The organism is Aeromonas sp. 1805, assembly GCF_013085525.1.
Lineage (GTDB): Bacteria > Pseudomonadota > Gammaproteobacteria > Enterobacterales > Aeromonadaceae > Aeromonas > Aeromonas hydrophila.
This window is the reverse complement of the sequence record NZ_CP038515.1, coordinates 3,877,048-3,934,718: the sequence shown is the minus strand read 5'-3', so window position 1 is coordinate 3,934,718 and position 57,671 is coordinate 3,877,048. Positions and strand designations below refer to the sequence as shown.

General features: G+C 58.7%; 51 protein-coding genes and 1 pseudogene (1 of these 52 running past the window's edge). 23 read left to right on the top strand and 29 right to left on the bottom strand.

All coding sequences use genetic code 11. From position 1 onward, the window contains the following. Positions 1 to 820: the 3' portion of a bifunctional 2-methylcitrate dehydratase/aconitate hydratase gene (locus E5E96_RS18425; RefSeq protein WP_171282792.1), read on the top strand. The gene continues 626 nt to the left of window position 1, outside the view; only the last 820 of its 1,446 coding nucleotides appear in the window; its start codon lies off the left edge, out of view; it ends in the stop codon at positions 818 to 820. An 84-nt stretch (positions 821 to 904) separates the two neighbouring features. On the opposite strand, the gene E5E96_RS18420 is transcribed toward E5E96_RS18425, so the two are convergent. Then, entirely contained in the window at positions 905 to 1,648 is a 744-nt protein-coding gene (locus tag E5E96_RS18420; RefSeq protein WP_171282791.1) for a hypothetical protein, read from the bottom strand. Positions 1,649 to 1,892: 244 nt separating this feature from the next. On the opposite strand from E5E96_RS18420, the gene E5E96_RS18415 reads away from it, so the two are divergent. Both E5E96_RS18415 and E5E96_RS18410 read left to right on the top strand, forming a co-directional pair. Then, positions 1,893 to 2,225, top strand: a complete 333-nt coding sequence (locus E5E96_RS18415; RefSeq protein WP_041213446.1) for a polyhydroxyalkanoic acid system family protein — start codon at positions 1,893 to 1,895, stop codon at positions 2,223 to 2,225. A 282-nt stretch (positions 2,226 to 2,507) separates the two neighbouring features. Next, the gene (locus E5E96_RS18410; protein ID WP_139392267.1) at positions 2,508 to 3,932 is read left to right on the top strand and encodes a wax ester/triacylglycerol synthase family O-acyltransferase; all 1,425 of its coding nucleotides are present in this window, start codon (positions 2,508 to 2,510) and stop codon (positions 3,930 to 3,932) included. A gap of 117 nt (positions 3,933 to 4,049) precedes the next feature. On the opposite strand, the gene E5E96_RS18405 is transcribed toward E5E96_RS18410, so the two are convergent. The 4 genes from E5E96_RS18405 to E5E96_RS18390 form a co-directional block, all read right to left on the bottom strand. Then, positions 4,050 to 4,850, bottom strand: a complete 801-nt coding sequence (locus tag E5E96_RS18405; RefSeq protein WP_171282790.1) for a hypothetical protein — start codon at positions 4,848 to 4,850, stop codon at positions 4,050 to 4,052. A gap of 44 nt (positions 4,851 to 4,894) precedes the next feature. Further along, complete coding sequence (locus E5E96_RS18400) at positions 4,895 to 5,545, bottom strand: TetR/AcrR family transcriptional regulator (RefSeq protein WP_016350698.1); 651 nt, start codon at positions 5,543 to 5,545, stop codon at positions 4,895 to 4,897. A 1-nt stretch (position 5,546) separates the two neighbouring features. Next, complete coding sequence (locus E5E96_RS18395; protein WP_171282789.1) at positions 5,547 to 6,731, bottom strand: patatin-like phospholipase family protein; 1,185 nt, start codon at positions 6,729 to 6,731, stop codon at positions 5,547 to 5,549. An 88-nt stretch (positions 6,732 to 6,819) separates the two neighbouring features. Continuing rightward, positions 6,820 to 7,401, bottom strand: a complete 582-nt coding sequence (locus E5E96_RS18390) for a phasin family protein (RefSeq protein ID WP_171282788.1) — start codon at positions 7,399 to 7,401, stop codon at positions 6,820 to 6,822. Positions 7,402 to 7,649: 248 nt separating this feature from the next. Between E5E96_RS18390 and E5E96_RS18385 the strand changes: the two genes are divergently transcribed. Next, the gene (locus E5E96_RS18385; protein WP_029300896.1) at positions 7,650 to 9,620 is read left to right on the top strand and encodes an SDR family oxidoreductase; all 1,971 of its coding nucleotides are present in this window, start codon (positions 7,650 to 7,652) and stop codon (positions 9,618 to 9,620) included. 48 nt (positions 9,621 to 9,668) lie between these two features. On the opposite strand, the gene E5E96_RS18380 is transcribed toward E5E96_RS18385, so the two are convergent. Continuing rightward, positions 9,669 to 10,565 carry a triacylglycerol lipase gene (locus tag E5E96_RS18380; RefSeq protein ID WP_171282787.1) on the bottom strand — a complete coding sequence of 299 codons (897 nt, stop codon included), beginning with the start codon at positions 10,563 to 10,565 and terminating at the stop codon, positions 9,669 to 9,671. 173 nt (positions 10,566 to 10,738) lie between these two features. Here E5E96_RS18380 and E5E96_RS18375 point away from each other — a divergent pair, with 173 nt between their 5' ends. From E5E96_RS18375 to E5E96_RS18360, 4 genes are all read left to right on the top strand, one after another. Further along, positions 10,739 to 11,053: a YebG family protein gene (locus E5E96_RS18375; RefSeq protein ID WP_171282786.1), complete on the top strand. Its 315-nt coding sequence runs from the start codon at positions 10,739 to 10,741 to the stop codon at positions 11,051 to 11,053. A gap of 278 nt (positions 11,054 to 11,331) precedes the next feature. Then, entirely contained in the window at positions 11,332 to 12,609 is a 1,278-nt protein-coding gene (locus tag E5E96_RS18370; protein ID WP_171282785.1) for a site-specific integrase, read from the top strand. 197 nt (positions 12,610 to 12,806) lie between these two features. Then, positions 12,807 to 13,157: a DUF3653 domain-containing protein gene (locus E5E96_RS22865; protein ID WP_017408436.1), complete on the top strand. Its 351-nt coding sequence runs from the start codon at positions 12,807 to 12,809 to the stop codon at positions 13,155 to 13,157. Between the two features lie 432 nt (positions 13,158 to 13,589). Next, the gene (locus E5E96_RS18360; protein ID WP_171282784.1) at positions 13,590 to 14,567 is read left to right on the top strand and encodes a DUF2971 domain-containing protein; all 978 of its coding nucleotides are present in this window, start codon (positions 13,590 to 13,592) and stop codon (positions 14,565 to 14,567) included. A gap of 332 nt (positions 14,568 to 14,899) precedes the next feature. Here E5E96_RS18360 and E5E96_RS18355 read toward each other — a convergent pair whose 3' ends face one another. The 7 genes from E5E96_RS18355 to E5E96_RS18325 all read right to left on the bottom strand — a co-directional run bounded on the left by E5E96_RS18355 (position 14,900) and on the right by E5E96_RS18325 (position 20,610). Further along, positions 14,900 to 16,102, bottom strand: a complete 1,203-nt coding sequence (locus E5E96_RS18355; protein ID WP_171282783.1) for a zonular occludens toxin family protein — start codon at positions 16,100 to 16,102, stop codon at positions 14,900 to 14,902. A 3-nt stretch (positions 16,103 to 16,105) separates the two neighbouring features. Next, entirely contained in the window at positions 16,106 to 16,420 is a 315-nt protein-coding gene (locus E5E96_RS18350) for a DUF2523 family protein (RefSeq protein ID WP_017408439.1), read from the bottom strand. Positions 16,421 to 16,423: 3 nt separating this feature from the next. After that, a complete protein-coding gene (locus E5E96_RS18345; protein WP_253264655.1) occupies positions 16,424 to 17,518 on the bottom strand; it encodes a hypothetical protein in 1,095 nt (364 codons plus the stop codon). 339 nt (positions 17,519 to 17,857) lie between these two features. Then, complete coding sequence (locus E5E96_RS18340; protein ID WP_017408442.1) at positions 17,858 to 18,073, bottom strand: hypothetical protein; 216 nt, start codon at positions 18,071 to 18,073, stop codon at positions 17,858 to 17,860. Between the two features lie 300 nt (positions 18,074 to 18,373). Beyond that, complete coding sequence (locus E5E96_RS18335) at positions 18,374 to 18,697, bottom strand: hypothetical protein (protein ID WP_017408443.1); 324 nt, start codon at positions 18,695 to 18,697, stop codon at positions 18,374 to 18,376. Between the two features lie 26 nt (positions 18,698 to 18,723). Next, positions 18,724 to 20,214 (bottom strand): replication initiation factor domain-containing protein, encoded by a 1,491-nt coding sequence (locus E5E96_RS18330; RefSeq protein ID WP_158197269.1) that lies wholly within the window; start codon positions 20,212 to 20,214, stop codon positions 18,724 to 18,726. Positions 20,215 to 20,358: 144 nt separating this feature from the next. Then, positions 20,359 to 20,610 carry a hypothetical protein gene (locus E5E96_RS18325; protein ID WP_017408446.1) on the bottom strand — a complete coding sequence of 84 codons (252 nt, stop codon included), beginning with the start codon at positions 20,608 to 20,610 and terminating at the stop codon, positions 20,359 to 20,361. A gap of 124 nt (positions 20,611 to 20,734) precedes the next feature. On the opposite strand from E5E96_RS18325, the gene E5E96_RS18320 reads away from it, so the two are divergent. The 3 genes from E5E96_RS18320 (at position 20,735) to fabA (ending at position 23,798) form a co-directional block, all read left to right on the top strand. After that, positions 20,735 to 21,127 carry a helix-turn-helix domain-containing protein gene (locus tag E5E96_RS18320; protein ID WP_171282782.1) on the top strand — a complete coding sequence of 131 codons (393 nt, stop codon included), beginning with the start codon at positions 20,735 to 20,737 and terminating at the stop codon, positions 21,125 to 21,127. A 49-nt stretch (positions 21,128 to 21,176) separates the two neighbouring features. Continuing rightward, positions 21,177 to 23,156 carry a Lon protease family protein gene (locus E5E96_RS18315; RefSeq protein ID WP_171282781.1) on the top strand — a complete coding sequence of 660 codons (1,980 nt, stop codon included), beginning with the start codon at positions 21,177 to 21,179 and terminating at the stop codon, positions 23,154 to 23,156. A gap of 81 nt (positions 23,157 to 23,237) precedes the next feature. Then, complete coding sequence (fabA, locus tag E5E96_RS18310; protein WP_016350690.1) at positions 23,238 to 23,798, top strand: 3-hydroxyacyl-[acyl-carrier-protein] dehydratase FabA; 561 nt, start codon at positions 23,238 to 23,240, stop codon at positions 23,796 to 23,798. Positions 23,799 to 23,879: 81 nt separating this feature from the next. Here fabA and rmf read toward each other — a convergent pair whose 3' ends face one another. From rmf to E5E96_RS18240, 14 genes and pseudogenes are all read right to left on the bottom strand, one after another. Continuing rightward, positions 23,880 to 24,056: a ribosome modulation factor gene (rmf, locus tag E5E96_RS18305; protein ID WP_010674759.1), complete on the bottom strand. Its 177-nt coding sequence runs from the start codon at positions 24,054 to 24,056 to the stop codon at positions 23,880 to 23,882. Positions 24,057 to 24,219: 163 nt separating this feature from the next. After that, the gene (locus E5E96_RS18300) at positions 24,220 to 25,857 is read right to left on the bottom strand and encodes a DUF3466 family protein (RefSeq protein WP_171282780.1); all 1,638 of its coding nucleotides are present in this window, start codon (positions 25,855 to 25,857) and stop codon (positions 24,220 to 24,222) included. An 8-nt stretch (positions 25,858 to 25,865) separates the two neighbouring features. Further along, positions 25,866 to 27,788 (bottom strand): ABC transporter ATP-binding protein, encoded by a 1,923-nt coding sequence (locus E5E96_RS18295; protein ID WP_139750250.1) that lies wholly within the window; start codon positions 27,786 to 27,788, stop codon positions 25,866 to 25,868. A 74-nt stretch (positions 27,789 to 27,862) separates the two neighbouring features. After that, on the bottom strand, positions 27,863 to 28,093 hold the full coding sequence (locus E5E96_RS18290) for a glutaredoxin family protein (RefSeq protein WP_011706136.1): 231 nt from the start codon (positions 28,091 to 28,093) through the stop codon (positions 27,863 to 27,865). Further along, positions 28,093 to 30,263: pseudogene (gene rlmKL, locus E5E96_RS18285) on the bottom strand (bifunctional 23S rRNA (guanine(2069)-N(7))-methyltransferase RlmK/23S rRNA (guanine(2445)-N(2))-methyltransferase RlmL). Before rlmKL ends, E5E96_RS18290 begins: the two are co-directional and overlap by 1 nt. Positions 30,264 to 30,943: 680 nt before the next feature. Beyond that, entirely contained in the window at positions 30,944 to 31,480 is a 537-nt protein-coding gene (locus E5E96_RS18280) for a cell division protein ZapC (protein WP_171282779.1), read from the bottom strand. Positions 31,481 to 31,567: 87 nt separating this feature from the next. Then, on the bottom strand, positions 31,568 to 32,578 hold the full coding sequence (pyrD, locus tag E5E96_RS18275; RefSeq protein ID WP_101149101.1) for a quinone-dependent dihydroorotate dehydrogenase: 1,011 nt from the start codon (positions 32,576 to 32,578) through the stop codon (positions 31,568 to 31,570). Between the two features lie 76 nt (positions 32,579 to 32,654). Next, positions 32,655 to 37,514 (bottom strand): NAD-glutamate dehydrogenase, encoded by a 4,860-nt coding sequence (locus E5E96_RS18270; protein ID WP_171282778.1) that lies wholly within the window; start codon positions 37,512 to 37,514, stop codon positions 32,655 to 32,657. A 278-nt stretch (positions 37,515 to 37,792) separates the two neighbouring features. Next, the gene (locus E5E96_RS18265; RefSeq protein ID WP_171282777.1) at positions 37,793 to 38,014 is read right to left on the bottom strand and encodes a DUF2835 domain-containing protein; all 222 of its coding nucleotides are present in this window, start codon (positions 38,012 to 38,014) and stop codon (positions 37,793 to 37,795) included. A gap of 72 nt (positions 38,015 to 38,086) precedes the next feature. Continuing rightward, on the bottom strand, positions 38,087 to 40,711 hold the full coding sequence (gene pepN, locus E5E96_RS18260) for an aminopeptidase N (RefSeq protein WP_171282776.1): 2,625 nt from the start codon (positions 40,709 to 40,711) through the stop codon (positions 38,087 to 38,089). Positions 40,712 to 40,845: 134 nt separating this feature from the next. Then, positions 40,846 to 42,861, bottom strand: coding sequence for a carboxy terminal-processing peptidase (gene prc / locus E5E96_RS18255; RefSeq protein ID WP_171282775.1), 2,016 nt, complete (start codon positions 42,859 to 42,861; stop codon positions 40,846 to 40,848). Between the two features lie 8 nt (positions 42,862 to 42,869). Then, complete coding sequence (gene proQ / locus E5E96_RS18250) at positions 42,870 to 43,508, bottom strand: RNA chaperone ProQ (protein WP_017410055.1); 639 nt, start codon at positions 43,506 to 43,508, stop codon at positions 42,870 to 42,872. A gap of 101 nt (positions 43,509 to 43,609) precedes the next feature. Beyond that, a complete protein-coding gene (locus tag E5E96_RS18245) occupies positions 43,610 to 44,068 on the bottom strand; it encodes a GAF domain-containing protein (RefSeq protein WP_011706144.1) in 459 nt (152 codons plus the stop codon). A 109-nt stretch (positions 44,069 to 44,177) separates the two neighbouring features. Then, positions 44,178 to 44,636, bottom strand: a complete 459-nt coding sequence (locus E5E96_RS18240) for a hypothetical protein (RefSeq protein ID WP_171282774.1) — start codon at positions 44,634 to 44,636, stop codon at positions 44,178 to 44,180. A 283-nt stretch (positions 44,637 to 44,919) separates the two neighbouring features. Here E5E96_RS18240 and ccoN point away from each other — a divergent pair, with 283 nt between their 5' ends. The 11 genes from ccoN (at position 44,920) to ttcA (ending at position 55,123) form a co-directional block, all read left to right on the top strand. After that, positions 44,920 to 46,344, top strand: a complete 1,425-nt coding sequence (ccoN, locus tag E5E96_RS18235) for a cytochrome-c oxidase, cbb3-type subunit I (protein ID WP_016350679.1) — start codon at positions 44,920 to 44,922, stop codon at positions 46,342 to 46,344. A gap of 16 nt (positions 46,345 to 46,360) precedes the next feature. Then, on the top strand, positions 46,361 to 46,975 hold the full coding sequence (gene ccoO, locus E5E96_RS18230; protein WP_005300783.1) for a cytochrome-c oxidase, cbb3-type subunit II: 615 nt from the start codon (positions 46,361 to 46,363) through the stop codon (positions 46,973 to 46,975). Positions 46,976 to 46,987: 12 nt separating this feature from the next. Then, on the top strand, positions 46,988 to 47,167 hold the full coding sequence (locus tag E5E96_RS18225; protein WP_005300779.1) for a CcoQ/FixQ family Cbb3-type cytochrome c oxidase assembly chaperone: 180 nt from the start codon (positions 46,988 to 46,990) through the stop codon (positions 47,165 to 47,167). Continuing rightward, positions 47,167 to 48,156: a cytochrome-c oxidase, cbb3-type subunit III gene (gene ccoP / locus E5E96_RS18220; RefSeq protein WP_011706147.1), complete on the top strand. Its 990-nt coding sequence runs from the start codon at positions 47,167 to 47,169 to the stop codon at positions 48,154 to 48,156. The genes E5E96_RS18225 and ccoP overlap by 1 nt, the downstream gene beginning before the upstream one ends. 118 nt (positions 48,157 to 48,274) lie before the next feature. Then, positions 48,275 to 48,763: a FixH family protein gene (locus tag E5E96_RS18215; RefSeq protein WP_011706148.1), complete on the top strand. Its 489-nt coding sequence runs from the start codon at positions 48,275 to 48,277 to the stop codon at positions 48,761 to 48,763. A 92-nt stretch (positions 48,764 to 48,855) separates the two neighbouring features. Further along, positions 48,856 to 51,255, top strand: coding sequence for a heavy metal translocating P-type ATPase (locus E5E96_RS18210; RefSeq protein WP_171282773.1), 2,400 nt, complete (start codon positions 48,856 to 48,858; stop codon positions 51,253 to 51,255). Between the two features lie 127 nt (positions 51,256 to 51,382). Beyond that, positions 51,383 to 51,574 (top strand): cbb3-type cytochrome oxidase assembly protein CcoS, encoded by a 192-nt coding sequence (gene ccoS / locus E5E96_RS18205; RefSeq protein ID WP_171282772.1) that lies wholly within the window; start codon positions 51,383 to 51,385, stop codon positions 51,572 to 51,574. Then, positions 51,558 to 52,244, top strand: a complete 687-nt coding sequence (locus E5E96_RS18200) for a sulfite exporter TauE/SafE family protein (RefSeq protein WP_024945239.1) — start codon at positions 51,558 to 51,560, stop codon at positions 52,242 to 52,244. The genes ccoS and E5E96_RS18200 overlap by 17 nt, the downstream gene beginning before the upstream one ends. 68 nt (positions 52,245 to 52,312) lie before the next feature. Next, entirely contained in the window at positions 52,313 to 53,068 is a 756-nt protein-coding gene (locus E5E96_RS18195; protein ID WP_005300768.1) for an FNR family transcription factor, read from the top strand. 134 nt (positions 53,069 to 53,202) lie between these two features. Then, on the top strand, positions 53,203 to 54,147 hold the full coding sequence (uspE, locus tag E5E96_RS18190; protein WP_005300766.1) for a universal stress protein UspE: 945 nt from the start codon (positions 53,203 to 53,205) through the stop codon (positions 54,145 to 54,147). Between the two features lie 67 nt (positions 54,148 to 54,214). Then, the gene (ttcA, locus tag E5E96_RS18185) at positions 54,215 to 55,123 is read left to right on the top strand and encodes a tRNA 2-thiocytidine(32) synthetase TtcA (RefSeq protein ID WP_011706151.1); all 909 of its coding nucleotides are present in this window, start codon (positions 54,215 to 54,217) and stop codon (positions 55,121 to 55,123) included. An 84-nt stretch (positions 55,124 to 55,207) separates the two neighbouring features. Here ttcA and E5E96_RS18180 read toward each other — a convergent pair whose 3' ends face one another. Beyond that, positions 55,208 to 55,885: a DUF2987 domain-containing protein gene (locus tag E5E96_RS18180; protein ID WP_171282771.1), complete on the bottom strand. Its 678-nt coding sequence runs from the start codon at positions 55,883 to 55,885 to the stop codon at positions 55,208 to 55,210. Positions 55,886 to 55,957: 72 nt separating this feature from the next. Next, positions 55,958 to 56,695 carry a hypothetical protein gene (locus E5E96_RS18175; protein WP_171283247.1) on the bottom strand — a complete coding sequence of 246 codons (738 nt, stop codon included), beginning with the start codon at positions 56,693 to 56,695 and terminating at the stop codon, positions 55,958 to 55,960. 268 nt (positions 56,696 to 56,963) lie between these two features. Between E5E96_RS18175 and E5E96_RS18170 the strand changes: the two genes are divergently transcribed. Further along, positions 56,964 to 57,581 (top strand): glutathione S-transferase family protein, encoded by a 618-nt coding sequence (locus E5E96_RS18170; protein WP_130632375.1) that lies wholly within the window; start codon positions 56,964 to 56,966, stop codon positions 57,579 to 57,581. Positions 57,582 to 57,671 lie beyond the last annotated feature (90 nt).

The window sequence follows — 57,671 nt, the reverse complement described above, 5'->3', positions numbered from 1 at the left end:
GCGTACCTACCGTCATGCACCCAATGCGGGGTCGCGCAAGAGCTGGGCGGCGGGGGATGCCACCTCCCGGGCGGTGCGCCTCGCCCTTATCACCATGAGCGGCGAGATGGGCTATCCCGGCGTGCTGAGCGCCCCCAAGTGGGGCTTCTATGACGTGCTGTTCAAGGGCAACCAGTTCGCCCTGCACCAGGGGTACGGCAGCTATGTGATGGAGAACGTGCTGTTCAAGATCTCCTATCCCGCCGAGTTCCACGCCCAGACCGCAGTGGAGTGCGCCATGAAGCTGCACGAGCAGGTGAAGGGGCGCCTCGACGAGATTGACCGTATCGAGCTCACCACCCATGAGTCGGCCATTCGCATCATCAGCAAGGTCGGCGCCCTCAACAACCCGGCCGACCGGGATCACTGCCTGCAGTACATGGTGGCGGTGCCGCTCATCTTCGGGCGACTCATCGCCGAGGATTACGAGGACGCCGTGGCCGCCGATCCCCGCATCGATGGGCTGCGAGCCAAGATGGTGGTGCAGGAGGACAAGCGCTACAGCCGCGAGTATCTGGAAGCGGACAAGCGCTCCATTGCCAACGCCATCCAGGTCTTCTTCAAGGACGGCACCCACACCGCCAAGGTGGAGGTGGAGTACCCGGTCGGTCATCGTCGCCGCCGCGAAGAGGGGATCCCGCTGCTGGTAGAGAAGTTCCGCCACAACCTGGCCACCCGCTTCCCGGCCAAACGGGCCGATACGATCCTGGCCCTCTGCCAGGATGGCAAACAACTGGCCACCACCCCGGTGCACACCTTCATGGATCTGCTGGTGATCTGACCGCTCGCCTATCGGCGCACTCTGATAAACAAAAAGCGGGCCACTCGGCCCGCTTTGTCATGTCTGCCTGCTTGGCTCCCAGGGTCAATCCAGCACTGTGTCGTCGCCCGCCAGCAGCGCCTGCATGATGGCCGTCTCGCGGCTGGCGATGGTCTCGAGAAACTCGTTGGCTCGCCCCATGTGATGACACACCCGGTAACCCCGTTCGACAAAGGTAAACAGCTCGCCCAGTCCCGCCAGATGGGCCGGCCCCGATATCAGCTTCAAGGTTGCCCCGAGCAGCGGCTTTCTGGCCAGCCGATCCAGGGTCATCCCCAGTTCGTTGACCAGTTGCAACTGATGACGGCGGCGCGCTTCCTCACCGACCTCCTGATAGGCGAGGGCATAGGCCTTGGCGTTCAGCCGCGCCATGCTGCCGCTGCGACGCAGCGCCACCACCATCAGGTAGTCGAGCTCCTCGGAGAGGGCATCGAGTTCAATGGCCTGCGCCAGCACCTTGAGACCGGATTCCGGCAACAACCGCTCGGCGGTCGGCATCACCCGCATCACGTCCGCATCCCGGCGGGCACAGTCCCCCGGCCCGTAGAGATCGGTCAGGAAGAACTGCGCGGCCGGCCCGTAGCGCTTGCTCTCCAAGAGGTCACTGTGGGTACGCCCCAGCCGATCGGCCTGCCATTGGCGCAATGCGTCCCTGTCTTGCTGATCCTGCGGATGGGTGCGCATCTGCTCGCGCAGCGCGGCTACCCGGTTGAGCTGGCGATAGAGTCGCGTCAGGGTACTCTCTTCATCCGGTTGCGGGTCATCGAATGGTTGTTGCTGTTGGGTCATCTGCTGCTCTCTTGACCTGTTTCCAATGGCCTGTCACGGATAGACATGACGACAGGCGGCGCCTTGCCGACGCTCGTCACGTGTTGCCGGCCCAGTGTAACGCGGCGGCAGCCCAGGCGGAATCAATGGAGCTTTTGCTCAATGGGCTTTGTTAAGTGAGTCCCAAAAATGTTGCAAATGGCTTTCACTTGTTTGATTCATATGTTTAATATCAATAAATGTTGTCATCGCTCAGAGAGTTAGCATGTTTCTATACGATCCCCTTGCCGGCAGCAGCCTGTCGACCATCCAGGTCAGCCGCCAACATCCGCTCGGCCTCGCCGGCGCCAGACTGGCCGCCGAAGCCATTGCCCAGGACATGAGCGAAGAGTACGAACTTGACTGCGAGTGGGAAGACGAGGAGGAGACCCGCTTGCTGTTTCGTGGCGCCGGGGTCAACGGCTCTTTGTTCCTCACCGACGATACCCTGTCGCTGGAGGTGCGCCTCGGCCTCATGTTGTTGCCGGTGCGCAGCGTGCTGGAGCAGGAGATCCTCGAATACGTCGATCAGCGCCTGCCTTGCCCAACCCGGCGCTGATGGGGCCAATAAATACTGATCCAGCGCAAGAAACAATCATGAAATAACCGATTCCACTATCGTTACCCGGCCTGATATTTATTATTAAAAGGGCCGAGCAAACTTTGTTTGTTTTATTTTAAGAGGCATGAAAATTGCCCCCATTTTTGTCATGAAACATCATCTTGAATTAATCGCCGTGCAGTTTCACCAACATATAAGTGCTATTTGTTCATTCACTCCTGATCAAGCCAATTCATGAAACGGCAGGAGACAAATAACACGAAACGATAGGGATAATACATGTCTGTGTGTGAACTCATCTCCTGTGTCGATACCGCCTGGCTGCGGATGGACCGGCCCAACAACTTGATGCAGATCGTCGGCGTGCTGATGTTCGACGGTCAGCTGGATGAAGCCATCTTGCGGGAGAGCCTGCTGCACACAGTTCGGGTACAGCCGCGCTTCGGACAGAAGGCCTGTCTGGAAGGGGGCGAATACTACTGGCGCACCGATCCCGACTTCGACCTCGATCTGCACCTCAAGCGGGTGATCCTGCCAGGCAAGGCCGGCAAGGCGGAGCTGGAGCGGCTGGTGGCCGACTTTGCCTCCACCCCGCTCAACCACCAGCGCCCGCTGTGGGAGATGCACCTGGTGGATACCTCTCTGGGCGGCCAGGCGCTGGTGGTGCGTTTTCACCACGCCATGGGGGACGGCTTCTCCCTGGTGCGGGCCATGCTGACCATGATGGACGAGAGCCCGGTAGCGCCTCCCAGGCCGCAACCCGAGCCGGTGACCAATGACGACGGCGACGAGGAGCACGATCAACAGGGCAGTCGCCTGTTGCGGGCCGGCCTCAAGTTGACCGGCACCCTCTGGTCCAAGTACGTCGAGGTACTGACTCATCCGACCAAGGCGATGGACTACCTCAAGACTAGCCGGGACGTGACCGCCGAGCTTTACACCATCGCCACCCTCTCCGATGACGCCAATACCCGGCTCAAGGGGGAGACCGGCAGCACCAAGCGGGTAGCTTGGTCAGAACAGATCCCACTGCCGGACGTGAAGGCGGTGGGGCGAGTGCTCGGCTGCTCGGTCAACGATCTGCTGATCGCAGCCACCGCCGGCGCCTTTCGCCACTACCTGCTGGAGCAGGGCGACCAGACCGACATCGACATCCGGGCGCTGGTGCCGGTCAACATGCGCGCCCCGGACGACAAGGGGGCGCTGGGCAATCGCTTCGGGCTGGTGGCGCTGGATCTGCCCCTCAACATCGAGCACCCGCTGCAACGGCTCTATGCGGTGCGGGATCGGATGCAGGCGCTCAAGTCCTCCCTGCAGCCGGCGGTAGTGCTCAACTTGCTGGAAGTGATGGGCATGGCGCCCAAGGCGGTGCAGCAGCAGGCTATCGACATCCTCTCGGCCAAGGCCAGCGCGGTCATCACCAACGTACCGGGCCCGCAGCAGACCCTCTATCTGGCCGGCGCCCGCCTGCGTCAACCGCTGTTCTGGGTGCCCCAGGCCGGCGACATCGCGGTCGGCGTCTCCATTCTCTCCTATGACAACAAGGTGCAGCTCGGCCTCATCACCGACAAGAAGCGGGTGCCGGACCCGGATCTCATCGTCGAGCGCTTCGCCGTGGAGTTTGAGCAGTTGCTGCTGTTGGTGTTGATGGAACCGGACCTGCTCTACGATCCCGACATGCTGGATCAACTGCTGCACGGCTGACCGCGCCACTCCTGCAAGACGAGGAGCCGGCAAGAAAGGAAGCCTGCAAGAAAAAAAGTGAAAAAGAAAAGAGGCCAACCCAGAGGGTTGGCCTCTTTCATTGCAGCAATGGCTGTCTTACTCGTCCGCCAGCTCCTCACGGGCGGCTTCCACATCGAGCCGCTCCATGGCGTCCAGCGGCTCGCACTCGGCGGCCTCGTCGTAGAGCGCCTCGGCGGCCGCCATCTTGCTCTTGCCGTGCATCATCACCATGGCGTTGGCGTACTCCATGCGGGCGATGGCGGAGTGGGGGATGATGGCCAGCGCCGCCTTGAAGTGACGCTCGGACTCATCCTTCTTGGCGCCGTAGGTGATGCCACCGATCATGGCGCCCAGCTTGTCGATGATCTCCGCATGCCAGGCACCGAAGGCGATATGGGCTTCCGCGTGATCAGGTTCAAGGCTCAGCGCCTGCTCCAGGCTGCTCTTGATCTTGTCACCGATGCCGATGGAGAGCGCCTTGGAGACCGAGATCACCTGGCTGTAGCGACCCAGCGCCAGGGCGTGGAAGTACCAGGCGTTGACGTTGCCCGGCTGGCGTTTTTGCAGCTTCTCGGCGTTGCTGGCGGCCAGCTCGAACGCTTCGCGCTTGGCATACTTGTCATCCAGCAGGTAGCTGGCGTGGATCACCAGCGCCTTGTTCGCCACGTTGAGGCCATCCTCGCCGGCCCCCAGCCCCAGGCTGACGGCGCGGGCGAAATCACCGGCGTGATAGGCGCGCCAGGCTTCCTGCACTTGCTCATCTTCGGGCCAGGGCTCGGCATCCCCCTGGTGCAGCCGCTCCCAATGCTGCTCAAGGCGCTCCCCGGCATAGTCATAGGCCGCATCCGGCCAGGGGAAGGGGGTGAAATCGGACAATTTGGGCTGTGAAGTGGTCATATGATTCTCCCTGTTAAAAAAACACAATCAAATACACGATGCTGTCAGCTCGCCGTGGTGGCGGGCTGATAATGGGTGGCGATGGCATCCAGATCGGCACGGGCATCGGCTCGCAGCCGGGGGGCCACCAGCTGCATCACCTGAAACACCCCGAGCGCGATGTCGGCATCGGCCCGCGGATGCAGCGCCCGCTGATAAGAGATCCAGAAGGTCCCGACCAGCGCGATGTTGGCGGCCAGCGCCGTCACCTGCGTCTCATCGCCTTGCAGCAGGCCGCTGCGCCAGAGGCTGTGACAGATGGCGGCGGCGGTCTGCTCCTTGCGCCGCAGCAGGGCCGAGAAGCGCAGCTCCACCTTGTGGTTGCCGCTCATCAGGGTGCTGATGTCGTAGTAGAAAAAACGGTACTTCCAGATGAGTTCGAACATCAGGTGCAAGAAGAACCAGATGTCCTCCGCCTCATTCAACGGCGGGGTAATGGTATCGAGCAGGTGGGCCATCTCCTGTTCGAACTCGCCGAACAGGGCGTTGACGATCTCCTCCTTGTTGTGAAAGTGGTAATAGAGGTTGCCCTGACTCATCTCCAGCTCGGCCGCGATGGCGGAGGTGGTGACGGTCGGCTCGCCCAGCAGGTTGAACTGGGCAAGGGCGGTGGCTAGGATGCGATCCCGCGTACGCCGCTTGGGTTTGCAGTCCATGCTACTCCTTCGATTGCCGGCGACCCTTGCCGCCATAGCGGCGGGTCAGCCAGTGCTGCAGCTGGGTCAAAGAGGCATCCAGCGCCGCCACCGAGCCGGTGCCCGGGGTCAGCAGGGAACGCTGTTCATCGGCCAGCGCGCTCAGATCCAGTTCCAGCCCATGCCTGGCGAGGATGGGGCCAAGCTCGTCCCGTCGCAGCCACAGATCCTGGCGGGTATGCTGGAAGGCGTGCTCGCACAGATGGCGTCGATCCCGGTAACTGAACACATTGGTAAAAAACATCTCGCCGTCCGCCGAGGAGGGTTCGAACAGCAGGGCATCCGCCTCCGGATACTGGTGCTTGTAGCGATCCATCCCCACGTGCATGCGCGAATGGATGATGGCGCGAAACGTCTGGGCCAGCACCACCGGCAGACCGCGGTCCACCAGCTTGGCGGGGTGTTCGCTGGCCAGTCCCGCATCAAAGGGCACCAGCGGGTTGATGCAAAACACCAGGTCGGCCCCCTCCTGCAGCGCCACCGAGGCGTGCAGCGTCTTGATCAGCGCCCCGTCCACGTAGTAGCGGCCATTGATGAGCGAGGGCGGGAACAGGCCGGGCAGGGCGGCCGAGGCCTGCACTGCGGCGGAGATGGGCACCTGGTCCAGCCCCGGGCTGCCGAAGGCCACCGCGCGGCCGGTATCGAGCTCGGTAGCGATGACGAACAGCCGGCTGGCAAGCTCACGAAAATCGTTGCTGCGACCGGGGCGGGAGAAAAACTGGGTGAGGATCCGATCCACCCCGCGGCTGTCGAACATGCCGGTCGGGATCGCTCGGGACAACCCCTGCAACGAGCCGAGCAGGCTCTTGTTCCAGGGAGAGGAGAGATAGTCGGCCAGACACGTCAGCACCAGCGGCGGCAGCGAGGTGAGCCGGTCAAAATACTCCCCGAAGGCGGGACGCAGCAGGGTGGAGGGGTCGAAGAACTCGCCGGTGTCGTCGCTTAACAGGATCCGCACCAGCTTGTCCGGCGAGATGCCGTTGGCCAGCGCCGAGGCGATCACCGCACCCGAGCTCACCCCCACATAGATATCGGCCTGCTCGAAACGCAGCCCCTTGATGCTGTCGGCCAGGGCGGCGCAGGCTCCGATCTCGTAGATCCCCCCCAGAGGTCCCCCGCCGGCGAGGGCAACCGCAATCGTGCTCATGATTTGCCTCCCTTCTCATGCAAAACCGGCCCAGCAGAGGGCATGGGCCGGTGGATCATTACGCAATCAGAACAAGCCGGTCAGCAGATCAGAAGAGCGTGGTTTCACTCTTCTCCTTGACCTCTTTGGCCACGTTCTCCACTTCCGTTGCCAGTGCTTTCACCTCTTCCTTCACCTTGGCGATGGGGGCGGCGGCTTTCTTGACCGGCGGCTTTTTGGCTGCAACCGGCTTTTTGGCCGTGGCGGCGGCAGGCTTGGCCTCGTCAGCCGGAGCAACGTCATCCAGGTCCTGGGCATCGATCAGCTGTTGTACCACCTCGGTCAGCTCGGCCATGCGCTTGGAGAGCTTGTCGATGTCCTTGCGGGTCGGGATACCAAGGCTGGCGACGGCGCGGGCCACGCGATCCTCGAACACCTGCTCCAGACGTCCCCAGGTACCGGCAGTCTTGTCGGTCATGGCAGCGATCTTCTCGTCTGCGCTCTGGCGGGTACGGGTTTGCAGGGCTTCCCCTTCCTGCACCAGGGCTTCGAAGATTTTACCGCCTTCTTCCTGGGCTTTGGCATAGGCACCCAGACCCGCCAACCAGATCTGCTGGGTGGACTCCTTGATGGTGGAGGTGAGTTGGTTGTCGGTCACCGAACTTGCCAGTGCTTTCAATTTTTTGGCCATGACAATCTCCTTGCTCGTGATATAGATGATGGTAATGACAACAACCTTGATATATTCGTTGTGGCATTACTTGGCTTTCATCCTCAGTCTATGGAGAAAAAATAGAGGGTTCTACCTAATAACGGAACAGGCAACCCTGGTAATTTTGGTCTGGGTCACGAAGAATGATATTCGAATGAATATTTTGCGTTAAAGCGTGATATATCTAACAGCAACTAACAGCCCAATCAGTAAGGGATATAAATACCATGGACTATTTCATCACGGGGGGCAGCGGCTTTATCGGTCGCCGGCTGATTAAAAAAGTGCTGCAGCGCCCGAATAGCCGGGTGCATTTCTTGATGCGTGCCGCCCATCTCGATCGGGTACCCGATCTGCTGGCCTACTGGGGGGTTGAGGCGGATCGCGCCATCCCCGTGGTCGGCGACATGACCCACCCGTTGCTCGGAGTAGGCAGTGCCGAGCTGGAGCCTCTCATCGGCAAGGTCGACCACTTCCTGCATCTCGCCGCCATCTACGATCTCAACGCCAAGGCGGGCATTCAGCAGCAGGTCAATGCCGAAGGCACCCGTCAGGCCCTGCAACTGGCCGAGCGGCTCCAGGCCCGCTGTTTCCATCACTGCAGCTCCATCGCGGTGGCCGGTCTGTTCGACGGCCTGTTTCGGGAAGACATGTTTGATGAGGCCGAACACCTCGACATGCCCTATTTCCAGACCAAGCACGAGGCCGAAGGGATAGTGCGCAAGGAGAGCACGCTGCCTTGGCGCATCTATCGACCCGGCATCGTGGTCGGTGATGCCAACACCGGTGAGATGGACAAGGTGGACGGCCCCTATTACTTCTTCAAGACCATCCAGAAGCTGCGCCGCATGCTGCCGCCCTGGATGCCCGCCATCGGGGTCGAAGGGGGACGCATCAACCTGGTGCCGGTCAACTTCGTGGTGGATGCCATCGATCACATCGCCCACCTGGAAGGAGAAGACAACAAGGCGTTCCACCTGACCGATTCCCACCCCATGCGGGTCGGCGACATGCTGAGCACCTTCTCCCGCGCCGCCCATGCCCCTGAGCCCGCCATTCGCATCAATGCCGCCCTGTTCAGCTTTATTCCCCGCCATCTGATGACCATGCTGATGGCGCTGACGCCGGTGCGGCGCATTCGCGATGCGGCGATTGCCGATCTGGGGCTGCCCAAGGACATCTTCCGGCTCATCAACTATCCCACCCGCTTCGACAACCGGGAAACCCAGCGGGTGCTGAAGGGGACCGGTATCGAAGTGCCCCCGCTGCACAGCTATGCCTGGCGGCTGTGGGACTATTGGGAGCGTCACCTCGACCCCGAGCTGTTCATCGATCGCACCCTGCGTGGCCGGGTCGAGGGCAAGGTGGTGCTGATCACCGGCGCCACCTCCGGCATCGGCAAGGCCACCGCAAGAAAGCTGGCCGAGGCGGGGGCCAAGGTACTGACCATCGCCCGGGACGAGCACAAGATTGCCGAGACCCAGGCCGAGTTTGCCGAGCTGGGATTGACTCTGCAGGTCTATCAGGGGGATCTGGCCGATCTCGCCCAAGGGGAGGCGATCACCCGGCAGATCGTGGCCGAGCATGGCGGGGTGGACATCCTCATCAACAATGCTGGTCGCTCTATCCGCCGCGCCATCGAGGACTCCTTCGATCGTTTCCACGATCTTGAACGCACCATGCAGCTCAACTACTTCGGCACCCTCAAGGTGATCATGGGGTTGCTGCCCACCATGATCGAGAAGAAGAAGGGCCACATCATCAACATCTCCTCCATCGGGGTGTTGACCAATGCGCCGCGCTTCTCCGCCTACGTCGCCTCGAAATCGGCGCTCGATGCCTGGGTGCGCACCGCGGCCTCCGAGTTTGCCGACAAGGGGGTCAACTTCTCCATCATCAACATGCCGCTGGTGAAGACCCCCATGGTGGCGCCCACCAAGGTGTATGAGCAGGTGCCCATGATGACGCCGGAAGAGGCCGCCGACCTGGTGTGCGACACCATCATCAACAAGCACGTGCGACTGGCTACCCGGCTCGGGGTGTTCGGCCAGGTGATCCATGCCCTGGCGCCGCGAGTGGCCCAGGTGATCATGAACACCAGCTTCCGCACCTTCTCCGACCCCAAAGAGGGCAACGAGTCCAAGGCTTCGGCGGATCAGATGGCGGTCTCCACCCTGATCAAGGGGATCCACTTCTAGGGGGACGACAACGAACTGAGGTAGCAAAAACGGAAAGGGCCTGCGCAATCAGGCCCTTTTCATTTGCGGCTGCGGGCGGGAGAGCAGGGTCAACAACAAGGCAGTGGTACGGCGGGAGTAGAGCAGGGAGAGGTGGCCGAGGGCGGCGAGCTCCACGTCCTCCATGCCATCCAGTCGTTGGCGGGACTGGGGCAACACGAAATTGTCGTGGCTGGTGCGCACCGAGACCCCGGGCACGCAGAGCGGCACGGCGGCAAAGCGCTGCAACCAGCCGGAGCCGGGCTCCATCTCGCGAGCATTGTCGCCCAGCCCCAGGGTCGCCAGCTGGCTGCCCTGATGGGGGGTGGCCAGGGTGATGAGCTGCGCCACCTTGTCACCGCCCGCCACCGCCAGATAGTCGCGGCACACCAGGCCGCCCATGCTGTGGCCGATCAGTACCAGCTGCGACGCACCGGTGGCGGCCAACACCTCGTCGATGCGCTTGGCCAAGAGCGGCACCATGTCGTCGAGATGGCCGAAAGGAGGGGTCAGGGTGACGGTCGCCACCGTGTAGCCGGCAGCCTCCAGCCTGGCTCGTTGCACCCGCCAGATGCCGCGACAGCAACCATAACCGTGGATCAGCAGCAGGGGCAGGGGGGAGGGCGTCAGCCTGTCGGGCGCCATCAGCCAGCGCTCGAACGGCAGCAACCAGGTGAAGGTCAGCAGGTAGGCGGCGATCTCTCGCCCCACCATGGGCAACCATTCTCGCCAGCCGATGGCAGGCACCGGGTAGAAGCGAGAAAAGCCCCAGGTCAGCAGCACCACCAGGGTGCGCAGCCCCAACAGGGCCACCACCACGAACAGAATGGAGAGCGGCGGCGAGAGGCCAATGACCAGATGGGCGATACCCCCAAGGAGCGTCACCTCAACCAGCAGCAGGATCAGTAGTTGCTTTGTGATCGTCATGACCCAATCATCCGACCAGTTTGGCATGGAAGTCAAATGACCCTTTCATCAATGTGATGACAAGCGCGCAATCACCCGTCGGCGCGGCAATAAAACACTTCTGCATGGGGTTATTTGCAATACTGTATATCCATACATATACTTGTAATCACTATCAGAAGGAGGACGCCGCGATGGCCGTTGAGATCAAATATGTTGTGGTGCGTGGGGGAGTGGAGAAGATGACCTTTGCCAGCAAGAAAGAGGCCGATGCCTATGACAAGCTGCTGGACACTGCCGATGAGTTGATGCATTTGCTGGCGGGCGCGCCCGTTCGCCTTGAACCGGATCAGCAAGAGAGTCTGGCCTTCTACCTGGCCGAGCAGCGCGATCTGCTGCAAAACGTACTGCGCGGGAGCAAGGGGCAGGGGAGTGGCAAATCTGAGCCGCAAGAAGAGCAAAGCGAGGCGGGCAAGCCAAAAGACAAATCCCTCAAGCGGGTAGCGTGAGGGCGACACGGGGGAGGCTGCCCGTCACAGTATGGAAACAGCCTCAATTTATGCATTGATGAGAATTTTAAAGCATTTGCATGGATATTTACCCCGAGAATTTTCCAACCAAGGTGCATATCCATTGAATAAACACACTATGCAGCTTCAGTTGTTGATAACGATGCTGTTCGCTGCACAGCATCGACGTTCCATTCCCACGTGATGCCGATAACCCCATTTATCGGCATCACCATCACGCAGGCCCCGAGCCGAGTCTCTCATCCACAAGCATCATCATGACCACTATCTTACTTCCACCCGCCATGCCGCTGTTCGATGGTCTGGCCTACCTGGAGGCGGGCAACCCTCAGGTCAATCAATATCTTGCCAATCTCAGCCTCAACGATGTGCCCGATGCCGGGCTGGTCTACGAGCTCGCCGTCGACTGGCTCCTGGAGCAGCGCAACAGCGAGAACAACTACAAAACCTATCGCAGTGAGCTGACCACGTTTTTGCACTGGTGCTTCGGCGAAATGCGCATCAGCCCCAAGGATCTGACCCGGCGTATCATGATGCGTTATCTCGATTACTGTCAGGCACCGCCGGCGGCCCTGATTGCCTATCGCAACGTAGCCCAGTTCGTGCTCGACAAGGAGTGGGGAGAACGACTGCCCAATCCCCAATGGCGACCCTTCCTTGGCAAGCGGGAGCTGGGCCGCGAGCTGCCGTACCGCCTCAGCGAACAGGCCATGAAGACCAAACTCGCCATTCTGTCTGCCTTCTTCCAGTTCTTGATCCAGGAGGAGTACATGGACCGCAACCCGGCGCTGTTACTGCAACGGGTGAAGCGCTCAATGCAGCAGGAGCCGGACGACCATGGTCAGGCCTTCAGCGAGCTGCAGTGGTCCTATGTGATGCAGGCAGCCGACCTGCTGGCCGCCGAATCCCCCGAGCAGCACGAGCGCAGCCGCTTCCTGATAAGCCTGATGTACGCCTGTTACCTGCGGATCTCGGAAGTCGCGGCAAGACCAGGGTTTACCCCCGTCATGGGTCAGTTTCGCCGCGATGGTAAAACCGGTGTCTGGGGCTATTTCATTCCCCGCAGCAAGGGTGGCAAGCGCCGCACCGTGGCGGTGTCCCATGCCTTGCTCGAGGCCCTCAAACGCTATCGGACGTTTCTCGGTCTCTCACCATTGCCGGCACCCGATGAGCAGACTCCACTGTTTGTACGACACAAGGCTGCGGCACATGGCCGGGAACAAGGCGAGCTCAACGCCAACCTCGGGATCCGCCAGCTGCGTGACCTGGTGATGAGTGTCATCCAGACCGCCGCCGAGTTGGCAGAAAAAGATGGGTTTGTGCAAGACGGCGCCGAGATGCGCAACCTGACACCGCACTCCATTCGTCATACCGGCATCACTCACGACATCAATCTCAACGGGCGGCCGTTATCACACGTGCAAGCCGATGCCGGCCACGACAGCATCGATACCACTTCCAAATACCTGCACACCGGCAACAGCGAGCGCCACGAAAGTGCCAATCACAAACCGCTGGATCGGTTGCACGACTAGGCCTTTAAAGATGAGAGATAACGAAGAGGTAAGTTCAGGAGCATGGCTGTAATGACCAGCGTTTTTTAACCGACATCACTCCGGATTCTTCCACAACCCAACACCGCGCATAATGGCGTGTTTAGTTAGATGCCCATCTGAAACCTGCCGATAAGCCAACCCACGCAATTTTGCTGGTTTATCAGGTATTTACTTGGATGGAACGAGAGTTGACCAAAAACTTCATTTTTCGTTGGTTTGAATGCGGTTTATCGAAAGAGGAGACGGCAAATCTATGTTTCGTTTCTGTGAGACAGGTCACATATTGGGATAAGGGTACAGAGATCCCCCCTGTCTATAAACGGCTTATGCGGATGGCTTCGGGTAGGGAGTTGCCCACTATCTGGAAGGAATGGGAAGGCTGGCGTATGAAGAATGATTGCCTTGTCTCACCGGCGGGAGTCACTTACGACAGGCGAAGGTTGGAGGCGGTGGCCATCATCCAGGCAGAGAGATCAGAGCGACAGATGGCTGCTTTCTATTGGAGGAAAAAACTGGGAATCAACTGAGTAGAGAGGGGCGAACGCCCCTCTTATCGTATACGGCCGCTGTGATAACCTAAGCACATGATCTTCATTGATTGGGAGAAGGAATGATGAGCCTTTATAGCTATTCAGTAGCCGAGCAAATGAAACGACGGATCTACAGTGTGCGAGCCAGTACAGACGGCGGCCGCACTTTCAGCACATACTCCAGCGCAGGAGCCTTCAACAAAGCAACAGGGCTAACATTGAGCCCAAATGTACGTGCCAATCACATCTTCAACAATGGTGGGCCGAACATGCAACTGGGAGACAGTACAACCCCGCTGCGTATTGAGCTGGATGGACATCATTGCTTGATCACCTTCACAAGAAGCAAATAGTCAGAAGTGGAAGGTTGAGTAGAATTCCCCCCGTATTACTATACGGGGGGGATACGTCACACTAAGGATAGATACAATGGATATTCTGTATAAATATAGTAATTTATTACCGTTGAGTTATTTCGACACTCCCACAATAAAACTATCCATTCCAGAGCACCTTAATGATCCTTTTGAATACAGCACAAGTGAGAACATTGTAATTTCAATTAAAAATGCACTGGCGGTATATCAAATAGAAGAAGAGGAAATTGAGCGACTCAAAGAAATATTTATTGACTCGATACATAGAATGATTTCTGCAAACGGAATTATTTCTTTAACAGAAACACCACGTAATTCATTAATGTGGGCTCATTATGCTGGGCAGCATAAGGGAATGTGTATAGGCTATAAAAACACTTTGGTCGAACATATTGAGCCAAATAATGAAAATACAGAAGACATAACAAACAACAAGCCTCTAAAAGTTAATTATGATAATTTGAGATTCTCATCTGAACATGTCTTCGCCAATATTAATGATGCCGACCGATTTTCAGTAATAGATCATCTCTTAAAAAAAAGTGATGAGTGGATATATGAAAAAGAACACAGATGCATTATTCCATATATAACCGCCAACAAAATACTCGTCACAGATAAAACCTTAACAAAAAAGGTAATAAAAGCATCGGATAGAAAAGCAATAAATATGAGCACGGCAACCACTGCACCAGAGTGGATCGAAGTGGCTTTGCACATGGGATTAATTTCAAAAACTGAAAATGATAGCATCTACACCATTAATGAAAATATTGAAGGTGTATTACTTCCCGTTCTTAGATCAACCCTACAAATATTAAGTAATTTTGACTGCATATCTTTTTTAATAGATATCAACGAGTCTATGGTGGATTCAGTGTATTTTGGTTGTAAGGTCGAAAAAGAGAAAATAAAACCATATTTTGAAAAACTAAAGGATAAAATTACAATCTATCACATGAAAGTATGTAATATTAGATTTGAACTAATACCTATAAAAGTAAATGATGACTATTTTGATAAATCCTAGCAGTTCATCCTTTCTTAAAGCCTACAGTTTCTGTTCTTAGGATGATAACGTCATCGGGGTCGAAGACCTTGGAGACAGCTTGTCTTCGACAGGAGGCCTAGGAAGCCACCACACGCGCCCCATAGCCTACGGCTGGTCGCTCTGACTGGGGCACTAAAGACTGGTCTAGCAGGAAGGGGGGTGTCACCGCCTCACAGGAGCATTCCAAAGAAGCTTCGGCGAGCCTACCACCTTCCCGACAATGGGCCTCAGGGTGTCGCCTTATAGGGGCTCACGCCCCTGGGGTTCAGTGGCCGACCTGGAGAAAGGCGGCCACCGGAAGGAGAGGGGAGTTATGACCGGTCATCAGAAGGGGGGTGCTTGTTGTTGCCACCCGCAAAGAGGGTGGCATTGTATTTCCGGCGCAGGGCGTCCCCCTCGGGGTCGCAGTAAACGTCCACAGGCTGCCCCTGGTACTTCACCACCGCATGGCATGCACTCATGGGATCCACCCTGGCGAGCTCGTCCGGCCAATCGTCCCTGTCGAGCGGCTGCACCTCGTCTCCCTTGCGCAGCGAGAAGTAATACTCAACCCGATATTCTCCCTGGTGATCCTTTATCAGGATGTGACAGCTGATAATGAGCTGATGGCCGGCAAACGGCCCTATAGCAAGGACACCAGCAGCAGACGCAGCAGGAGCGCCACCAGGACGTACATCAGCAGCGGGCGAAGCACCCACCGCCCCAGCAACCGGAACAGCGGCAGAAGCGGTCTGAGCGGCCTTAGCAGGAGCATCAATATACTCAGGCTTGATGAAGCCAAAGAATACGCAGAGTCCCCAAATCGCCAGAATAAACAGAATTTTAGGGTCTCGTAATATCGAGCTGCCTGCGATTGTATCCGAGACCTTACCGGTAGTAGTCGAGTCATAAAGCTTGAAAACATACTTGGGCACCTTATTAAATGGCTTGGCTTGCAATACGTCATTCATAGACGTACCGGAGTTATCAGAGAGGTGAAGTACCGTCTTATATCGACCACCAATCCCCAATATCGCCATATTGGTATGACGAATGGCCGTTTCGGCAGCAGCCCGGATTACCTGATGCACCTTTTTGATGTTCGGGGTTGTAAATACAAAGTCCCAGTTATGGTGACGGTGCATATCAAAGGCCACGTCAATCGTCTCTGGCCGGCCATCTTTTTTAGCCACATCCGGCCCACCAGGATAATCGAGCTTATCCAAATCACTCTGCCGCCAGGAAGGCGGAAATATCCGCTGCACCTCATCGACCAGGAAGAAAACCCCTTTAGGTGCCCAGTGATAAAAGCGGGCAAGGTGATCGCGTCCTTCTTGGGATTCTGTCTCGATATAGGTGACCTGGAACTCGTCAGGCACTTCCTTGCCTAATACCTCTTTGCACCGTTCCGCAGTAAAGCCGCGAACATTGGTGACGATATGACGACCCGCCTTGATGGCCGGTATCACATCGGTATGAATGGCCCCTGACGACTTATAGGAACCAGGGGCACCATGATGGATTTTGATAGACATGGTTTACCACCCCAGCATGTTCAGTAAAAAGCGGGTTACAAAGGCTTGCGTCAATATCGACAGCCCTTTATCAACATGCAAATAGAGCAAGATCCCCCTCATTTGAGAGGGCAGGTTATTAAAGGATGCGGAGATCAGGTCGCTAAATTGCAGGTTAATCAGTATCTGCTTGGCAACGTCCCAGGAAAAAGTGAGTAGAAATATCTTGAACTCGACCCACTGAATTGCCAATTTAACCGCTATCCAGGCTGCAAACTGCACTGCCAGTTGATATATATCGTTGAAAAATCCGTTAAAGAAATCACTCATCCATTCCATATATCACCTCTTAGCCACAATCATCAGCGCCAGAAAATAGAAGATGAACATCATGATGGCCGCTATCATTTCCCAATAACCCTCGACCTCGGGGCAGACGGAATAAGAGCGGCCAAACATCGAGAACATATCAAAACACTTGGGCACCGCCGCCGACCCGCTCAGGCTATATTGGAACATATCGACCATATCATCCTTAATACCATCATGGGTGTTCTTCAGCTGATCCTTTCGTTCCTGGAACTGCTTATTAATGGTTTCCAGGTCAAAGAAACAGTGCGCACCATCTTTACAGAGCTGCGATGTATATTCAGACCCTGCCACATGCAATGGATTTTGCGCAGAGCCTGGCATTTGCGTGTAATCAACCCCAGGGCCTTCATTGCCATTTCCGGTGCCGCCCGTACCATCACCGCCACCCGTACCGCCCTTATTAAGGGCCTCAGCAATGGCCTTTATATTACGGTTCGTCTCTATGCTGTTATTTCGCAAGTCCTGCGCGGTATTCCAATAAAAGTTATTAAGGGTACTATTCAAATCGTGAGTGCTATCTTTAATGCTGGAAACATCCCATTGATACCCCCTAACCAAATCATAAAAGGTTGCACCTATATGCGTTTGAGAAAAATCAGGGCCGAAAAGATTATTTTGCAACTCCTTGAGCGCCCGATACTCCCCGGTGCTTTGCCCTGGCCCATCCTGCGGATTTATCATGGCATTCTTGAGCCCAACAAATTCATCGTAAAACTTATAGCCTAACGCCGTCTGCTCCCGAATACTGTTCTCCATACCAACCTGACCATTATTGGTCGCCTTCATATAACGGAGAACGTCATCCATTTTGACATTAATATTTAGTGCATTCCGATTAGCACCCGCAGCACTATACATCAGGCTGGTAAAGCCACCTATCAGCGTCTCATTAACATGGCGCAAGGCCTCGGTGGTCATTTCCTGCTTGTCACCACCTACCCGAATACCGTTAGGCAAATTAGGAACCACATCACCATTATTGCCGTTATTGCTATTACTACCATTGTCGCCACTTCCATTAGGATCGCCATCAGAGCCACCATCCCCATCAGAACCACCGCCCATAGAACACTCCTGGCCGGTACTCTCAATCGGCCCCATGGTGCCGGCAGAAGGAGATTGAATACAGATACCAGGACACGCGACAAAGCAGCCGCCCAAAGAGGACGTTTCCCATTTCACGCAATACGGCAGCACAGTAGAGATCGGCAGGTTAGACAGGCGGATCCCGACAGGACAGCTCGCCGACACCCCCAACGGAAACAACAGTAAAAGCCAAGCGATGCGCACAGTACCCCCAATAAAAAAGGCGACCGGAGCCGCCTTTGTGTCATATCGAAAACGATGATCTGTAGCCTTCAACAAAGAACAGGAACCACAGCGTTCCGATGAGCAAAGACATGCTTAGGCTTTGCGCATCAGGCTGATCAGGATGCCCACGCCCACACAGGTAGCCACGACCAGCATCACCTTGGGAGAAGTCGCGGTCACGTCCGACTGGGTGGCGTCCAGGGCCTTGGCAGCGGCATCAGCAGCAGCTGTACCACCTTCGGCGAAGGCCGCACCGGTAGACAGGGAGCACACAGCAGCGATACAGCCATTACGGAAATAGTTTTTCATACTCGTTTATCCTCTTTTTGCACTTACGATGACACGGGCAATTGCGCCCAGTTTGAGGCCAGTGACCCAGATTAATAATCCAAAGCCAAAGGCCATCGACACAGTGGATACATTCAATTCAAACCAGCTCGATATATCCGTTAATTTGGCGTGTTCCTGGACAGTCAGGAGCACGTAATTACAAGAATCCCCCTCAGCTAAGCGGGCATATCCTTCAGAGGTAATATCTAGACAAAGCATTATCGCGCCCTCGTCGTCGCTCGCTGCGCGCTCTCGCTCCTCCTCCTCGCGGCGCGGTGGTTATACCGGCTGCTTTTTGGTGGGCTGGAAGCCGACAACCACGTTGCGGGTCGGATTCTGGGGATCCGCTTCCAGGACAAGATCCACCGCCACCAATTTCGGGCAGTCGGCCAGCTCTTTAATAGTGGCCGCATCGTTGCGCAGGGCTAATTGGCGCACTTCATAGCCCCAGGAGGTGATATTGCATTCCGGCTTGTTCACGTTATTAGCCGGTGCCAGGTATTCTACCTGGGCAAAGTCATAGGGAACCGGCGAGCCAGATTTACGGGACACGCCATAGCCATGAGTAACGCGGGTAACCAAAATACCAGTCAGCAGAGACATATTATTTATCCTTTGAAGAACCATTGTTAGGTCGAAAATAATGGCAGTTCGTCCAGGTCAGGAGGAACTGGCATTCTTAACCGCGCTGGAATATCGGTTTCTTCCAGGTGCGCTGTTAATTGGTTAACAATCTTCTCAGGGGATAGCCCCTCGATGTTTGCTAACCAATTGACAAGGCGACCGGCCATCCTGGACATATTAAATACGGCGTTGTCCCTGGACGTTTTGAATTTATTCTTAAAGGTGGTCACACGTACCGGTGTTATTTCTTCCTGGCAAACTGCATCCAGCCATTTGGCAAATTGCGGATACATGCCCGCAAAATAAGGGTCAGGGTTTACCAGGACATCCAGCGGAATGACTCTGTCTTTATTGTGTAATTCGCCTTCGGCGCGTACCCAGTTTGGGAACTCGGCCGATTGCATCTGTTTGCCTTTCTCATATATCCGCGCACACTTGCCGTTAATACGGCTGCCCACGTAGAAGGAACACCCCTTGCTCGGCACCATGCCGAAACGCTTGGCGATGCCCTTGGCCACCTCGGTGATCACGAACTCGCCCGATTCAATCTTCATCCAGGAAGGCGCACGGCCACGCTGCGGGTGAAACTCGCCGGCTTCGGCGCCGGCTATCGCGCCCTGGTAAGTGATGTGTTTGCCGCTGTAGTCATCCAGGGCAAGATCCACCCGCGTGATGCGCAGACCTGGCACATGAGAGATAACAGAGTGCAAAGCCTGGAAATCGAGGGCCGCACAACCCACGCCAGAAAAACTCACCATGCAACCATGGTTAGCCGCACCCCAACCAATCAGCCCGCAGGGCATCCCGTCACACAGCAGGTCAGCCGAGTTGGCGTAACCGTGCAGACCGGAGCGGCGAGGGCGCATGGTGAAACGCGGCTCGGGAATGGGGACACCGATACGGGTATTGAGTTCTTCCAGCCACAGCTCGATCTCGTTGCAGCAGAGGGCATCCAGGAACTGGACGCCATAGCTGTCGATAAGGTCGTTATAGGCTTCCCAATACTTGGCACCCTCGACCACCTCGAACTGGGAGAACTTGAGCAGGTCAGCGCAGACGGCTTTAAGCTCCTGGCGCATGTCGGCGCGGGACCGGTACCCAGAGTGCAGGGCACGTTCCATCATCTCGGTCATGGAAGGGGTCAGCACCGGGGCAGGGGACTTGGGCAGCCCCTTGAGGCTCAACCGCTCAGTGGCCTTGTCAAACGTCCGAGCGGGGGCAGGGGACGCGGCAGCCTGCTGCAGGCGCTCGGCCTTGTCATAGAGGCGCTCAGTTACCTTGTCAAAGCGGGTGAGGGGAGCGAACCCGACAGGGCGCTTCCACAGGTAACGCAAGCCCTCGACCGGCTGGGCGGCAAAGGCGGCCTGAATCGCCTTGTTCTGGGTCTCGAAGCGGGGGATAGCCTTCAAGAGGGCACCTTGCTTGGCCAGCTCGGTCATCTGACGCAGCTCGGTCGGGGCCCAGGTAAAGGAGAGATAGTCGATCAGGGTCTTCATATCTGCTTGTCCCCGTAGGTAACCGACAAGTAAAGCAGTGCAACCAGCAGGCAGAGAACCAGGAGCACAGCGAACTCGATAACCAACGGCTCGACGCTCACATCCAGGTTGTCGCCGATAACGCTATTTATCGGCATCACGGAGCTATGACCAGTCATCGAAAAACACTCCCTGGTCATAGAAGCCTTGCCATGTGTCCTCGGTCACCTCGACCAGCTCAAAAGCGGTGTCGGGGTACGTCATGGACAGGTAGATCCGCATCTCATGCAGGTCGCGGAACATCTCAACCTGACCGGCCACACAGGCGGAGACATCGCCGGTGGGCTCTGCCTGCCAGTAGACCTTGCGCTCGTTGAGCGCCGGCAGATCCTGGTTTTGTGGGCTACAGTAGGTCATAAGTTATGTATTCAAGTAGTTACTTAAGTAGATTCAATCATGTAATTACCTAAATAGAAACGAGGCGATTTTCGCCAAAATGGGTATGATGGGCCGATTGTCGAACTACTCAGGAGACAGAAACATGGACTCGAAAACACTGATTGAGGCCTACATGAGGGCCAAAAAGTACAGCCAGTTTCAGGAAGTCGCCGCAGACCTGGGATTTACCAGTTCTTACATCTCTGCAATCAAGCACGGTAAATCGCAACTGACTGATGCCACTGCAAAAAAGCTGGCTGAGGAAATTGGCCTGGATGCCAAAGAAGTGCTGTTAAGTCTGGCAGCCGTCAGAGAGACAGATCCCGAGATTAAAAAGGCCTGGTACGACATCCTGGCGAACTACACCAAAGGAGCAGGCACAGCTGTAGCCCTTGCGGCAGCGGTGTTTCTGGCCCCTGGCCACGGGCATGACCTAACCGCGCATAATGTATATTATGTTAAATCAATTATCTTGTTTCCTGTCACCACCTATTGAACTGTGTATAATGGCAACAATTGATCCTATCTCCGACCGGATATCTTAAGTGGCTGAATTAACATCAGAACAATTAAAACCTGTTTTTTCGATTGAACAGTTTCCTGCCCTCAGCGAACTCGAACCCATTCCCTTTGCCGCCTTGCAACCCAGAGCCATTTCCGGCATCAAGCGTCTCGCCAGTTTTGATGGTGACTGCCCGGTCATGCTGCTCAATGGTTTTCCCGGGGTGGATTATGAAGGCGTTTGCCAGACGCTGATCGCCGCTTCCAATGGCAAGGACGGTGACCTGTTCGATCTCTGCTACACCGAGAATCTGAACAATCCATTCAAGCCCATCTGGTTGCGCTTGCAACCCGGCACCGGCTTCGAGTTCTGTGAAATGGTCGGCGAATTGCTCAAGCTGATGAGCCATCATCTGGATGCCGAGCGCCTGGTCACCCGCATCATGCGCAAGCAGAACAACGATCCCAAGATCGATGACTTCCTCTCCGATCTGGCGGCGCACGTGGCTCAAGGGCTCGAATTCCAGCATCCGGTACTCATCAACCTGCTGATCCACCATGAAGAGCAGGAAGCGCCGGTCATCTATGGGCGGGATTTGAACTGGGATACCCTGTTTGGCTCCATCAACTATCAGACCGAGCAAGGTTCGGTCTATGCCAACCAGCACCTGCTGGAACCAGGTCTGCTGCGTCAGGCCAACGGTGGCTATCTGATTTTGCAGCTGGATGAGTTGCTGGATCAGCCCCATCTCTGGTTCAAGCTCAAGAACGCGATGCAAAAAGGTGAGCTGGATTGGAACGCCTATCAGGAAGGCAAGACCCTGACCCCCTTCTTCACTCCGGAAGCGACCCCCATCAAGCTCAAGCTGATCCTGGTCGGCGATCGGTTGGATGTGGCCGAGTTCCAGATGCTGGACAGAGACATGTCCGAGCGCATCTTCCTGCGCGCGGACCTGGTCTCCGAGGTGAACATCGAAGAGGATCTACCCGATTATCTTCAATATCTGGCCTGGCTGCGCGAGCGCTGGGAGCTGCTGGACTTCACCCCGGCCGCCCTCGCCGCCCTTTGCCGCCACGCCAGCCGGCTGTGCGACCACCAGGAGTGGCTGTCCCTCTCCGAAGTGCAACTTTCTGCCATCATGCGGATGGCCGACAGCCTGGCACGCGAGCTGGAAGCGGACGTCGTCACCGACGAGCACATTCGCGGTGCGCTGGAAGAGCAGGATTACCGCCTCAACTATCTGGTCGAGCAGTCCGACCAGGGCGTCATCGACGGCCAGATCCTGTTGCAGACCGATGGTGAGGAAGTGGGCCAGATCAACGGCCTCTCCGTCATCCAGGTCTCAGGGCATCCCTATGATTTTGGCGAGCCGGTGCGCCTCACTGCCACCGTGCATCTGGGTGATGGCGATGTGGCGGATATCGAGCGCAAAGCGGAGCTGGCAGGTCATATCCATGCCAAGGCGATGATGATCATCCACGGTTATCTCTCCAACAAATTTGGTGCCGAGAACCCTTCTCCGCTGTCGGCCAACCTGGTGTTCGAGCAGTCCTATCACGAAATCGATGGTGACAGCGCCTCGTTGACCGGTCTGTGTGCCCTGCTCTCTGCCCTCGCCCGCCAGCCCATCTACCAGCACTTTGCGGTGACCGGTGCGGTCGATCAGTTCGGCAATGTGCAGGCCGTTGGCGGCGTCAATGAGAAGATTGAAGGCTTCTTCCGGGTGTGCAAGATCCACGGTCTCACCGGCAAACAGGGGATCCTGCTACCCGGCACCAATGCCCAGCAGCTCAACCTGTCCGATGAGGTGATTGCAGCCGTCGAAGCCGGCCAATTCCATATCCATCCGGTGGATCATGTGGAAGAGGCCATCGAGCTGCTGACTGGCTGTGTTGCCGGTGAGCCGGATATGCCGGATACCCTGTTCGGCCGGATCCAGCAGCGGCTGGATGAGCTCAACGGCACCGACGTCATCAAGGGTGGTGTGCTGCGTCGCCTGTTTGGTCGAGTGTTCGGACGGTGAGAAAAGAAGTGATCGGAGTTGTTTAGCGAACAACTGTACGCTAAATTGGCCCAGCTTTGACCCATTTGAAGGATAAACAGCGTGACCGTAGACAATACCACCATTGATGCCCGCCTTTCCCTGTGTGAACAAGGCAAAGACTCGTTTACCCGTGAAGAGCTGCTCGCCTGCAGCCGTGGCGAACTGTTTGGTGAGGGTAACAGTCAGCTGCCCGCCCCCAACATGTTGATGATGGATCGCATCGTCAAGATCAATGACAACGGTGGTGAGCATGGCAAGGGCGAAATCCTGGCAGAGCTCGATATCACGCCGGATCTCTGGTTCTTCGATTGCCACTTCCCGGGTGATCCGGTCATGCCTGGCTGTCTCGGTCTGGATGCCATGTGGCAACTGGTCGGTTTCTTCCTGGGCTGGAAAGGCGGCCCCGGCAAGGGTCGTGCACTGGGGGTTGGCGAGGTGAAATTCACCGGCCAGATCCTGCCGACGGCCAAGAAAGTGACCTACAAGATCACCTTCAAGCGCGTCATCAACCGCAAGCTGGTGATGGGGATCGCTGATGGCGTGGTGGAAGTGGATGGTCGCCCGATCTACAGCGCTACCGATCTGAAAGTGGGTCTGTTCAAGGACACCACCGCATTCTAAGTCTGACCTTCAGGTCGAACTGAACAACGTAAAGGGGCCATCATGGCCCCTTTCCTTTTGCAATGAGTGATGAAGTACCGGCTACTTCATGAAGAGGCCTGAGCCCCGCCCTTCCATGGCATCACGCCAACCACCAAGCCAATGCCCACGGGCATCCAGGCATTGATACGGACACGCTTCTTTCTGTTTGCCGACCACGCCAGCCTGATAACCACGAGCACGAGCTCTTTCCAGACGGTCCCGTTTTTGTCTCTTCATCATCTACGACCCTCTTCCGTGGAACAAAAAAAGCGACCAATTATTCATCGGTCGCTTTCATCTTTACCCCAGGGGGTTGGCAGGGTCAAACAAAAAATTTCATGCTATCCGGTCATTGTGACACAAGACACTGAACCGCATTAATTTTTAGTGACACAACTTTTTAGCGTTGGAAACGCCGCAGCCAGGCGAATGGCAGGGCCAGCAGAGTCAACCAGAACAGGCTACCACCACCGCTGCCACCATCCTGACCGGTCTGGTTGTTGACCGGTGCGTTGGCGACCACATAACCGGCCGGATCGTTGTTCTTGTAGTCGGTTACCACCGGCGCCAGCTTGACGCTGACCACGGTAGCATTGGTGCGGTTGTTCAGATCGCTCTCGCTGTTGTAGCGATAAGCCGTGGCCGCGACGGTACCGTTGCTGCTGATGCCGCTGGCATAGGCGATGTGGTAGTAGTAACCGTTCTGGGTACACTGCTTGGCACCCGCATCATCCAGACCACAGATGAGATCGTTCAGATACCAGTTGTTGCCGGTCGCCGCGTTGAGCAGGAAACCTTCCTGCATGCGGTTGGTACCGTTGACCACGGGCTGGGTCTGATGGCGGGAATCACGCCAGCCAACCACCATGTTGTGGTTGTTGATGGCGGCCGCTTCCGAGCCGGAGCCGCTGAGCGGCTTGTCCTGCAGGGAGACCACGGCGTTGGTGGTCGGCGTGTTCAGGTTGAACACGAACATCTCGACCGGGCGGTTCTGGCCCTTGTTGATGCGATAGAGCTGGTTGCCGATCACATAACCGTTGTCGTTGACCCCCACGGCCCAGCTGTGTTGCAGCTTGGCGTCATCCTTGCCGGGCTCGCCTTCGGCCAGCGGGATGATCTGGGTAGTGCCTACCTTGCTGCCGTCCAGATCCAGCGTCCAGTAAGCGGCCAGGTTGCGACCGTCCAGGTAGTTGGTGCCGATCTCGCCGGTGGAGGAGTACCCTACCCCGTACAGATTGCCGTTGAATTTACCCACCCCGAGCGCGGAGGCGGTCTGCACCACTTCGTTGCGGGCGCGGGCATACTCGTTGGCCTGCAGCAGCTTGTTGAAGGTGCCGGTACTGTTAACCAGCCAGAAGCTGGCCTGAGTGTTGAGGCCCGGGCAGTAGCGGTAGTCGCCGTACTGGCCGTCGTTGCCGGCAAAGCACCAGTTGTAGGTTTCGGAGTTGACGGGGATGTTCTTGCCAGTGGCGGCGGTACCGGTCACCAGATACTGGCCGTTGTCCAGTTTCTTGATGCTGGTCGGTACGCTCAGGCTGTGAGTGCCGGCGCCGTCTTTCAGCTCGACGGGGTTGCCCTCCTCGACCACGGCGAAGGCAGTGCGCAGCTTGCCACTCATCTTGTAGCCCGCCCGGGTGCCGGGTACGTCGCCCAGCGCAGTCACCAGACCGTCGGTCTCGCCCAGCTGTACGTAACCTACGTTGTTGCGCTGATCGACCCCGTCGAGGAAGTCACGACGCCACTGATAGGCGAAGTTGCTGTTGTCGTTCCAGAAGGAGTTGCAGACCGAGTTGGAGAGCATGCAGCCCTGCTCGAAACGGAAACGATCGACCAGGAAGTCGGCGAAGCGTACGGTCGAGAAGTGCTCGGCCATGTTGTTCTTGGTATTGATCCCGATGAGCCCGTTGCCGTCGCCGCTGATCCCGCTGGCGTAACCCTTGTCGGACGCATCGACAATGGTGAAAAAGGGACTTTGTGCCGCCTGGGCATGCAGGCTGGCGCTGACCAGAATGGCCAGCATGGATAATTGCTTTTTCATCTACTTCCTTAGTCCTGATGTTTCAACGCTTCCAACTCCTCCCAACGGGAGAAGGCTTGTTCCAATGCAGCCTCTGCTGCATTCAGGGCATCCAGTTTGGCTTGAGTCTGGTCGCTCGGCAGGGAGAAGAAACCGGGGTGGTTGATCTCGGTCTGCAGGGCATCCAGCTCTGCCTCCAGCTGTTCCAGTCGAGCCGGTAGATTATCCAGCTCCAGCTGCAACTTGTAAGAGAGCTTTTTGGCTTTTGTGGCAGCAGGCGCCGGCGCCACGACAGGCTCTGGCGTTTTGCTCTGCACCTGTTTGGCGACGTGTTGCGCAGACTGCTGTGCCTGTTGTTGAGCACGGGTGGCCATCATGTCGGCGTAACCGCCCACATAATCGCTGATCTGCCCATCCCCTTCAAACAACCAGCAACCGGTCACGGTATTGTCGATGAAACGACGATCGTGGCTCACCAGCAACAGGGTGCCGGGGTAGTCCGCCAGCAGCTCTTCCAGCAATTCCAGCGTTTCGACATCCAGGTCGTTGGTTGGTTCATCGAGGATCAGTAAATTACTGGGCTTCAAGAACAATTTGGCCAACAGTAAACGGTTTTTTTCGCCCCCTGACAAGGCTTTCACCGGAGTGCGTGCCCGTTTTGGCTCAAACAGGAAGTCCTGCAGGTAACCGAGAATGTGGCGGGAGCGGCCGCGCACCATCACTTCCTGCTTGCCCTCCCCGACATTGTCCACCACCGTCTTCTCGGGATCGAGCTGCTCGCGGTACTGATCGAAGTAGGCCACTTCCAGATTGGTGCCCCCCTTGACCGTGCCACGACTTGGGCTCAACTGGCCGAGCAGCAGCTTGATGAGCGTCGACTTGCCGCAGCCGTTGGGGCCGACCAGCGCAATCTTGTCGCCGCGCAGCACCTGCAGATCCAGCCCCTGGAACAGGGTGCGATCACCAAAGTCCAGCCCCAGGCCTTCACTTTCAAATACCAGCTTGCCGGAGCGGCTTGCCTCGTCCAGCTGCAGCTTGGCCTTGCCCTGCAGTTCACGGCGCTGGGTCCGTTCCATCCGCATCGCCTTGAGGGCACGCACTCGCCCCTCATTGCGGGTACGACGGGCCTTGATCCCCTGGCGTACCCACACCTCTTCCTGGGCCAGCTTGCGATCGAATTCGGCGTTCTTGAGCTCCTCGACCCGCAACCACTCCTCTTTCCCCTGCAGGTACTCGTCATAGTTGCCGGGCCAGGAGGTGATCACGCCACGGTCCAGATCGATGATCCGGGTCGCCAGCTTGTGGATGAACTCCCGGTCGTGGGAGATGAAGACGATGGCGCCGCGAAAATCCTTGAGGAACTCTTCCAGCCAGTTGATGGCATCGATGTCCAGGTGGTTGGTCGGCTCGTCCAGCAGCAACAGATCCGGATCGCAGGCCAGCGCGCGAGCCAGTGCCACCTTGCGCAGCCAGCCGCCGGAGAGGCTGTCGAGGGTCACGTCGGGATCCAGACCCAGCAGGGTCAGCACCTGGTTGATGCGAGTCTCGAACTGCCAGCCATTCTGGTAGTCGAGCTGCTCCTGCAGCTGGCTCATCTTGCGGATGTTGGCATCGGAGGCATCGTGTGCCAGTTCCATGGAGATATGGTGATACTGCTTGAGCAGCTCCCCTACCCCGGCCAGCCCTTCGGCGGCGTAGTCAAACACGGTGAGTTCGCTCGACGCGGGGGGATCCTGCTCGAGACGGGTCACTTTCAAATCTTGTTGCAGCACCAGACGGCCGTCATCGAGCGGCAGTTCGCCGGCGATGACCTTCATCAGGGTGGACTTGCCCGCCCCGTTGCGCCCCACCAGACAGAGGCGCTCGCCCCGCTCGATGGTGAGCTCGGCCTGATCGAGCAGCGGAAAATCACTGAACGACAACGACGCGCCGTGCAATGTCAAAAGAGCCATTCTTGTTCCTTATTGCTAATGAAAAAACGGGTGGCAGACTGGATCTCCCCCCGTTTCATCGTCAAATCGCCCGCTCACCCCTGCCTGGCAAGCCACGCTTGCAGCTCAGCCAGGGTGAAGGGCCAACCCAGTTCACGCCCCGCTTCATCGCGCAGTACCGGAATGCGGACCCGATAGGTTGCCAGCCACTGCGCATCATCCATGATGTCGCACTGGCGAGTGTCGGCCGCAAGACCGGCCTGCTCCACCAGCGCCCACGCCTGTTCGCACAGGTGGCAGCCGTCGGTGTGAAACAGGGTCAGCATCAGGCCTGGGCCTCCGCATGGGTGATGATCCAGCAGTTGTGGATATGCTGGTTGCGCTCGAAATCCTTGGGTCGGGTCTTGCCGGTGATGTTCTGGGCCTTGAGACCGATGGCCTCGAGACCGGCCAGATCCATCTTGAAGTGGCGCTTGTTGTTGGAGAACACCAGGGTGCCACCCGCGGCCAGCAGCCGCTTCAGGTGCTGCATCAGCAGCAGGTGATCGCGCTGCACGTCGAAGCTCTCGTCCATCCGCTTGGAGTTGGAGAAGGTGGGCGGATCGATGAAGATGAGGTCGTACTGCTCGTCCGCCTCGGAGAGCCACTTCAGACAGTCGGCCTGCACGAACTTGTGCTCTCGGCCCACCAGCGAGTTGAGGCGCATGTTGTCTTGTGCCCAGTTGAGGTAGGTGCGCGACATGTCCACCGTGGTGGTTTCGCTGGCACCGCCCAACCCAGCATGCACGGTGGCACTGCCGGTGTAGGCAAAGAGGTTCAGGAAGCGCTTGCCCTTGGCCATCTGACCCAGCATGCGACGGGTCTGACGGTGGTCGAGGAACAGACCGGTGTCGAGATAGTCATAGAGGTTGACCCACAGACGGGCGCCGTACTCCTGCACTTCCATCCGGTGCTGCTCTTCGGAGAGCTTCTGATACTGCTGTTTGCCTTCCTGACGCTCGCGCACTTTCAGGATCACCTTCTCGCCGTCCATGCCGGTCACCTTGATGGCGGCCTGTACCATGTCGAGCAGGCGCTGACGGGTCTTCTGGGCGGGAATGTCCTTGGGCGCCGCGTACTCCTGCACCACCAGATAGTCCTGATAACGGTCGATGGCGGCGTTGTATTCCGGCAGATCGGCGTCATAGAGGCGATAGCAGTCGAGGTTCTCTTTCTGTGCCCACTTATCCAGGGTCTTCAGATTCTTGCGCAGACGGTTGGCAAAGTCCTGCGCCACCTCTTTCTGGGAAGCAACGGAGTCCTGTGCAATCTGGTAGTTGCGCAGCTGACACTCGAGGGCGCCGTTGAACAGGCGGTATTGCTTGTCGGCGCGCAGACGCAGGCAGCTCAAGAGCTCGGGGGATGCGGAAAGAATGGAGACTTTCCAGCCCTGGAAGCTGCGACGCAGGGCATCGCCGAGGGCCTGATGCACTTCCAGCAGGGCCGGGAACTCGCCAAGACGCTCGCCATAGGGGGGTTGGAGATCAGCATGCCGACCTGACGGGCCTCCCCTTCCACTGCCGGCATCGGCAGCGGGTTTTCCAGCGCGGTGACATCGGCCTGTTTGAAGGTGATGAGATGGGCCACGCCGGCGGCTTTGGCGTTGTCACGGGCTTTGAGCAGCACGCGGCTGTCGGCATCACAACCAAACAGCTTCACCTCGCAGCGCTGCATGCCGCGCTTGGCCCGTACCTGAGCCTCCATCAGCAGGCTCTGCCACAGCTCGCTATCGTGCTGCAGCCAGCGATCGAACCCGAAACGCTCACGGCGCAGGGCCGGTGCCATGTCCGCGGCGATAAAGGCGGCTTCCACCAGCAGCGTACCGGAACCACACATGGGGTCCATCATGGGCTCGCCGGCCCAGCCGCTACGGGCAATCATGGCAGCGGCCAGGTTCTCTTTGAGCGGCGCCTCGCCGGTGCCCTGACGGTAGAAACGCTGGTGCAGCGCGGGGCCTGACAAGTCCAGCGTGATATTGGCCTTGCCCTTGCCCAGGTGCGCCATGATGCGAATATCCGGCGACTTCTTGTCCACGTCAGGACGCACATGACCGCGCTTGGTAAAGCGATCGACGATGGCATCCTTGATCTTCAGGGCACCGTACTGGGTATTGCGAATGGCCGGATTGGTACCGGTAAAATCCACCGCAATGGTGGAAGTACCGGAGAAGTGCTCTTCCCAGGGAATGGTGTGAGCACCCAGATAGAGATCCAGGTCGTCATTCATCTGGAATTCGGACAGCACCAGCACGATGCGGGAGGCGAAACGGCTCCATAGACAGGCCTTGTAGCCAGTGGCCAGTTCGCCTTTGAAATGCACGCCAGCCACGGTCTCACGGACCTGCTCTGCGCCCAGGTTGGTCAGCTCGACGGCCAACAGGTTTTCCAGCCCTTTGGGGCAGGTTGCAAAAAATTCTTTCATCACGCTCACGGGGAACCCATAAAAATAGTGCCGCATTATACCTTAAGCCGCGATCCGGAGCAGCAAAAGCTTGCCAGTCACGACATAAACCGAGGGTATCTGACATGCGCCGCCTCCGACCTTTTGGCCGCTCTGGCGAGGCATGCGCGCAGGAAGGATCTGACGAAGAAAAAACGTACCCGCCGCTCGACAAGTTCAAATAATCACCTGTTGCACTCCGGCATCTCTCATTGGCACGGTATTACCTTGCTGAGGCAGCAACCATATATGACATGGCCATGGTCAGGAATAGACGAGCTGTCCCGCTGCCATATCTGACAGGCGTCAAACAAGACTCAACTCGTTATTATTCCCATGACAGAGCAAGTCCTTTCTGTAAACCCCGTGTTTGGCTCTCCCGTTATCGTCCGTAAACGGGAGGGCTATTTTTTCCTCCCCTCCCTGTTCATCTCGCTATTGTCCGACTGTCACATCTATCAGGTTTCAAGAGAAACTACAGGATTTAAAATAACCCCGTGTTGTTGATACAACCGCTTATTCCTCCTGTAGTGTGTGTTTGCCGCCCTCTTATCAAATTGATCGGAGGGCGTTTTTTGCACAAAAGCAGTCGCCTGAAATAATCAAGACTAATGATAGGAACAGAATGGATACAAGTAGGTGTTCATCAGGATGAACCGAATGAGAGGATAAAGGCTTGCTATAAAATAACCCGAGATTCAACTCACCTGGCGATATTGCGCCTGTGCCACCGGCCTTGGGCTCATACGATTGTTCATCACCTTGATAACGCCAAAACGGGGCAGTGTCTTGCTGGTGGTCAATATCAGATCGTCAGTCAGGTTCAAACAGACGCTGGCCTGATCACCGGCTTCGATCACCAGAAACTCCCCTTTACCGTGTGGGGTGCCCATGCACACCAGCGCACCGGTTTCGGGAATAATGGCGGGGTGGGTTTCCCCAAAGAACCAGCTTTGTGGCATCAGGGGTTTGTAAAAGCGGCTGACGGCGATGGCATTGAGTACCAGCTGAACCTGGTGCGGTACACTCCACTCCAGTTCGGCAACCCTGTCCATCAGCTGATAATAGAGCGCTGCATCATCCACGCAAAAAGGCTGGGTGGTGAAGGAGCTGGGCACCAATTGTCGTCCTTTATATTCGGTGGCGAAGATCATGCGATCAGATAAATCCAGCATCAGACGATCATCATGAGCATCATAATGCCACTGCCAATTGTCATTGGGTTGGATACACATGCAGGTGCCCTTACTGAAAGTCGTTACTCGACTTTATTCCATGTCGAGAATTTCAGCAACTTTAAATAAAGGGCACCGATTTATTTCTTATATATGGGTCACAATCTCTTTGACCAGAACCGGCCCCTTATAAATAAAGCCGCTGTAAATCTGGACCAGACTGGCACCCGCAGCAAGCTTCTCGCGGGCCGCCATGGCACTGTCGATGCCACCTACGCCAATAATGGGCAGCGCACCATCCAGTGCCTTGGCCAGCTGGCGGATCACTTCGGTGCTCTTGTGCTGCAAAGGACGACCGCTGAGGCCACCCGCTTCAGCGGCATGGGGCATGTCATAAATCATGTCGCGCTCAAGGGTGGTATTGGTGGCAATGACCCCATCAATGCCATTCTTTATCAAGGATGCGGCCACCTGATTAATTTCATCCGGGGTCAAATCCGGCGCAATTTTAACGGCCAGTGGCACGTATTTCTTATATTGCGCGGCCAGCTCCTGCTGACGAACCTTGAGGGCGGCCAACAGTTCATCAAGTGCATCGCCATATTGCAGAGAACGCAACCCCGGCGTATTGGGGGAAGAGATATTGACGGCAATATAACCGGCATGGTCATACACCTTGTCCATGCAGATCAGATAATCATCCTTGCCCTGCTCGATGGGGGTGTCCTTGTTCTTGCCGATATTGATGCCGATCACCCCCTGATATTTGGCCTTCTTGACCTGGGCAACCAGGTGGTCAACTCCTTTGTTGTTGAAGCCCATCCGGTTGATGATCCCCTCTGCCGGAATCACCCGGAACAGACGCGGCTTGTCATTGCCGCTCTGGGGTCTGGGGGTGACGGTACCGACCTCGATAAAGCCGAATCCCATGGCCCCGAAGGCATCGATACACTCGCCATCCTTGTCCAGTCCGGCCGCCAGACCCACCGGATTGGCAAAAGAAAGCCCCATGACAGTGACGGGGCGTTTGGGCAAGGAGTGGCGGAAGAAACAATCAAGCGGCGTACCGAGAAGGCGGGGCAAATATTTGATGGAGAGATCGTGCGCCTGTTCCGGGTTGAGCTTGAACAGGAAATGCCTGGCGAGAGGGTACAGCATGTTTGCTCCTTAAAAAAAGCCCCGGCAACTGGCCGGGGCTTTGGGTGTGATACCGCTGTCATGCCTTAACTGGCAATCACAGTGCTCGGCAATTCAACTGGAGCAGGTTCAACTCCCGCAAGGCCACCGAGAACTTGGCGAACTCATGGGTACTGGTGGTCTTGAAGTCGGCCAACATGTGGGTCCAACGGGACAAGAGTTGCTCATGCTCCGAAATCCAGTCGGCCAGTATGGTAGCGCATTCTCCCTGATCTTTGCACCCTTCCAGCACCACGGAAGTGAGGCTGCGCTGCTGCCAGTCCAGATCTTCGCGGAAGGAGGCCCGCGCCATCGCCTGCCAGTGGTTGCCCACCGGTTGATGGTTGATCTGGTCGAGGAACCAGTGCAGGTCCAGCTTGGCGCCGAGGCGATAGTAGACGTTGGCGGCACGCAGGATATCGGTCTTGTGCTCCGCGGCGATCTGCGCCAGATCCAGGCTGGAGAAGAGGCTGCTCATGTGGGCCACCTGACGGGCGATGGCTGCCGGCACTTGCTTAGCCACCAACGCTGCGACCGCCTGCTGGTGTTCGGCCACTTCGCTCTCGTCCATCACCTCGTAGAGGTGCTGACCCAGCGTCTCGAAGGCCGGGCGGAAGAAGGCGATGTTCTCGCTGATGCTCCAGCTGCGATTGCGGGCACGCAGGAACCAGCGGGTGGCGCGGCGCACGATGCGGCGGCTGTAGAACATCAGTTCGAGCTGGGTCTCTGCCCCCACCAGGTTGTCGCACCCTTCGATGTCACGCCACAGCTGGTTGAGGCCGAATACCTCGCGCGCCATGGCGAAACAGCAGGCCACTTCCGCCACCGAGGCACCGGTCTCGTCCTTCATCCGGCTGGCGAAGTTGAGCCCCATGTCGTTGACCAGCATGTTGGCCACCCGGGTCGCGATGATCTCGCCGCGCAGCGGATGCTGGGCCAGTGCCGCCCCGAACTGCTGCTGCAGCTTGGCCGGGAAGCTGGTCACCAGCATGTTGGCGAGGAACGGCTCGTCGGTCACTTCCGGGCAGTTGAGCTGCTCTTTGAGTACCATCTTGCCGTAGGCCACCAGCACCGCCAGTTCGGGTCGGGTCAGCCCCTGCCCCGCCGCCATCCGCTCGGAGAGCTCCTCGTCGGAGGGCAGGAACTCCAGGGCACGGTCCAGCTTGCCTTCCCGCTCCAGCCCCTGGATGAAACGCTGCTGCTCCTTGAGCTGCTCGGCACCACGGAAACTGGTCACCGAGATGGACTGGGACTGGCGATAGGCGTTGGTGATGACAATCTGCGCCACGTCGTCGGTCATCTCATAGAGCATCTGGTTGCGCTGCTTGAGGGTCAGGTCACCGGCCGCCACCAGCTGGTTCAGCAGGATCTTGATGTTCACCTCGTTGTCGGAGCAATCCACCCCGCCCACGTTGTCGGTGAAGTCGGTGTTGATGCGACCACCCTGGCTGGCGTACTCCACCCGGCCCAGCTGGGTAAAGCCGAGGTTGCCGCCCTCACCCACGATGCGGGCCCGCAGATCGCGGCCATTGACCCGCAGCACGTCGTTGCTGCGATCGCCCACTTCGGCGTCGCTCTCGCGGGAACTCTTCACATAGGTGCCGATGCCGCCGTTCCACAGCAGATCGACGTTCAGGCAGAGCAGCGCCTTGATCAGCTCGTTCGGCGCCATGCTGGCCTTGTCGGTGCCGAGCAGGGTCTGGATCTCGGGGCTCAGCTTGATGGACTTGGCCGAGCGCAGGAAGATGCCGCCCCCTTGGGAGATCAGCTCCCGGTTGTAGTCATCCCAGCTGGAGCCGGGCAGCTCGAACAGCCGCTTGCGCTCGACGAAGCTCTTGTCCGCATTGGGGGTCGGGTCGATGAAGATGTGCATGTGGTTGAAGGCGCCCACCAGCTGAGTGTGCTCGGAGAGCAGCATGCCGTTGCCGAACACGTCCCCCGCCATGTCGCCGATGCCGACGCAGGTGAAGTCGGTGGTCTGGCAGTTGACGCCGATCTCGCGAAAATGCCGCTTGACCGATTCCCAGGCGCCGCGGGCGGTGATGCCCATCTTCTTGTGGTCATAGCCGACCGAGCCGCCGGAGGCGAACGCGTCGCCCAGCCAGTGGCCGTATTCGAGGCTTATTTCGTTGGCGATGTCGGAGAAGGTCGCGGTGCCCTTGTCGGCGGCCACTACCAGGTAGTAATCATCCTCGTCGTGACGCACCACGGATTTCGGCGGGATCACCTCGCCGCCGATGATGTTGTCGGTCACATCGAGCAGGCCGCGGATAAACAGGCGATAGCAGGCCTTGCCCTCTTCCTGGATGACGGCACGGGGGGCGCCTGCCGGCATCTGTTTGCAGTAGAAGCCGCCCTTGGCGCCGACCGGGACGATGACGGTGTTCTTCACCTGCTGGGCTTTTACCAGACCCAGAACTTCGGTACGGAAGTCCTCCTTGCGATCAGACCAGCGCAGACCGCCACGGGCCACCTTGCCCCAGCGCAGGTGCACCCCTTCCACCCGCGGCGAGTAGACGAAGATCTCGAACTTGGGCAGCGGCAGCGGCATGTCGGTGATGCTGGAGGGGGCCAGCTTGAAGGAGATGTAGGGCTTGATGTTGCCCGCTTTGTCCAGCTGGTAGTAGTTGGTGCGCAGGGTGGCGTCGATCATCTCCACATAGCGGCGGATGATGCGGTCGTCATCCAGGTTGGCGACCTGATCCAGCTTGGCGGCGAGCTGCTCGTGCAGCTTGGCGGATGCCTTGGCATCTTGCGATGGCACCTTGGCGTCCTGCTTGCCGGCCGGGTCCAGGCGCTGTTCGAACAGGGTGAACAGCAGCTGGGCGATATCCGGGTAGCGAGTCAGGGTCTCTTCGATATAGGACTGGCTGAAGGAGACGCCGGTCTGACGCATGTATTTGGCATAGGCGCGCAGCACCGAGACCTGACGACCGGTAAGGCCGGCTCCCAGCACCAGGCGGTTGAAGCCATCATCTTCCAGCTGCTTGTTCCAGATGGCTGCGAAAGCCTGCTGGAAGCGCTGCTGGCTCTGCTCCAGATCGAACGGCTGCTCGCCATGCAGCAACATGGAGAAGTCGAGGATCCAGAAGATGTCGCCCGCCGGGGTGCGCACCTGATACGGGGTTTCGCCGATGACGCGCAGTCCCATGTTTTCCAGCATGGGCAGCACATCGGAGAGGTGGATGGGTTCGGTGCGGTGGAACAGTTTGAGGCGGACCCGACGATCGTTCTCCTCCTCCTGGGCGCGGTAGAACAGCATGCCGAGCGGATTGGCTTCGCTCAGGTTGTCCAGCTCCATGATGTCGGCCACAGCGGAACCCGGCAGCACGTCTTCCTTGTAGGCACGGGGGAAGGCGGTGCTGAAACGGCGGCGCAGTTCGTTGCCACGGGCTTCACCGTAGTGAGAGAGCAGCACGGAGTCGAGGCGATCATCCCAGCTGCGGGCCGCTTCAATCAGGTTGTTCTGTACTTCGTTCACATCCACATCCACGTTGTTGTTGTTGACCCGCACTATGTAGTGGGTCCGTGCCAGCACGCCCTCGGTGAAGTAGACGTTGAACTCCACCTCTTCGCTGCTGCCAAAATACTTTTGCAGGATCTGCTGGGTCTTGACCCGCAGCGCCGTGTTGTAGCGCTCCTTGGTGACATAGACCATGCAGGAGAAGAAGCGGCCGTACACATCGCGGCGCACGAACAGGCGCAGCATGTCGCGCTCCTGCATCTCCAGCACGCCAAGACCGGTGGCCAGCAGCTCCTCTTCACGGGCCTGGATCAGCTCGTCACGCGGGTAGGTTTCCAGTACGTTCAGCAGCGCCTTGTAGGCGTGGGAGCCCTTCTCGTGACCGGAAGCGGCCATGATGTGCTCGAGACGGTGACTGATGAGCGGGATCTGGGTCGCGCTGGTGTTGTAGATGGAGGAGGCATAAAGGCCGATGAAGCGATCCTCTCCCACCACCTTGCCGTGCTCGTCGAAGCGCTTGATGCCGATGTAGTCCACATACGCCGGGCGATGCACCCGCGACTTGCTGTTGGACTTGGTGAGGATCAGCAGGTCAGAACTCAGCGCCGCGTGACGGGCACTGGCCGGCATGTTGCCAAGGCGTTGCCCCACTTCCTTGATGGAGTTCTTCATCAGACCCAGGCTGGAGTCGGCCTGGGGCAGGATCTCGTGATCCCCCTCCACCGCCTTGACGTCGTAGCGACGATAGCCCATCAGGGTGAAGTTATGGGCCGCTACCCACTTGAGAAAGGCAACGCAGGAGTCCACTTCAGCCTGACCGACCGGGTTCTTGCGCTTGGGCAGCTCGTCGATGATCTCGTTCAGGCGCGCCAGCATCGGCTGCCAGTCACCGACCGCCAGGGCCACTTCACCGGCCACGGAGTTGAGCTCGGCGGTCAACCCTTCCATCTGCTCCTCGCTGGTGAGGTGATCGATCTCGATAAGGAAGGCGGTTTCGACCGAGGTCTGTTCGGCGCTGTTGTCGAGATCCAGAATGGCGCTGATCTTGCCCTCGTTGCCGCGAATGAGGTGCAGCGGCTGGTGCAACATCATGTGCGCCGTGATGCCCCGGCGCTTGAGCGCCATGCGGATGGAGTCCACCAGGAAGGGAGAGTCCTGCAAGATGATCTCGACGATGGTATGGGGAGACTGCCAGCCATGGCGGGTCAGCTCGGGATTGTAGACCCGGATATAGGGCTCTGTGCTGGTGCGCTGGTTGAGCGCATTCCACAGGCTGAGCGCGGCGCCATAGAGATCGCTGTCATTGCGATCGTGCAGATCGGTGCTCGCCATGTTGCCGTAGAACTTGGCGACGAAGCACTCGACCAGGGAGGCACTCTTCTTGGGCAACTTCTGATGGATCAGGCTGAGAACGTTTTCGAGCAGAACTGAGGTAGGGGCGTCTTTCAATGCCATTTCTATATTCCTTATCGGACGACATTAACCACCGACACAGAGACATCCACCCTGGATGCCCACCGGTACAGAGTTGCTGCGAAGTGTAATGTCTTGGATCAAGGAAGGCGAGCAAAGGTGATAATGAGTTGTTAAAAACAAGGGTCAGATCACGCCTTAAGCTGTGAAATATTTTGCCGTTCTGGCAAAAAACAGAAAATCCCACTGGATGGTTACGGATTTACCGGATAGATAGTGACTTAAAGCAGTGAATTGCGCGGAAATATGTTCAAGTTTTGTTAATTTATGCGTTCTAGGCTGATAAAGCGATAATCGTCCTGGGTTTTGAGGCGAAAATAGCCATGTACCCCGCTGATGGCGACGAAAGGCCGGATTTTCTCTATGCCCAGCTCCAGGGTCAGCCCCTGCTCGCTGCGTACCACCAGCCGTTTGGCCTGGCCCTGATACATCAGCATGACCTCGTCGTGGCTCAGGGACAGGCGAAAGGTAAACTGCTTCACGATGACTCCTCTGGTCTGATAAACGGCCCGGGTGTTGAAAGGGTGGGAGATGGCTCCCCCACCCCGTCGGGTTTACTGCTGCAGTGCCTTGCTCACTTTCTCGAACAGATCCCGTGCCAGCCCCTCGAGGTTGGCCAGACGGGTCAGCTCGGTGCGGATCAGCGCCTTGCGCCCCTCATCGAACCGCTTGAACTGGATGAGCGGGGTGATGAGGCGGGAGGCAACCTGCGGATTGACCTCGTTGAGCTCGATCAAGAGATCGGTCAGGAAGCGGTAGCCGCGACCATCGCGCGCATGGAACTGCACCTGGTTGTTCATGGCAAAACTGGCCACCAGCGCCCGCAGCCGGTTCGGGTTGCGGATGCTGAAGGTGGGATGCACCATCGCCTGCTTCACCTCTTCCAACACGTCTTCCGCCGGCTTGGAGCCCACCAGTCGCAACCAGTTGTCCAGCACCAGCCCGTCCTTGGCCCACTTGCCTTCGAAATCGGCCAGCAGCTCGGAGCGGCACGGCAGCAGATGGCTGTTGGCCACCTGCAGCGCCGCCAGGGTATCGGTCATGTTGTCGGCGGTGGCATATTGCTGGCGTACCAGCAGATCGGCACTGCCGGCGTCGAGCGCCGCCAGATAGCCCAGCACGACCCCCTTGAGCGCCCGCTTGGCCATATCGGCGTGCACCACCTGATAAGCCGGCAGGCGCAGCGCCTCGTAGCTGCTCGTCAGACGGGCACCGAAGGCGTGAGCCAGCGAGGTGTGGATCTCGTTGCGCACCTGATGGATGGCATCGATGTCGGCCACCTCGAACAGCTCGGCCAGGGTCGCCTCACCCGGCAGCGCCAGGATCTCCGCCTTGAGGGCCGGATCCAGCTCGCCGTCATCCAGAATGGCGACAAAGGCCGCCAGCAGGGTCTGGGAGAGCTCAACCCCCTGCCCGTGCTGCACCCGGGCCACGCCGTCGATGACCGCCTTGTTGATCAGCATTTGCGCTGCATCCCAGCGAGCAAACTCGTTGCGGGCATGGCGCATCAGGAAGGCCAGCGCTTCGTCGCTGTAGTCAAAATGCAGCTTGACCGGTGCCGAGAAGTCCCGCAGCAGGGAGGGCACCGGCTTGACCGCCACCCGATCGAAGACGAAGGTTTGCTCCGCTTCCAGCACGTCCAGCACGTTGCCGATGGCCTTGCCCTGATACTGCAACGGAATGACGGCCCCTTGCTCATCATAGAGTTCGATGTCGAGCGGAATATGCAGCGGCAGTTTTTGCGGCTGATCCTGGGTCGGCGGGGTGTGCTGGCTCACGTGCAGACGATAGACGCCGCTTTCGGCATCGTACTCGTCGGTCACAGTGAGCTCGGGAGTGCCGGACTGGCTGTACCAGCGGCGGAAGCGGCCGAGATCCACCCCGGAGGCATCTTCCATCGCCTGCACGAAGTCATCACAGGTGACGGCCTGACCGTCAAAGCGCTCGAAATAGAGGCGCATGCCGGCCTGGAAGGCGGCCTCACCCAGCAGGGTGTGCAGCATGCGGATCACTTCCGAGCCCTTCTCGTAGACGGTCAGGGTGTAGAAGTTGTTCATCTCGATCACCACATCCGGGCGGATGGGGTGGGCCATGGGGCCGGCATCTTCGGCAAACTGCGGGCCGCGCACGGTGCGCACGTTGTTGATGCGATTGACCCCGCGCGAGCCCAGATCGGAGGAGAACTCCTGATCCCGGAATACGGTCAGCCCCTCTTTCAGGCTGAGCTGGAACCAGTCGCGGCAGGTGACCCGGTTGCCGGTCCAGTTGTGGAAGTATTCGTGGCCGATCACCCGCTCGATGCCGTGGTAGTCGCTGTCAGTGGCGGTAGCCGGGTTGGCCAGCACGAACTTGGAGTTGAAGATGTTGAGCCCCTTGTTCTCCATGGCGCCCATGTTGAAGAAGTCCACCGCCACGATCATATAGATGTCGAGGTCGTACTCGAGGCCGAAGCGCTGCTCGTCCCAGCGCATGGAGTTGATGAGGCTCTCCATGGCGAAACCGGCGCGATCCAGGTTGCCCTTGTCGACGAAGATCTCGAGGGCCACCTTGCGGCCACTACGGGTAGCGTAGCTACCCCGCTCCACGTCGAAGTCCCCGGCCACCAGGGCAAACAGGTAGCTCGGTTTGGGGAAGGGATCCTGCCACTGCACGAAGTGGCGGCCGTCACCCAGATCGCCGCTGTCGACCTTGTTGCCGTTGGAGAGCAGGAAAGGGAACTGGGATTTGTCGGCGGTGATGCGGGTGCTGTAACGGGCCAGAATATCGGGCCGGTCCAGGTAATAGGTGATGCGTCGGAACCCTTCTGCCTCACACTGGGTGCAGTAGGCGTCGCCGGACTTGTAGAGCCCTTCCAGCGCGGTGTTGGCGGCCGGATCCAGCAGGGTCACGATGGTCAGCACGCACTCGGCCGGCAGGTTGAACAGGGTCAGGCCGCTCTCGCCCTGCTCGTACTGGGTGAAGGGCACCCCGTCCACGCTGACGCTGTGCAGGGAGAGACCCTCCCCATCCAGCACCAGCGGTTCATTGTGCTCGCCATTGCGCCGCAGACGGGAGATGGCGGTCACCTGGGTCAGCGGCTCCTGCAGTTGAAAGTCGAGATCGATGCTGTCGATCCAGTAGAGCGGAGCCCGGTAATCCTGGCGATATTTGGCCGTCATGGCCTGGGAGTGATCGGTCATTATTGTTTGCTTCCACGCTTGTAATTGACGTGTCAGAGGCTGTCACAACCGGTTGGCAGGGTCAAATAGTTTGCATTCAGGCAAAAGAAAGGGCGACCTCAGTCGCCCTTGTTGATTAATTGACTCGCCGATGATCAGCTGCGTTTGCTGAGTTTGGCCAGGTCCGCCGTGATGTTGGCAGCCTCGACCAGATACTCGTCGGGGGTCTCGAAATCGGCAGGCAGTTCATCCAGACTCTTCACCGCCGGCTTGCCGAGACGGGCAAGGCGCTCATTGGTACGCTTGAGAGCCTTCTCATCCTGCTTGGCTTGATCCGCCAGACGCTCCGCCTCGTTGAGGGAGACCGACTTCTTGTCTTTCTCCTCCTTGTAGTCGGCAATGTCCTGCATCACGTAGGCAAACTCCGGATCCTTGTTGATCCGCGCCTCATGGGCAGACTGCAGCTTGGGCAGCAGGCTGGCGAAGTTGCCGAGCTTGTCGTACTTAGCCGATGCAATCTTGTCCCACGGCAAGGCGTTGAACTCGCGGCTCTCGCCCGTCTCTTCCGGCGCCACCGCGGTCGGGAAGCTGATGTCCGGGGCGACGCCCTTGTTCTGGGTGCTGCCACCGTTGATCCGGTAGAACTTGGCGATGGTGTACTGCACGTGACCGAGCGGCTGCTCGTAGAAGTCGTACACCTTGGCGAGGCTGCGATGCTGCTGCACCGTGCCCTTGCCGAACGAGTTCTCGCCGAGGATCAGGGCACGGCCGTAATCTTGCATGGCGGCAGCAAAGATCTCGGAGGCCGAGGCGCTGTATCGGTCGATCATCACCGACATGGGGCCGCCGTAGTAGACGTTGCCGTCGTCATCACCGTTGACGGTGATGCGGCCCATATGATCCCGGATCTGCACCACGGGACCGCTGGCAAAGAACAGGCCGCTCAGGGCAGAGGCTTCGGTCAGTGCGCCGCCGCCGTTGCCACGCAGATCGACGATGAGGCCATCGATCTTCTGCTTGTTGAGGCTGGAGAGCTCCTTGATCACGTCATCGTGCAGGTTGACGTAGAAACTCGGGATCTCAAGCACCCCGATCTTCTTGCCTTCGGCGGTGATCACCTTCGACTTGGCGGCTCTGTCTTCCAGACGCACCTTGTCACGCACCAGCTCGATCTGCTCGGTCTTGGCGGCGGCGCCCTTGCCACGCTGGATCTCCAGCTTCACCTTGCTGCCCTTTGGTCCCTTGATGAGTTCGACCACGTCATCGAGACGCCAGCCGATCACATCGACAATCTTGCCGTCGTCCTGCCCTACCCCGACGATCTTGTCATCGGGCTTGAGGTGGTTGGACTTGGCAGCCGGACCACCGGGCACCAGGGAACGAATGACGGTGAAGTCATCCTCGGCCTGCAGCACGGCACCAATTCCCTCCAGCGAGAGGTTCATCTCGGTGTTGAAACGATCGGCGCTGCGCGGAGACAGATAACTGGTGTGCGGTTCGATGGCGCGGGCGAAGGAGTTCATGAAGAGCTGGAACACGTCCTCGCTCTCGGTCTGGGACATCCGCTTGATGGCGTTGTTGTAACGCTTGCCAAGCAGTTCCTTGATCTCGGGCCACTCCTTGCCGCTGAGCTTGAGGCTCAGGGCATCGAACTTGACCCGCTGGCGCCACAACTCGTTGAGTTCGGCTTCGTCTTTCGGCCAGGCCGCCCCTTCCCGATCAAAGATGTAGTTGTCGGGCTGGGTAAAATCGAAAGGAGTATCGAGCAGTTTGAGGGCGTATTCGAACCGCTCATAACGCCGCTGCTGACTCAGGTTGAACATCTCGTAAGCCGGAGCCAGCCGTCCTCTCTCGAGGTCGGTGTCAAAACCGGTACGGTACTTTTCAAAGCGGCTGATATCAGAGGCCAGAAACAGGTTGCGGCTGTAGTCCAGATTCTCCAGATACTTGTCAAAGATCACGGAGGAAAAGGCATCGTCCAGCTTGAACTGCTTGTAATGCGAGCGGGTAAACAGATTGGCAATTCGCTTGCTAGCCGTAGCATGTTGGCTCTCCTGAGCCAACACAGGCAAATCACTTTCCTTGAGCACCGGCTCGATGGCCTGTGCAAGCCCGGCAAGCGCCAGGCTACAGGCAACGAGGGAAAAACGAATTACGCCATGCTTCAACATTTGTCTCCTTAGAGAACCAGGTGCTCGAATTTGACCCGCAGCATCATGCCGGTCTGCAATTGAACCTGAACGTCATCCTTGGTCACTTCCTTGATGGTGGCCGGCACCGGAGACTTGCCCAGCACAACCCGGACGCCCTGATCCACTTTCAGGGTAGCGGCATCCACTTTGACCAGCGGGGCTTCGACAGCAGCGGGAGCAGCCTTGGGAGCGGCTTTCGGCTTGTCGGATTTGGCGGCAGCATCGGCCTTGCGCGGGGCAGGACGACGTGGCTGCTTGGCCTTCTCTTCTTTGGTGTTGGTACGACGGCTGGCAAAGACACGCTCTTTGCTCTCTTTGAGGGCTTGCTTGGCGTGCTCGATGTGCTCTTCGGTGAGCAGCTCGCCCGGATTGCCGTCCAGATCGACACGGGCCTGACCAGCCTTGAGGCCATGCAGGTAACGCCAGCTGGAGGTGTATTGACGCAGAGCAGAACGCAGCATGGTCTTGGAGACTCTGGCGTCGTCAGCAAGACGCTCGGCCAAATCCTGGAAGATGCCAATCTTGAGCGGCTTGGCCTCTCCTTCAGCGATGAAGCAGGCCGGGAATTTCTCGACCAGGTAGGCAACGATCTCTTTACTGTTCTTCAGCTTCTCAGTGTTTTCCATGTATAACCTTGGCTTTCATATAAACGCGCGGGCACACCCGAGCACAACAAAGGCCCCATTATAGAGAGCTTGGGGCCTTTTGCGAACCATCAAGCAATGACTTAGAGCATGCTTTCCAAAATTTGCACCGTTTCTTCCAGTCCAATCCGGTCTTGCGCATCAAAACGGTTAAAGATTGGACTATCGATATCCAGTACGCCAATGATCTCGCCACCACGCCGCAGTGGGATCACGATTTCGGCATTGCTGGCACCGTCGCAGGCGATATGACCTTCAAACTGGTGCACGTCGTCGATGAGCTGGGTCTTGCCCTCGGCCACCGCCGTACCACACACCCCGCGCCCGACCGGAATGCGCACGCAGGCCGGCTTGCCCTGGAACGGGCCGAGCACCAGGGTCTCACCCTGCAACAGGTAAAAGCCGACCCAGTTGATGTCGGCCAGCTCCTGGTTGAGCAGTGCAGACAGGTTGGCCAGGTTGGCGATGAGATCCGGCTCCCCTTCCAGCAATGCCTGGGCCTGCTGGTTGAGGGTGCGATAAAATGCTTGTTTTTCAATCATGATTAAATGAACTTCACTCCCTGACAATCAGTGCAAGGTAACGCCCCGCCTGAAAAATTCAAATCAATTTTCACCTCTCCCCCATCCTTTCTTCAATCAGGCGAGGCATTTAGCGGGCGACGGAGAGCGCCAGTTGCTGGCGCTGGCCATTGCTCCACTCGATATTGAGCAGCCAGACCATCAGCGGCGAGGTGCAGGATCCCACCAGCGTAGTCCCCTGCCAGCCCTGCTCGGTGGCCTCAAAGTTGACCGGAATGGTCCCCATGAACATGTCCCGCCCCTCCAGCCACGCCTTCACCGGCGTCACGGCCGGATCGCCGCCCTGAAGCTGTATCACAAAGTCACGTTCGGCCTGCACCGGCAGCGAGGCAAGGCGAACGGTCAACGGCTTGTCACCCAGCCGGGTGTTGCAGCTGGTGTGGGACAGATCACAAATCTGATCTTTTTCTGATCCCGCCACCGCCGTCTGCACATTGCCGAACCAGGTTCGATAGGCAACCAATCCGAGCAAAATGGCCAAGACGATCGCCAAATGGGCAATTTTGCGTGAAGTGAGTCTCTCTTTCATGAAAAAACAGCCTTGTAAGATGTCTGAAAAATGACATTTTCGTGATCTCGCGCAAGGTAAATAATTGAACAGGCGAGACCCAACGGAGCCAAATATATCACTGTTTATACTGTTATTTTACCTGTCAGTTCAGTATCATTCCCATTGAATTTTCATTTAGCTACTTTTTGCTTTTCCTTTCATTAACAGTTGTTAACAAGAGAAAAGGCAGTAGCCAATGAAGTCGGTCCACGTCACTGGACACAAAATCAAACAACAGCAGCATCGGAAGCGGAATACAACGATGAGCCATACAACTAACCATCCTGAGTACAACTACACCGTTGTTCGCCAGTTCACCATCATGACGATTGTCTGGGGAATTGTCGGCATGTCGGTTGGCGTACTGATCGCAGCCCAGTTGATCTGGCCTGCCCTCAACTTTGATACTCCCTGGCTGACTTACAGTCGCCTTCGCCCTCTGCACACCAACGCGGTCATCTTCGCGTTTGGTTGTAGCGCCCTGATGGCGACCTCCTTCTATGTGGTGCAACGCACCTGTCAAACCCGACTGTTCGGCGGCAAGCTTGCCTCCTTCGTGTTCTGGGGCTGGCAGGCGATCATCCTGTCGGCCGCCATTTCGCTGCCGCTGGGATACACCACCTCCAAGGAGTACGCAGAGCTAGAATGGCCGATTGATATCGCCATCACCATCGTCTGGGTCGCCTATGCCGTGGTCTTCTTCGGCACCCTGGTCAAGCGCACCACCTCCCACATCTATGTGGCGAACTGGTTCTTTGGTGCCTTCATCATCACGGTGGCCGTGCTGCACATCGTCAACAACATGGAAGTGCCGCTCTCCGGCATGAAGTCCTACTCCATGTACTCCGGCGCCATGGATGCCATGGTGCAGTGGTGGTATGGCCACAACGCGGTAGGCTTCCTGCTGACCGCCGGCTTCCTCGGCATGATGTATTACTTCGTGCCCAAGCAGGCGGGTCGTCCGGTCTACTCCTACCGTCTCTCCATCGTTCACTTCTGGGCGCTGATCTCCCTCTACATCTGGGCCGGTCCGCACCACCTGCACTATACCGCACTGCCTGACTGGGCCCAGTCGCTGGGCATGGTGATGTCCCTGATCCTGTTCGTGCCCTCCTGGGGCGGCATGATCAACGGCATCATGACCCTCTCCGGTGCCTGGCACAAACTGCGTTACGACCCCATCCTGCGCTTCCTGATCGTGTCCCTGTCGTTCTACGGCATGTCCACCTTCGAAGGCCCGATGATGGCGATCAAGACCGTCAACGCCCTCTCCCACTACACCGACTGGACCATCGGTCACGTCCACTCCGGCGCACTGGGCTGGGTTGCCATGGTCTCCATCGGTGCCGTGTACCACCTGATCCCGAACCTGTTCGGCCAGGGCCGCATGTACAGCATCAAGCTCATCAACGTCCACTTCTGGCTGGCTACCGTGGGCACCGTGCTCTACATCGTCGCCATGTGGATTTCCGGGGTGATGCAGGGTCTGATGTGGCGTGCGGTCAACGACGACGGCACCCTGACCTACAGCTTCGTAGAAGCGCTGCAGGCCTCTTATCCCTTCTACTTCGTGCGCTTCCTGGGTGGCTGCTTCTTTGTCACCGGCATGTTGCTGATGGCCTACAACGCCTATCGCACCATCACTGCGCCCAAAGGTTCCCTGGAACCTGTCGCACAGCCAGCATGATTGAAGAGGTCAAAGCATGAGCAACAATAACCGTCACGAGATCTTTGAAAAGAGCGTTCCCATGCTGGTGGTCGGCATCATATTTGCCATCAGCCTGGGGGGCCTGGTCGAAATCACCCCGCTGTTCTTCCAGAAGCAGACCACTGAGCCGGTCGAGGGCCTCAAGCCCTATACCGCTCTGCAAATGGAAGGGCGCGACATCTTCATCCGCGAAGGCTGCACCGTCTGCCACAGCCAGATGATCCGTCCGTTCCGCGCCGAAACCGAGCGTTACGGCCACTACTCGGTCGCCGGTGAGAGCGTGTGGGAGCACCCCTTCCTGTGGGGCTCCAAGCGTACCGGTCCGGATCTGGCCCGGGTCGGCGGTCGTTATTCCGACGACTGGCACCGTGCTCACCTGATCAACCCGCGCGACGTGGTGCCCGAGTCCAACATGCCCGCCTTCCCTTGGCTCGACACCAACGTGCTGACCGGTGAACTGACTGGCAAGAAGCTGGCCCTGTTCCGTGATCACTTCGGCGTACCCTACACGGATGCCGACATTCAGGGGGCCGGTGAGGCCGTGAAGGGCAAGACCGAGCTGGATGCGCTGGTAGCCTATCTGCAATCTCTGGGTCATGCCCTGAAATAAAGGAGTCAGGATATGGATTACGGCACATTTCGCGGCCTGTATACCCTGCTGTTGATGGCCATCATGATCGGCATCATCGTCTGGGCCTACAGCAAGCGCCGCAAGACCTCCTTCGACGAGGCTGCCAATCTGGTTTTTGCCGACGACGAGCAACCCAGTGCTGATAACAAGAACGCAGGAGCGAAACAATAATGAGCACTTTGTTTAGCATTTTTGTCACCGTCATCAGTCTGGGGACCATCCTTGGCTGCTTCTTGCTGCTGGTCTGGTGCCTGCGCGACAAGATGGGGGTGGAAGAGGGCAAGTCCATGGGACACGCCTTCGACGGCATCGAAGAGATCAACAACCCGCTGCCGAAGTGGTGGACCTACATGTTCCTCTTCTTCATCGTCACCGGTCTGGTCTATCTGATTGCCTTCCCGGGCCTTGGCAACTTCAAGGGCGTACTGGGCTGGCAGAGCTCCAACCAGGACGTACGCTCGCTGGCCGAGTCCAAGGCTGCGGCGGCCTCCGCCAAGGCTGAAGGGCGCGCGGTGGAGTACGATCGCGAGCTCATCAAGGCCGACGAGATCTACGGCGCCAAGTTCCGCGAACTGGCCTATCAGGCCGATGGCAAGACCTATCGTGCCATCGAAGAGATCGCCGCCGATCCGGAAGCCCGCAAGGTGGGTCAGCGTCTGTTCCTGCAAAACTGCTCCCAGTGCCACGGCTCCGACGCCCGCGGTGGTCGCGGTTTCCCGAACCTGACCGACAGCGAATGGCAATGGGGCGGCGCGCCCGACCAGATCAAGACCACCATCATGGGCGGTCGTCAGGGCGTGATGGCAGCCTGGGGCGAGATCCTCGGCAAGGACGGGGTCAAGGAAGTGGCCTCCTACGTGCTGAGCCTCTCCGGTCGCAAGGTGGACATGGTGGAAGCCAAGAAGGGTGAAGCGCGCTTCACCATCTGCGCCGCCTGTCACGGTCCGGACGCCAAGGGCGGCATCGCCTTCGGGGCGCCTGATCTCACCAACAACACCTGGCTCTATGGCGGTTCCCGTCAGGTGGTCGAGCAGACCATCACCCACGGTCGTCACGGCGTGATGCCGGCCTGGAAGGATATTCTGGGTGAAGACAAGGTGCACCTGCTCGCCTCCTATGTTTACAGCTTGTCCCACAACGACCAGCAAAATAAGCAGTAACATGTGATAAACACGTGATTACTCAGCAAAAAGCCTCGACTCTTCGAGGCTTTTTGTTATCTTGTGTTGACTGAAATTCCTCTGTTTCGTTAATCACTGGTTTCACGGTAGTAGCACTATGTCCCAACCCTGGTATCGCCAATTCTGGCCCTGGTTCATCATCGCCCTCCCGACCGCAGCCGTGATCGGCAGCATCAGCACGGCGATCATCGCCAGCAAGGATGGCGTCAACCTGGTGGCCGAAGACTATTACAAGCAAGGCAAAGAGATTAATCAGGATCTCAGCAAGTTTGATCGCTCCGAAGCCCTCAACATCCACATCGCGCTGGAAGTCAACGGCAACGAGCTGACCCTCAAGCCGCTGTCGGGTGATATCCCGGCCGGCCAGGCGCTCTACCTCTCCCTGTTTCACCCCACCCTCGCCGGCATGGACAGCGAGCACATGGTGACCGCCGACGGCAACGGCGTCTATCGCCTGCTGCTCGACAAGCCGCTCACCGGCAAGTGGCACGTGCGGGTAGATGCCTTCAACCACGAATGGCGGCTGCAAGAGACTGTCCAGCTCCCCACCAAGGCCCCCGTCGAACTCGATCCCAAAGGACGCTGAGTCATGAGCCGTCCTGTTCACCATGACACGCCGGCAGCAACCGGCGCTTCACTGTTTCTGCCGACAGGCCGGGTAGCCTGCGGCCAGCTGTCATGAGCGGCTGCTTTCACTGTGGTGAGCCGGTGCCCGCCGGCAGCCGCTATGCCCTCGAGATAAAAGGCATAGTCCAGCCCATGTGCTGCCCCGGTTGTCAGGCGGTGGCGGAAACCATTCTGGAGTGCGGCCTGGCCAGCTACTACGAGCACCGCACCGCTCCCGGCACCAAGGGCGAGCTGGTACCCGCAGAGCTCGCCGCCCTCACCCACTATGACTTGGCCGAAGTGCAGCAGGATTTTGTCACCGACAGCGCCACCGGCAGCCACAAGGTGCGCGAGATCCAGCTGACGGTGGAAGGCTTGACCTGCGCCGCCTGTGCCTGGCTCATCGAACGCCATCTGGGCAATCTGGCCGGGCTGCACTACATCAACGTCAACACCACCACCCACCGGGCCCGCATCAAGTGGGATCCGGACCGGCTCTCTTTGAGCGACATCCTCAAGGGTTTTGCCAAGATCGGCTATCGCGCCTACCCCTTCCAGACTCACCAGCAGGAAGCGCTGTACGCCCGCGAGGTGCGCAGCTACATGTTCCGGCTGGCACTGGCGGGGCTCGGCTCCATGCAGGTGATGATGTGCGCGGTGGCGCTCTACATGGACCTCTTCATCAGCGTCGAAGAGGAGTTCATGGTCTACTTCAAGTGGATAAGTCTGCTGCTCTCCACCCCCATCATGATCTACTCGGCCCAGCCCTTCTACGTGGGCGCCTGGCGCAGCCTCAGGCAGGGACACCTCTCCATGGACGTGTCGGTATCGCTGGCGCTGATCGGCGCCTTCGTCGCCTCCATGTGGGCCACCGTGTTCAACACCGGAGAGGTCTATTACGACTCCATCACCATGTTCGTCTTCTTCCTGCTGCTGGGACGCTTCCTCGAGCTGCGGGCCAGACGCAAGGCCTCCGAGTCGAGCTCCAACCTGGCGCGGCTGGTGCCCATCATGGCCACCCGGCTCGATGAGGATGGCGAACACGAGGTGGCCGCCAAGACGCTGCAGGTCGGCGACCGGGTACGGGTGCTGGCGGGTGCCACCCTGCCGGCGGATGGCATCATCCTGCTTGGGCAGGCCAGCCTCAACGAATCCATGCTGACCGGTGAACAGCTGCCGCTGCTCAAACAGGCGGGGGATGCCGTCTATGCCGGCACCATCAACACCGACGCCCCCCTCGAAATCCGGGTCAGCCATCGCATTGAAGAGTCGCGCCTGGCCCAGATCATGCGGCTGCAGGATCACGCGCTGGACGACAAGCCGGCCATCGCCCAGATGGCAGATGTGCTCTCCCGCCACTTCATTCTGGTGCTGCTGTTCATCGCCGCCGGGGTCTGGACCTTCTGGCACTTTCATCAGCCAGAGCAGGCCTTCTGGGTCACCCTGGCGGTGCTGGTGGCGACCTGCCCCTGCGCCCTGTCGCTGGCCACCCCCACCGCGCTCACCTCGGCCACCGCTCGCCTGACCCGTGCCGGCATCCTGCTGCGCCGCGGCCACGTGCTGGACGTGCTGACCCGGGCCAACCGCATCGTGATGGACAAGACCGGTACCCTGACCACGGGCAACATCAGCCTGACCAGCACGAAGGCCCTGGGCAATCTCGACGAGGCGCGCTGCCTTGCCATCGCCCGCGCCCTGGAGGCCTATTCCGAACACCCCATCGCCCGCGCCTTTCGCTGCAACGCCGCAGAGGACGCCGTGCTGCTGGCGGCCAGCAAGGTGACCCCCGTCATCGGACACGGTATCGAGGGGGCGATCGACGGTCGCCACTATCGCCTCGGCAGTGCCCGCTGGCTTGGCATCAGCGATGCCCACGAAACGCAGACGGACGGGCTGGTCATCTACCTGGCCGACGAGGATCGGACGCTCGCCCGTTTCCTGCTGACCGACACCCTGCGCCCCGATGCGAAGGCGCTGATCCAGGCCTTCAAGGCAGCCGGCCTCAAGACCACCATCCTCACCGGCGACAGCTCTGCCCAGGCCGACGAGGTGGCCCGCGAGCTGGGGGTCGACGAGCTGGTCAAGGGCGTCACGCCGGATGGCAAGCTGGCCTACCTCAAGGAGCACGAGGCCCGCGGCGACATCAGCATCATGGTGGGTGATGGCATCAACGACGCCCCGGTGCTGGCCGGCGCCCACGCCTCCTTCGCCATGGCCGGCGGCACTGACCTGGCCAAGAACAGCGCCGATGCCATTTTGCTGGCCGACGATCTCTCCCGCCTGCTGGATGCCCGCACCCTGGCGCTGCGCACCCGCAAGATCATCAAGGAGAACTTCGCCTGGTCCATCGGCTACAACCTGCTGGTGCTGCCATTGGCGGCGAGCGGCTGGCTGCCCCCCTACGTGGCGGCGGCGGGCATGTCATTGAGCTCCCTCATCGTGGTCACCAACTCCATGCGGCTCAACCGCTGAGCCGTGGTCACAGGGACAGACAGGGTGAAGGGAGCTGGCTCCGGTCAGGCTCCCTTCACCATCAAATCGACGGGTCTGTGGCCACCAACGGGTGTACCATGGCCCCTTTCATTGCAAGGCTTGCTGCATGAACATCATCTTCGTCCTCATCCCCATCGCCATCCTCTTTGTCATCATCGCCGGCGCCGTCTTCTTCTGGGCCATTCGCTCCGAGCAGTTTGAAGATCTCGACCGCCAGGGTTCCAATATCCTGTTCGATGAAGAGCAACCCGCCCCCAAACACGCCGAGCACGAGTCCAAAGATGACGGCCACCCTTGATCTGCTGGGCGCCCTGCTGGTGGGGCTGGCTGGCGCCGGCCACTGCATCGGCATGTGCGGCGGTGTCTCCGCCGCCCTCTCCATGGCCATTCCTGCCGAGAAGCAGCACTTCTGGGGCCGGCTCGGTTACCTGCTCAACTACAACCTCGGCCGGATCTTGAGCTATGTGATTGCCGGTGCCCTGGTCGGGGGACTGCTGGCCACCACCAGTGAACTCGGCGCGGGCAAGCACGCCATCGCCGGCTTGCGGCTGGTGGCGGCCTTCCTGATGATTGCTCTCGGGCTCTATCTCGCCGGCTGGTGGCAGGGAGTGTTGCTGCTCGAGCGCATTGGCGCCAGGTTGTGGCCCCGCCTCAAGCCGCTGGCGGGCAAGTTCATCCCCTTCACCTCGGCCTGGCAGGCACTGCCGTTTGGCATGGTGTGGGGCTGGCTCCCCTGCGGGCTGGTCTACTCCATGCTGACCTGGAGCGCAGCGGCGGGATCCGCTGGCGGCGGAGCGCTGATCATGCTCTTTTTCGGCCTCGGCACCCTGCCAACCCTGTTTGCGCTGGGAGGGTTGGCGGATCGGCTGCGCTACTGGCTGACCCTGCGCAGTTTGCGCCTTGGTGGGGCCCTGCTGCTCATCGCATACGGGCTGCATACCCTCTGGATCGGGATTGCGTCCTTTTGAAACCCTATCCAAAACGGATGAGTTGATGGTAAACTTGTTTGATATAAATCAATTATTCGTATGAGCCTATGATCCCGGAAAAGAAACCTGGCAGACGTATTCAGAGCGGTGGCTGTGCAATTCATTGCCAGGATTGCAGCATCAGCCAGCTCTGCATTCCCTTCACTCTGAACGACAACGAGCTCGATCAGCTGGACAGCATCATCGAGCGCAAGAAGCCGATCCAGAAGGGTGAAGAGTTGTTCAAGGCCGGCGATGAGCTTAAATCGCTCTACGCCATCCGTTCCGGGACCATCAAGTCATACACCATCACCGAGCAGGGTGACGAGCAGATCACTGCCTTCCACCTGGCTGGCGATCTGGTTGGGTTTGACGCCATCCACAAGCAGGCGCACCCCTCCTTCGCCCAGGCGCTGGAAACCGCCATGGTGTGCGAGATCCCGTTCGACGTGCTCGACGATCTCTCCGGCAAGATGCCTAAACTCCGCCAGCAGATCATGCGGCTGATGAGCAACGAGATCATGGGCGACCAGGAGATGATCCTGCTGCTCTCCAAGAAGAACGCCGAAGAGCGCCTCGCGGCCTTCCTGCACAACCTGTCGGTGCGCTTCTCCGAGCGTGGTTTCTCCGCCAAGGAGTTCCGCCTCTCCATGACCCGCGGCGACATCGGCAACTACCTCGGCCTCACCGTCGAGACCATCAGCCGTCTGCTAGGCCGCTTCCAGAAGTCCGGTCTCATCAGCGTCAAGGGCAAGTACATTACCGTACTGGATCACGTCGCCCTCGGCGTCATGGCCGGTGCAACCCGCCCCCCCTGCGGTTAAGCTTCCTCTCTCTGGTGCCGGATCGGTTTACCCCGAAATTTGATCCGGCACACGTCCCCCCTTCTCCTCCTGAGCTAAGCTGTAATGGCTAAAGGTCTGCCATCATTGGTATTTTTGCCAAGGAGGAGGAGAACATGGTCAAGTACCGAAAAATTCTGGTGGTCATCAACCCGGAAGAAGAGCGGCAAATCGCCCTCGAACGTGCGGTCAAGGTAGCCGAGCTGGATGAAGGCGCCCAACTGACCCTGTTGCTCACCATTTACGACTTCTCGTATGAAATGACCGCCATGCTGTCGGTGGATGAGCGGGAAGAGATGCGCCACGGGGTGATTGCCCAGCGCCGCGAATGGCTCGATGACATTCTCAAACCCTACCGCGCCCGTGGGCTGGATTGCGAGATCAAGGTGGTCTGGCACAACCGTCCCTTCGAATGCATCATTCAGGAAGTGCTGGAGCAGCGCCACGATCTGGTGGTCAAGGCCACCCACCACCACTCCTTCCTGCAAACCTTCATCTTCACCCCCACTGACTGGCATCTGCTTCGCAAGTGTCCCTGCCCCGTGCTGCTGGTGAAAGAAGGTCATTGGCAGCGGGGCGGCAACATCATCGCCGCCATCAATTGCTCCAGCGACGATCAGGATCAGAAGCTGCTCAACGAGCGGATCACCGAAGAGGGGATCGCCATCGCCGAGCTGCTCGGCTCCAACCTCTATCTGGTCAACACCTACCCGGGCACCCCGGTCAACGTGGCCATCGAGCTGCCGGAGTTTGACCCCAACGCCTACAACGACGCCATTCGCAAACACCATGAGAGCCTGCTGCTGAGCCACGCCGACAAATACGGCATCGGCCATCTCTGGACCCGGGTGGCGGAAGGCCTGCCCGAAGAGGTGCTGCCCGATCTCGCCGGCGAGCTGCAGGCCACCCTGATGATCATGGGGTGCGTCGGTCGCACCGGGCTCTCCGCCGCCCTGCTCGGCAACACCGCCGAACACGTGGTGGATCGTCTCGCCTGCGACATGCTGATCCTCAAGCCCGCCGATTACAGCTGCCCGGTCGATAGCCGCCGTCCAGCATAAGCCTTTCTTGCCCTCCCCCGGGACATGGCTATAATAAGCCGCTTATTTTTGTCCCGGGTTTCAGGTCATGCTAGAAGAGCTTAACGCCAAAGAAAAATACAGTTTCAACAAACTGCAGAAGCGCCTGCGGCGCAACGTAGGTCAGGCCATCGCCGACTTCAACATGATTGAAGAGGGTGACAAGGTCATGGTGTGCCTGTCCGGCGGCAAGGACAGCTTCGCCATGCTCGACATTCTGATGAGCCTGAAGGCCAGCGCCCCCATCCACTTCGATCTGGTGGCGGTCAACCTGGATCAGAAGCAGCCCGGCTTCCCCGAGCACGTGCTGCCCGAATACCTGACCACCCTCGGCATCGACTTCAAGATCGTCGAAGAGGATACCTACGCCATCGTCAAGGAGAAGGTGCCGGAGGGCAAGACCACCTGCGCACTCTGCTCCCGCCTGCGCCGCGGCATTCTCTACCGCACCGCCCAGGAGCTGGGCTGCACCAAGATTGCCCTTGGCCACCACCGCGATGACATCCTCGAGACCCTGTTCCTCAACATGTTCTACGGCGGCAAGCTCAAGTCCATGCCGCCCAAGCTGGTGAGTGACGATGGCAAGAACGTGGTGATCCGCCCGCTCGCCTACTGCAAGGAGAAGGACCTGGTACGCTACGCCGAGGTCAAGGCCTTCCCCATCATCCCGTGCAACCTGTGCGGCTCCCAGGAGAACCTGCAGCGCCAGGCCATCAAGCAGATGATGCAGGAGTGGGATCGCCGCTTCCCGGGTCGTCTCGAGACCATGTTCACCGCCATTCAGGACGTGATCCCGAGCCACCTGCTCGATCACAAGCTGTTTGACTTCAAGAGCATCAACCGCGACTCCGGCATCATCGACGGCGGCGACAAGGCGTTTGATCCGCCCGAGCTGCCCAAGGCGCCGCTGCTGGACATCGACGAGATGGACATGCTGGACGTCATTGAGGTGCGCTAAGCCCACCTCAGCCATAAAAAAGGAGCGCCAGGCGCTCCTTTTTCATTTTTATGCTGGCCACCCTCGGTAGCGGCTCAAGATGGGCTAGCCCTTGTGCAGCCAGGGGGTCAGCCGCAGGATCTCTCCCTGCAGCTGCAGCTTGCCCTCGGCAAACGCCGCCAGCTGGGCGTTGCTCAGCAGCAGTTGCCCCTCCTGCCAGGGCAGCGGCAGCTGGCGAGCACCGTCGATGAGGTAGGCGGTGCCGCTTGGCTGCACCAGGCTGACCCTCACCCCCGTCATCTCGGGCAGGAAATATTTGCCAACCATACCGGCCAGCTTCTCCAGCAGGCTCTGCATGTCGTGCTGGCGGCCCGTCAGCTCGCTCACCTTGAGCTCCCACCCACTGTCTGCCGGCGGTGGTACGTCCGCCATCACCTGCACCGACAGATCGCAGGCCTCGTGGGGCTCGGTGAGCCCCACCACCACGGTCGCCTTGTCGAGATTCAAGTCGTCGTCATAGGGCAGCCGCAATTCGCTGTCAACGGTCACCTCGGCCGCCACATCCCGATCCAGGGTCGAGACACGGGCCGAGGTGAGCAGGCAGCGCCGGCCATTTTGCTGATCGGTCAGATAAAAACCCAGCCTGGCGTGACCAAACTCCCCTTTGGCGAAGGTCTTCATCTGGCTGTAGAAGGTGCCGTACTGCAGCTCAAGGGAGGGCTGCGCCACTGCCAGCATGGGCGCCATCAGCAGCGCGGCCGCCATCCCGTATCGATTGTTCATATGCCATCCTTTTGCATCACACATCTGCACGCGCCACTATCTGTTGCTGTTGTCTGACGCCCTGCATGCCCGTCAGGCGTTGAAATGATCGGGGCCCTGGCTCACCTCGGTCACTTCGACCGCTACCCCGCACAGATCCCGGTAGAGGATCCCCTTGCAGTTGAAATAGAGCGGTGCCACCCAGATAAGTCCGAGCCCCATGGGGATCAGCGCCAGGAAGAACAGCGCCATCATGACCCCGTGCAGCAGCACAATGCTGGGCCAGCCGCGGGCAAACAGGCGCAGGGAGACCAGGATGGCCTGCACCGGCGACAGGCCGCGCTCCAGCACCAGCGGCACGGTAAACACCAGCCCCATGCCGATCAGGGCCGACGGAATGAAGGCCAGCATCACCGGCAGACCCAGCAGTTCGAACAGCGGGCCGAACAGGCTGGTGATGAGGCTGCCGAGCAGGCTCAGGCTGCCAAGGCGCAGGAAGTGGCGAAAGAAGTCGAACACCTGGCTCGGCCGGGCACGCACCCCCACCGACTGCTGCAAGCCCAGCATGTCGAGGCAGGAGGTCATGGGCGACATGATGATGGTGATGAGCAGGCTCAGCACCAGGGCCACGTCCATCCCCCCTTCCTGATTGACATAGGGAGCGAGCAGGGTGTTGCTCAGAAGCATCCAGATGGCCGTCACCCCGACGATGGCCAGCAGCAGGCCGAATCCGGTGCGCCGCGTCTGTTGCCAGCTCTCCTGCAATACCCCCTTGAGGTCGAGACGATATCCCTGGCTCAGGGACTGTTCGAGGGAACCACCTATCCGCATTTTGTTACTCAATTGACTATCCAATATCCGAAAAACTGCTATTCAGGGAGCACATTATAGCGATTTGACCCGGCATGCGTAGCCGTTTTTCCCGCTCGGCTGCGCTCAAAAAGCCTTTGATTTCATCAGCCCCCATAGTCCAGGCCAGGATCCCCTCCTTGGCCGACGCCAACCAGGGGCGTAGGATGCCAGGCGACAGTGCGGATTTTTTTGCGCGCCCCGACCCACACGGGAATACAGGGGGCACGCGCTTCACAAGGAGATGTTCATGTCTGATTTGACCCTCTATCTTGCGCCCGGTACCTGCGCCATGGCCGTGCGTATCGCCCTCACCGAAGCCGGTGCCCCTCACCGGATCAAGCAGCTGGATCTGGCGGCCGGCGAGCAGCGCTCCCCTGCCTACCTCGCCATCAATCCCAAAGGCCGAGTGCCGGCGCTAGTGACCGAGCGGGGCGTGCTCACCGAGACACCGGCCTTGCTGCTCTATGTGGCGCAGCGTTTTCCCAATGCCGGGCTGGCGCCGCTGGACGACCCCTTCCTGCTGGCCAGGATGCAGGAGGTGCACGGCTTTCTCGCCGCCACCGTGCACGTCGCCCATGCCCACGGCCGGCGCGGCAGCCGCTGGGCCGATGATCCGCAGGCCATCGCCGCCATGCAGGCCAAGGTGCCGCACAACATGCGCGAGGGCTTTGCCGAGATTGAACGCCATTATCTGGCCGGCCCCTGGGTGCTGGGGGAGCGGTTCAGCCTGGCCGACATCTACCTGTTCGTGGTGGCGAGCTGGCTCGAGGGCGACGGGGTGGCCATCAGCGAATTTCCCAAGGTAGCGGATCACTATCGGCGCATGCTGGCGCGCCCCGGCGTGCAGCAAGGGCTCGCCCTCTAGTCCTCTCGTTGCGGGTGCCAGTGCTCTTCTGGCACCTGTTTTTCCCCGCTTTCCCCTCGCCATTGAGATCGTTTTCACATTTCTGCCATC

Bases quoted from the DNA above. Each gene is read 5' to 3' on its own strand.
- E5E96_RS18420 (WP_171282791.1), bottom strand. From the start codon at position 1,648: ATGACCCAACAGCAACAACCATTCGATGACCCGCAACCGGATGAAGAG.
- E5E96_RS18415 (WP_041213446.1), top strand. From the start codon at position 1,893: ATGTTTCTATACGATCCCCTTGCCGGCAGCAGCCTGTCGACCATCCAG.
- E5E96_RS18410 (WP_139392267.1), top strand. From the start codon at position 2,508: ATGTCTGTGTGTGAACTCATCTCCTGTGTCGATACCGCCTGGCTGCGG.
- E5E96_RS18405 (WP_171282790.1), bottom strand. From the start codon at position 4,850: ATGACCACTTCACAGCCCAAATTGTCCGATTTCACCCCCTTCCCCTGG.
- E5E96_RS18400 (WP_016350698.1), bottom strand. From the start codon at position 5,545: ATGGACTGCAAACCCAAGCGGCGTACGCGGGATCGCATCCTAGCCACC.
- E5E96_RS18395 (WP_171282789.1), bottom strand. From the start codon at position 6,731: ATGAGCACGATTGCGGTTGCCCTCGCCGGCGGGGGACCTCTGGGGGGG.
- E5E96_RS18390 (WP_171282788.1), bottom strand. From the start codon at position 7,401: ATGGCCAAAAAATTGAAAGCACTGGCAAGTTCGGTGACCGACAACCAA.
- E5E96_RS18385 (WP_029300896.1), top strand. From the start codon at position 7,650: ATGGACTATTTCATCACGGGGGGCAGCGGCTTTATCGGTCGCCGGCTG.
- E5E96_RS18380 (WP_171282787.1), bottom strand. From the start codon at position 10,565: ATGACGATCACAAAGCAACTACTGATCCTGCTGCTGGTTGAGGTGACG.
- E5E96_RS18375 (WP_171282786.1), top strand. From the start codon at position 10,739: ATGGCCGTTGAGATCAAATATGTTGTGGTGCGTGGGGGAGTGGAGAAG.
- E5E96_RS18370 (WP_171282785.1), top strand. From the start codon at position 11,332: ATGACCACTATCTTACTTCCACCCGCCATGCCGCTGTTCGATGGTCTG.
- E5E96_RS22865 (WP_017408436.1), top strand. From the start codon at position 12,807: ATGGAACGAGAGTTGACCAAAAACTTCATTTTTCGTTGGTTTGAATGC.
- E5E96_RS18360 (WP_171282784.1), top strand. From the start codon at position 13,590: ATGGATATTCTGTATAAATATAGTAATTTATTACCGTTGAGTTATTTC.
- E5E96_RS18355 (WP_171282783.1), bottom strand. From the start codon at position 16,102: ATGTCTATCAAAATCCATCATGGTGCCCCTGGTTCCTATAAGTCGTCA.
- E5E96_RS18350 (WP_017408439.1), bottom strand. From the start codon at position 16,420: ATGGAATGGATGAGTGATTTCTTTAACGGATTTTTCAACGATATATAT.
- E5E96_RS18345 (WP_253264655.1), bottom strand. From the start codon at position 17,518: ATGGGCGGTGGTTCTGATGGGGATGGTGGCTCTGATGGCGATCCTAAT.
- E5E96_RS18340 (WP_017408442.1), bottom strand. From the start codon at position 18,073: ATGAAAAACTATTTCCGTAATGGCTGTATCGCTGCTGTGTGCTCCCTG.
- E5E96_RS18335 (WP_017408443.1), bottom strand. From the start codon at position 18,697: ATGTCTCTGCTGACTGGTATTTTGGTTACCCGCGTTACTCATGGCTAT.
- E5E96_RS18330 (WP_158197269.1), bottom strand. From the start codon at position 20,214: ATGAAGACCCTGATCGACTATCTCTCCTTTACCTGGGCCCCGACCGAG.
- E5E96_RS18325 (WP_017408446.1), bottom strand. From the start codon at position 20,610: ATGACCTACTGTAGCCCACAAAACCAGGATCTGCCGGCGCTCAACGAG.
- E5E96_RS18320 (WP_171282782.1), top strand. From the start codon at position 20,735: ATGGACTCGAAAACACTGATTGAGGCCTACATGAGGGCCAAAAAGTAC.
- rmf (WP_010674759.1), bottom strand. From the start codon at position 24,056: ATGAAGAGACAAAAACGGGACCGTCTGGAAAGAGCTCGTGCTCGTGGT.
- E5E96_RS18300 (WP_171282780.1), bottom strand. From the start codon at position 25,857: ATGAAAAAGCAATTATCCATGCTGGCCATTCTGGTCAGCGCCAGCCTG.
- E5E96_RS18295 (WP_139750250.1), bottom strand. From the start codon at position 27,788: ATGGCTCTTTTGACATTGCACGGCGCGTCGTTGTCGTTCAGTGATTTT.
- E5E96_RS18290 (WP_011706136.1), bottom strand. From the start codon at position 28,093: ATGCTGACCCTGTTTCACACCGACGGCTGCCACCTGTGCGAACAGGCG.
- E5E96_RS18280 (WP_171282779.1), bottom strand. From the start codon at position 31,480: ATGTGTATCCAACCCAATGACAATTGGCAGTGGCATTATGATGCTCAT.
- pyrD (WP_101149101.1), bottom strand. From the start codon at position 32,578: ATGCTGTACCCTCTCGCCAGGCATTTCCTGTTCAAGCTCAACCCGGAA.
- E5E96_RS18270 (WP_171282778.1), bottom strand. From the start codon at position 37,514: ATGGCATTGAAAGACGCCCCTACCTCAGTTCTGCTCGAAAACGTTCTC.
- pepN (WP_171282776.1), bottom strand. From the start codon at position 40,711: ATGACCGATCACTCCCAGGCCATGACGGCCAAATATCGCCAGGATTAC.
- prc (WP_171282775.1), bottom strand. From the start codon at position 42,861: ATGTTGAAGCATGGCGTAATTCGTTTTTCCCTCGTTGCCTGTAGCCTG.
- proQ (WP_017410055.1), bottom strand. From the start codon at position 43,508: ATGGAAAACACTGAGAAGCTGAAGAACAGTAAAGAGATCGTTGCCTAC.
- E5E96_RS18245 (WP_011706144.1), bottom strand. From the start codon at position 44,068: ATGATTGAAAAACAAGCATTTTATCGCACCCTCAACCAGCAGGCCCAG.
- E5E96_RS18240 (WP_171282774.1), bottom strand. From the start codon at position 44,636: ATGAAAGAGAGACTCACTTCACGCAAAATTGCCCATTTGGCGATCGTC.
- ccoN (WP_016350679.1), top strand. From the start codon at position 44,920: ATGAGCCATACAACTAACCATCCTGAGTACAACTACACCGTTGTTCGC.
- ccoO (WP_005300783.1), top strand. From the start codon at position 46,361: ATGAGCAACAATAACCGTCACGAGATCTTTGAAAAGAGCGTTCCCATG.
- E5E96_RS18225 (WP_005300779.1), top strand. From the start codon at position 46,988: ATGGATTACGGCACATTTCGCGGCCTGTATACCCTGCTGTTGATGGCC.
- ccoP (WP_011706147.1), top strand. From the start codon at position 47,167: ATGAGCACTTTGTTTAGCATTTTTGTCACCGTCATCAGTCTGGGGACC.
- E5E96_RS18215 (WP_011706148.1), top strand. From the start codon at position 48,275: ATGTCCCAACCCTGGTATCGCCAATTCTGGCCCTGGTTCATCATCGCC.
- E5E96_RS18210 (WP_171282773.1), top strand. From the start codon at position 48,856: ATGAGCGGCTGCTTTCACTGTGGTGAGCCGGTGCCCGCCGGCAGCCGC.
- ccoS (WP_171282772.1), top strand. From the start codon at position 51,383: ATGAACATCATCTTCGTCCTCATCCCCATCGCCATCCTCTTTGTCATC.
- E5E96_RS18200 (WP_024945239.1), top strand. From the start codon at position 51,558: ATGACGGCCACCCTTGATCTGCTGGGCGCCCTGCTGGTGGGGCTGGCT.
- E5E96_RS18195 (WP_005300768.1), top strand. From the start codon at position 52,313: ATGATCCCGGAAAAGAAACCTGGCAGACGTATTCAGAGCGGTGGCTGT.
- uspE (WP_005300766.1), top strand. From the start codon at position 53,203: ATGGTCAAGTACCGAAAAATTCTGGTGGTCATCAACCCGGAAGAAGAG.
- ttcA (WP_011706151.1), top strand. From the start codon at position 54,215: ATGCTAGAAGAGCTTAACGCCAAAGAAAAATACAGTTTCAACAAACTG.
- E5E96_RS18180 (WP_171282771.1), bottom strand. From the start codon at position 55,885: ATGAACAATCGATACGGGATGGCGGCCGCGCTGCTGATGGCGCCCATG.
- E5E96_RS18175 (WP_171283247.1), bottom strand. From the start codon at position 56,695: ATGCGGATAGGTGGTTCCCTCGAACAGTCCCTGAGCCAGGGATATCGT.
- E5E96_RS18170 (WP_130632375.1), top strand. From the start codon at position 56,964: ATGTCTGATTTGACCCTCTATCTTGCGCCCGGTACCTGCGCCATGGCC.